Genomic DNA, 57,671 nt, shown 5'->3' on the forward strand with positions numbered 1-57,671 from the left:
GTAATTCAGCTTCCGAAGAATTATTCAGCAAAATAACATCTGTTAGTTTTGGTTTCCCCTCAGTAAGCGTACCGGTTTTATCAAAAGCCAAAGTTTTCAAGGTCCCAAGATCTTCCAAAGGTTTACCACCTTTGAATAAGACACCACCTTTCGCGGCACGAGCAATTCCACTTAATACTGCGGAAGGTGTGGATATCGCGAGGGCACAGGGACTTGCAGCCACCAAAGCAGCCATAGACCTGTAAAAACTAGCGGACCATGGTTCATCAATGACCAGAAACGCCAGGTTCAGAATTAGAATAAGAATAAGTACCGCCGGTACGTAAAACTTTTCAAATTTATCTGTTAGCAATTGGGTTGGAGACTTTTTATCCTGCGCCTGCTGCACCATTTCAATAAGCCTGCTCAGCGTGGAATCTTCCGCCTTCCTTATCACCTTCACCTCTATCGTGGCATCTCCATTGATCGTTCCAGCAAAAGCACGGTGTTTATCGGGAATGGAAGTGGTATTATTATAATCTATACCTTCCTCCTGTATAGGTTCTTTGTCTACAGGAATACTTTCTCCTGTAATTGGAGCTTGATTAATGTTCGTTCTTCCATGGATTAAAATGCTATCTGCCGGCACGGTTGAATTAGGTCTTATCCGTAGAATATCGCCCACCTCTAGATTTTCCAGGCTCACTTCCCTGAACTCACCATCAATTTTCTTCAAGGCTACCTTGGGAGCTAGTTTTGTAAGAGCTTCAATAGATTTCTGAGCTTTATCCATAGCGAGATGCTCAAGTGCATGACCTAGACTGAACAGGAATAAAAGCAATCCACCTTCAGCCCACTTGTCTAGAAATGCTGCGCCAATAGCGGCTACCAACATTAAAAAATCAATTTCAAATCTAGCTTTCGATATTTCTTCGAAAGCCTCTTTAGCGGTAAATAATCCACCAAAAAAATATGAAAGCAAGAATGGAACTAATGCATAAACAAAATCAAAATCTGAAAACTGTAGAAGTAAATATCCAACTATGAGAAATACGCCGCTTAAAATAGCAAATATTAATTCCGTTCTTTCTCCAAAAATACCGTCGTTATGTGGCTTGCAACAACCATGATTATGTCCTGACATTTATTTTAGCAAATTTTAATCTAAAGGTACAATTAAATGTGCTGAAGTATAAATTAGAGAAAAGCCCGGAAGTACAAATAGATAGAAGATTTAAAAAATATCTTAGAAATGCACTCCTGATACAGATGTGTATTTCTTTCTGAAAGGAATTAAGGTTTGAATTGTTCCGAAGAGGATCTAAATCAGGAAGATTGTAACTCTGAAACCTTCACTACGATCTCATCTAGTATCCATCTATGAAAATGTCTGTAACATAGATTAAATTGAAATGCAAAAATTAGATTATATACAGCATTTACAGGTATCAAGGTTCAAAACCTGAAATTTCAACAAAGCTGCTTCAGAAGCAAGCCTGCTATTATCATATATTCCCAGATACACTCGTTCAAAAACTGAAGGCAATTGCGAACAACTATCTGCATGGATCGACATAACGCCATTGCTATTAGTTTGTTTACTGAGATAGTAAAATTTCATCCGGCAATTTATCTTACTAGGTGAAAATCACTTGATATAATTCGGTAAAATATTACTGTTTTTAAACTACGGATTAAATTTATAAACTTTGAAGTTCCAGCACCCAAAACGCGATGATGAGGAGGAGACTAATAATCATTCCTGAGAAAATCATAAGAAGACCTCTATTCTCAACCTGAATGGTTTCCAGCTCCTGCTCAAACAATTCCTGCTGCTCCTTTTCCAGTTTGAAATACCGCTGAAATCCCAACCTGTTGGCAAGTTTACCCTTATTGGTAAGATAAACCTGTCCGCGGTCGTTAATATATATAAGTCGCTTTTCTCTCAACGTATTAATAAAATCTATGGATGTGCTTTGTCTCAGGTCTGTCGCCATGATACCATCCTGTAGATTATTTAGGGTATATGTGTTTTGCTTCATGTTAACAAGTCTTTAACTTTCGAGTAATACTAATTAAAAGAAGTTAAACATCATTTCCTAAAGAAATCTTAATTTTAACTTCTGTGAAACGCTAATTAAAAAGGATAAAGGGTTGTGTATGCAATTAATTGCCATTGGATAATAACCACGAAAACCTGATCAGACTCTGATAAAGATGCTGAAATAGTATTGATTTAGAGTTGCACAGATCTTGAATTAAAAGAACTGGAATCAAGTTATTTTAGATATATATATATTTACAATTTATAGGTATTAAAATCACAAATGTAAAAGCAGTAAAATAAAGGATTAGATTCCAAGTTTTACTGCAAGCCTTCTCTTTACAAGCACACATTATCTGAACATCCAACTAAAAACAAATAAACCTGCCAGATTAGGCAGGTTTTTCTATTCAGAAATAAAAGCTGAGATTATTTTACGTCTTCCATTTTAATTTCTTCACCTTCTTTATTCAAAAGTTTTACTTCATCAAAGCCCATATCTTTGAATTGTTCAAACTGAGTCTTTGCATCTCCAACAACCAGATAGGCCATTTTTGACTCATCCAGATACTTTTTCGCCAATTCCTGATGTTGCTCCAATGTCATGTTATTAACAATATTTTCTTCTTTCTCAATATAATTTGAATCAAGATCATAGGCACTCATTTCTTGTAACATTCCTAAAAGCGATCCTTGAGTTTCAAATCGGCGAGCATTTGACTTAATCAGTGCATTTTTCGTGAATTGCAGGTCTTCCTGAGAAATCCCATCTTTATACTTAGAAATTTCATCTCTGAAGATCTTTACCGATTCTCCTGTAGTATTTGTTCTAACCGAAGACGATGCCGTAAAGGTTCCTGGAATTTTTGATCCACTAAATCCTGATCGTGCTCCATAAGTGTAGCCTTTTTCTTCTCTAAGAATAAGGTTTACATTTCCGGAAAAGGATCCTCCTAATTTGTAGTTCATTACTTCTAAAGGATAGTAATCCTCGTTAGTTCTTGGAATCGCAATGTAACCAATATTAATAATGGATTGCTTCGCGTCTCGAACATCTACAAAATAGAGAGATGCCTTTTCACGATTATTCTGAATTTGAAAATCAGGAATATTGACTTCTTTCGCTTCCCAGTTATTCTTAAGACCTTCAGCAGCCGCCAAAGCTTCAGCTTTATTTACATCACCAACTACATGTAATCTTGCCACAGAAGGTGAGAAGTTTTTAGCATAGAATTCTTTCAGATCTTCCATACTAACCGCTTCCACATCTACTTTTGTACCTGAAGTAGTATAAGCGAATGGATGATCTTCACCATAAAGAATTTTATTGTAAACCCTGTTTGCAATGGCATTAGGGTTTGCATCATTTCTTTCTATCCCATTGATAGTACTGGTTTTAATCCTTGCTAATTCTTCTTCATCCCATCTTGGTTCCAATAGAATTTCTTCCACCAGATCCATGGTTTTTGAAAAATTTCTTTTCAGAGAGTTTCCGCGAATTACGATAGATTCATTGGTAGTATACATATAAATGCTCGCACCAAGTAGCGCGATGGCGTCCTCAATTTCCTGCGGAGTTTTGTTAGCTGTTCCTTCCATCATGATATCGCTCATTAAATTAGCAACACCATTGTTTTCAAGATCATCCAGTAAATGTCCGCCTTCTATAACCAAACTAAAAGTTACCAGTGGTAATTCATTCTGTTCGATTCCGTAAACTTCTAAACCATTTGCCAGCTCCGTATTCCACGCTTCAGGTACACTGAGACTAGGAGATTCACCCATTTCCGGTTGCACAGATCTGTCAAAATTTGAAGGAGTTTTTTCGACTTCTTCAGTAGAAGTTTCTGCTACTTCAGTTTCTTTATTCTCAGTAATCTTCTCTTCTACAACCTGGGCTTTTTCAGAATTTTCAGCAATTAATTCGGTTTTACCCTTCGGCACAAAACTGGTCATTACATAAGGCTTGTCCTTGATATATTCAGTATAGACTCGCATTACGTCCTCTTTGGTCACATTTTTAATGTTTTCCAGATCCTGCTTATAGAAATTAGGATCACCAGCAAGAACATCATAGCGAGCTAACTGGAAAGATTTTCCAAGAACACTGCTAATACCGTTATAGAAATCTGTTTCTAATCCTGCTTTGATCTTTTCAATATCAAAATCTGTAACTCCCTCTTGTTCGAAAAGTTCAAGAGCCTCTTCAATACCCATTTCAATATTATCAAGATCTACTCCTGAATTTGCCGTCACGTTAATAGTAAACTGACCCGCTAATTGACTCGGACTATTATACGCATTGGCGCGAGAAGTAAGTTCTCTCTCCTTTACAAGCACTTCGTATAATGGTGCATCTTTCCCATTATATAGAATTTGCCCAAGATAATTTAGCGCATAAGAATCTTCATTGTACTGTTCAACAACAGGCCATACCATATTTAATTGCGGTGCGGTAGCAAAATTATCTTCGTGATATAAACGCTTGGTTTCATCAAGCGTCACCAATTGAGTTTCTAATGGTTCGACTTCCTGACCTTTTTTGATCTCCCCAAAATATTTTTCAATAAGTTCTCTGGCCTCATCCTCTTCAAAATCTCCGGCTAATACTAGCGTAGCATTATTAGGACCATAAAATTTGTCATAAAACTCCTTGACATCCTCAACTGTAGCATTCTGAAGATCTTCAAGTTCTCCAATCACCTGCCAGCTATAAGGGTGACCATCAGGGTACATATTTTTATCTATTACCCATCCGGTATGCCCATAAGGATTATTATCTACACGTTGTCTTTTTTCATTCTGAACCACTTCCTGCTGATTGGCAAAAGCTGCTTCGGTTACTGTATTGATTAAAAAGCCCATTCTATCAGACTCCAACCAAAGCACTGTTTCCAGAGCATTTTTAGGAACTACTTCATAATAAATCGTCCCATCCTGCCAGGTTCCCCCGTTTAAAGTACCGCCAACATCCTGTATTGTTTTGAAAAACTGATCCTGCGGAACATTTTCAGATTCCTGAAACAGCATATGCTCAAACAAATGGGCAAACCCTGTTCTACCCTTCTTCTCACGGTTAGAGCCAACACCATATTGAATCGCTACGGAAACAATAGGATCTGATTTATCCTCGTGTAGAATAACATTCAAGCCGTTTTCCAGCTCATACTTTTTGAATTCAAGACTCAGGTCTGCACTTGCCTCGGCTTTCACCGTGTCCTGTTCCACCTTGGTCTGATCTGGTCCTGCGGAAGTATTCTGCGGAGTATCCTTAACCTTACAGGATACTGCAGCCAAAAATGTAAATGAAAGCGCTAAAGCCTTCATATTAAATCTGACGTTTGTCATATAATTAATGTTTTTGTTAAGATTTCTGAATTTAATAAAAATCACGCTTGTACTTTGCTAGTTTTCAGATAAATTGAAATAATCCTTGAAAATTATATAATAAGCCAATAAAAATTCGAGATTTCAACTCAGGAATCTAATATATAATATGATCTCAATTACTATAACCGATTCTGAAAACTACCTCTGCTAGAGGTCTTCTAATAATACTAAGTCGACTCATAAGACATTCTGTAGCTTAAATAGAAAATAGTCTAAGTCCCGACAAGAGTTGCAAATTTCAGAATGTAATAATTTCATTTCAGCAGAAAGTAATGCTACTCAAATTACTAACATTCAATCTTGTTCTTTTAAGCTATTGTGAATTTTAACGAAAAATTCCGAGAATCTAGAGGCTTATGCGATATCTTAAATATGAAATTTATAATAATTTAAATGACACGCTTTAATATTTCATCACATATAGGGGGCGTACTCCTAATGCTTCCAGGTTTTATGATAGCCAGTAATATTCCGCAGGATTCCACCGATAAGAAAATAGAGCAACTTCAGGTAGGCGTTTTTGAACAAACACCTTATATGTTCAAGGATAATAATGGAAATTGGGATGGCATTAGCATCCGACTTTGGAGAAATGTTGCCAATGATTTAAATTATAGTTTCGATTTCCAGGAAATAGATCCGGAATTAGCAAATAGTAGTCTAAAAGATAAACAGGTCGATATTTTACTTTTAAGTGAACTAACTACAAAGGAGGACAGCCTGGTAGACTTTAGTCATATCTATTATACTGCGAATATGGGAGCAGCGACCTCCCCGGCAATGGATCTTGGAGCCATTATTAAAAGTTTTTTCAGTAAAAGATTCTGGATCATAGTTTTAATACTTTCTGTATTGTTGCTAATCGTAGGAACCATCATGTATTTTGTAGAGCGCAGAAGCAACGATGAAAATTTTGGAGGCGAACGTTCAATCATAAAAGGTATAGGTTCAGGTTTTTGGTGGGCAGGTGTAACTATGACTACAATTGGATATGGTGATAAGGCTCCGGTAACTTTTTGGGGCAGAGTCATCGCACTTTTCTGGATGCTTATCGCCATGGCTGTCACGGCGGTTCTAACTGCATCTTTAGTAAGCGCGGTGATGGGCAGTTCTTCCAGTAAAAAACTGGCAATCCCTACCGACCTTAAAGACATGAAAGTACTTGCGTTGCAGGAATCAAAAGCATCCACATATTTAGAAGAAGAAAGAGTAAGTTTTCAAAAGGTTTCTGATCTTAAAGATGGTCTACAGCTTGTAAACTCCAGAAAGGCCGATGTCATCCTGCATAATATTCCGCAGCTTAATTATTATATAAACAGCGATGCAGCTCTCAGTCTTCGTGTTCAACCTATCTTACTAAATCCTCGTTTATATGCCATGGGTATTCGTAATAAAATTAATTTACGCGAAGATCTAAATTGTTCTATTTTGAAAGTAATACAGACTTCTCAATGGCAACGTGAGCTGGACAGATTTATTCCGGATAAGAGATAGCAATTACGTGAAAGACATTGATTTTAAATTGAATTATTTATAATATTGAAACTCGAGCTCCTTTTTTAAATCAAGGTTGAAATCACTTCTAGTTTATTATTAGTATAATTCACTTTTTTGATAAATAACTGAAATTTCAATTAATTCGGTTTCAGATTCAACAAACCATGGAATTCTGTATGGAAAAAATGGATTAAAAAACCCTCAAAATCAACAGACTAAGAGGGCTTTAGTACTCGGGACGGGACTTGAACCCGTACGACCTAATGGTCATTGGATTTTAAGTCCAACGTGTCTACCAATTCCACCACCCGAGCTTAAAATTATAATTGAGCGAAAAACGGGATTCGAACCCGCGACCTCCACCTTGGCAAGGTGGCGCTCTACCAACTGAGCTATTTTCGCGATTTTAAAGAACACAACGCCTTTTATCATAGCGTTAATTGCGGAGGCAAATTTAAAACAAATCTTATAACAGCAAAGAATTATTTAAGAAAAAAGATTCCTCAAAAACCAATTCTTTCCAGCATGGATGCTTATCTCTTCATTATCAGTAATTAGGAGTTGAGCAACTTTCATTTAATATGTACTTCAGCAATAATTAACTGCAATACTTAAAGTGCAACCCATAATATACTTACTGCTTACTGAGCATTCTCTTGATCTCATTCAGTTTCATTAGTGCTTCTACCGGCGTTAGTGTATCAATATCAATTCCCAGTAGCTCTTGCTTCAAATCTTCCAGTAAAGGATCATCCAGATTGAAAAAACTAAGTTGCATTTCCTCTTCCGCAGAACTTTTCATAACCACCCCAGAATCTTCCATCGAGTGGGAAGCCTCCAGTTTTGCAAGAATTTTGTTCGCTCGATGTAATACCATTTGTGGCATCCCCGCCATCTTTGCGACATGTATCCCGAAACTATGTTCACTACCTCCAGGCACCAGCTTTCGAAGAAACAATACATTATCCTTTAATTCCTTGACCGAAACATTATAATTCTTAATCCTGCTAAAGGTTTCACACATCTCATTCAACTCATGATAATGTGTAGCGAAGAGTGTTTTTGGCCGGGCCGGATGTTCGTGCAAATACTCACTAATCGCCCAGGCGATACTAATCCCATCATAGGTACTGGTTCCCCTACCAATTTCATCAAGCAGCACGAGACTTCTTTCAGAAATATTATTCAGAATACTCGCAGTTTCATTCATTTCTACCATAAAAGTAGATTCTCCCATCGAAATATTATCGCTTGCTCCTACTCGTGTAAAGATTTTATCCACCAGGCCAATTTCCGCAGCTTTCGCTGGCACAAAACTTCCCATTTGAGCCATAAGTACGATTAACGCAGTTTGTCGCAATATGGCCGATTTACCACTCATATTTGGCCCCGTAATCATAATGATCTGCTGGTCCTCTCGATCAAGATTAACATTGTTGGTCACGTAAACTTCTCCAGATGGTAATTGTTTCTCGATCACCGGGTGCCTTCCTTCTTCGATCGCTAGTGCATAACTATCGGTGATAGACGGACGCGAATAATTCTCCAGTTTCGCCAATTGAGCAAACGAAGCAAGACAATCCAGTCTTGCGATCAACTTTGCATTTCGCTGTACAGGATCAATATATTCAGCCATCCAGGAGATCAGTTTTGAGAATAATTCCTGTTCAAGTTGCTGGATCTTCTCCTCTGCTCCCAGAATCTTAGACTCGTATTCCTTGAGCTCTTCTGTAATATAACGTTCAGCGTTTACAAGAGTTTGCTTTCTGTTCCAGGTTTCCGGCACCTTGTCTTTATGTGTATTTCTAACTTCGATATAATAACCGTACACATTGTTCTTCCCGATCTTTAAGGATGTGATGCCTGTTTCCTGGGTCTCACGTTTGATCATATTATCCAGATAATCCTTTCCAGAAAAAGCTATGGCCCGCAGGTCATCTAATTCTGAAGAAAAACCTTTCGCGATCACATTTCCTTTCTGAACATTGACTGGAGCTTCTTCAGTAATACTTTCAGAAATCTTACTACGCAACAAATCGCAGCTGTTCAAAGTATCTCCAATAACCCTGATCGCTTCATTATCGCATTCCAGAGCGAGTTCTTTAATTGGCATAATGGCATTCAGCGAATGTCTTAGCTGGTTTACTTCACGCGGACTTATCTTCTGAGTAGCAACCTTGGAGATTAGACGTTCCAGATCGCTCATTTCTCTTAATTGCTCCTGAATTCTTTCCAATCTATCCGGATTCTTCAGTAGAAAATCTACTACTTCCAGACGTTGTTCTATAAGATTCGCATCTTTGAGCGGTAGTGCCAGCCAGCGTTTTAAAAGTCGGCCACCCATTGGTGAGATCGTTTTATCGATCACATCCAGCAAGGTCACAGCGTTTGCCGCATTAGAATGATACAACTCTAGGTTCCTGATGGTAAACCTGTCCATCCATACGTATTGCTCTTCTGCGATTCGGTTTAAAGAAACTATATGCTGAAGGCGATGATGCCTGGTTTCTCCAAGGTAATAGAGCACCGCCCCAGAAGCTACAATACCCTCTTCAAGATGGTCTACACCAAAACCTTTTAGCGATTTTGTTCCGAAGTGATCGTTGAGAGTTTCATGAGCATAGTCACTTTTAAAGATCCAGTCATCCAGAAAGAAACAATGATGATCCTTGCCAAATTCTGATGTAAAATCCTTCTTATACTTCTTTTGAACCAGAATTTCACTAGGTGAAAAGTTCTGAAGTAGTTTATCAATATATTCCTGATTTCCCTGTGCGCATAAAAATTCACCCGTAGAGATATCCAGAAAGGAAATTCCCAGGTTTTTCTTTCCGAAGTGAACGGCACAAAGAAAATTATTTGATTTACTACTTAATATATCGTCGTTGAAAGCAACTCCTGGAGTAACCAGTTCGGTCACGCCTCTTTTAACGATCGTTTTAGTCATTTTCGGGTCCTCTAACTGATCGCAAATAGCAACACGCTGACCTGCTCTTACTAATTTTGGCAGATAGGTATTAAGTGAATGATGAGGAAATCCAGCCAGCTCCGTGCGCTCACCGCCGTTATTACGATTGGTAAGTACAATATTGAGAATTCGTGCAGCCTTCACCGCATCTTCTCCAAAAGTTTCATAAAAATCTCCGACCCTGAAAAGAAGCATGGCGTCAGGGTATTTCAGCTTAATGCTATTGTACTGTTTCATTAAAGGGGTCACCTTCTGCGGTTTTTTCTCTGCCAATTTTCCGGGATTTTATGGAATGCTAATGTAAAGATTCAGGACTTTGCCCGAAAATTTAATCTAAAATTTCGACAAGAAGCGTCATGATAAATAGTGCAGACCATAAAATAGTTCTGGACCAGTTTTTGGAGACCAGGTTCCCGGTGATCTGCTCGCAACTTTCAGATGGTTTGATCGCATTGTGTAAAGGCACAAAAATAAGAAAGGTAAGCAGCCATAAAGCTACTATAAGAAGTAGACTGGTGATTTCATAAACACCCCGGTGCAGGAATAATTGCCAACTCGCAAAGATCAATTGCAAGATCATTAAAGGCCCCACGATCACCCCTATTCTTACGGTATATTTTTTATGCCAGTCACCAAGTTCATTCTGCCCATAATGACAAAGCCCGGGATAAATGACCAGTTGCACGACCCAGATTAGAACCATAAGTCCGAAATCAAGCAAAAGTCTGATCGTATGTAGTTCCATCGAATCCAAATTTATAGATTATTGATATCCCGCAGCCTGCAAATTAAACAACTCGGCATATAATTTATCATTCGCCATCAACTCCAGGTGAGTTCCAATTTCTTCCACCTGACCGTTTTTTAAAACCATAATTCTGTCTGCAATACGCACGGTACTAAATCTATGCGAAATGATCACCGCCGTTTTACCTTGAGTTAATTGAATAAAGCGCTGGAATGCTTCGGTTTCTGCGCGGGCATCAAGAGCCGAAGTTGGTTCGTCAAGAATCAGCACCTCTGCATCTTTCATATAAGCCCGGGCGATCGCAATTTTTTGCCATTGACCTCCGGAAAGATCCTTCCCGTTCTTAAACCTTTTCCCTAACTGCTGTGCATAGCCAAGCGGTAATTCTGAAACTACTTCCTGCGCCAGACTTTTCTGTGCAGCACTGTCTATTCGGGATTGATTGCCTATTTCTCCAATTTCACCCATGGCAATATTTTCACGCAGGGTCAATTCAAATTTCACAAAATCCTGAAAGATCACACCAAAATATTGCTGATACGCCGCCTGGTTATACTTTTGAATTGGAACATGATCAAGTAAGATCTCCCCTTCCGTTGGTTCATAAAACTGTAAAAGCAATTTGATCAATGTTGTTTTTCCAGCTCCGTTCTCACCAACAAAAGCCAGTTTTTCTCCAGCTCTAAGGTGAAAATTGATATTTCTAACCACCCATTTTTTAGATTTTGGATATTTAAAACCAACATTTTTAAACTCGAAACCATGTTTGATCTCTTTTGGTAACTCAAGCTTTTCTTCTGAATTTTCATTGCTGAAGGACAGATCCAGGAATTCGAAATAATCCTGAAGATAGAGAGCACTCTCGGTAATCTGAGTAAAACGGGTGAAAAAACCTTGTAATTTTGATCGTAATCTATTGAAGGATCCAGATAAGAAAGTCAGGTCACCAATACTGAAGATCCCGGCAACAGTTCTAAAGATGATAAATACGTAAGCACCATAATAGGCTCCTGTTCCAATAATATTAAAAACTGAACCCCAACCAGCTCTTTGTTTCGCCAGGCTCTTACTTTGCTTATAATATTTTGCTGATAGATTCTGAAATCTTCCCGCAAGATAATTTGAGAGTCCGAACAACTTCACCTCTTTTGCAGTGACATCACTGGCACCCGCGTAACGTAAATAATCAAGTTCCCGTCTTTCCTGGGTCCAGCTTCGGGCCAGAGAATAGCTTGTTCCACTAAACTTGATCTCGTTAATAATGGTTGGAATAATTGAAACGATTAAAAGAATGATTAACCATGGCTCGAAAGCAACGACCCCGGCAAGTAAAGAGATTATCACAATGACATCCTCTCCCTGGGTCAAAATATTAGACATTAACCCTACTCTTCCCGTAGTTTGCTGCCGCGCTCTTTCCAATTTATCGTAAAATTCAGAATCTTCAAGTTGATCGAGATTAAGTTCGGATGTCTTTTTTATTATTCTGACAGATGTATCTATGGAGTATTGGTCACCCAAAAGCGCATCACTTAAACTAATCCCACGACTTAGCAGATCTGATAGTATAGCCAGTCCAAATTCTGCCGCCACCAGTATCCACAATCTATCCAGGTCTTTTACTTCATTCCCAATCTGCAGAATTACTTCATCAATGATCAATTTTCCCAGCAAAAGCATGATCACTGGTAACACCGCATTTAAAACACGACCAGAAATATTGGCATAAAAAAGTGACGGATTCACTTTCCTTATTTCTTTAAAAAATCTCGGAACGAATTTTAGGGAAGCAAAACTTTCTCTAAAATTGATTTTATTAGCTTCTAATGTCTTTTTTCTTCTTGGCAAATTCTAATTTTTGGATGCCTTGCAATTTAAGCGAAAGCGATAAAAAATGAGCTGCTTAGGTCGTAATTACAACTTAATCCTAACATTTGTACAAGCTGCGAAACTGGATACCCCTATTTGCTTCTGAAGATTTGCTATTTTTGCCGGCATGGCAAACAGGAAACTTAAAAATGCGGAACTGGACCGGAAAACGGTTTCAGAATTTAAAGAAGCAACCAAGACTCCAATTATAATCATTCTGGACAATATTAGAAGTCTGAATAATATTGGATCGGTTTTTAGAACTGCCGATGCGTTTTTGATCGAAAAGATCTATTTATGCGGAATTACCGCCAGACCACCCCACAAGGATATTCAAAAAACCGCTCTGGGCGCCACGGAGACTGTCGCATGGGAATATGTGGAAGATACTCTTGAGCTTGTCACAAAACTTCAGCAGGAAGGAAAAAAAGTCTACGCCATAGAACAAGCCGAAAATGCTGTGATGCTGGATAAATTTGAACTTTTAAAGGATCAGACTTCCGCAGTAATATTCGGGAATGAAGTAAAAGGTGTGCAACAGGAAGTAGTAACTGCCAGTGATGCGGTTATCGAAATACCTCAGCTGGGAAGCAAACATTCTCTGAACATTTCAGTAAGCACAGGGGTTGTAGTATGGGATCTTTTTTCGAAATTACAGCGATAAACTAGTTTACAGCTTTATCGATTTCGGCCAGAAGCTTTAAATAATCCTGCCGGTTCGCCACGAAATCCAAGTCTGAAATATCGATGATCTGCACCTTCATATTACTTTGAGACTTGATAAAATTCAGGTAACTCTTATTGATCTCGATCAAATACTCCGGTTGAATATTCTGCTCATAATCCCTGCCTCTTTTCTTGATATTTTGAAGCAACCTGTCGGTATTTTGATACAAATAGATATAAAGTTCCGGTTTTACCAGCTCCTTATACATTAGATGGAATAACTTGTGATACAGTGAATATTCATCTTCATGCAGCGTAATTCTTGCAAAAATAAGTGACTTGAAAACGTCATAATCTGAAATGATAAAGTCCTTAAATAGATCGTACTGCGCGAGGTCATCTGAGAGTTGCTGATACCTGTCTGCCAGGAAAGACATTTCCAATGAAAATGCATAGCGATCCTTATCCTCGTAAAACTTTGGTAGAAATGGGTTATCCTTAAAGCGTTCGAGAATCAATTTTGCATTAAAATCTTCGGAAACCATCGTGGAAAAACTGGTTTTACCGGCACCAATATTTCCTTCTACAGCGATATAATTACAAGCAGGAAAATTATACTTAATACCCGGAATATTTAATTTCTCTGACACCTTATTAATTTCTGAAATATCACTGGTCTCTGCAAGTAGATCGCGATACGACCTTTTAAGAACCGGGTGTATTTCCTTTGCTGCAATATCCTGAAGCGGCAATAAAACGAATTTTCTATCTGGAATTCCGGGATGTGGGATCTGCAAGTTCTCTACCTGAATGATCTCATCTTCAAAAATTAGAAGATCCAGATCGATCACCCTGTTTTGATAAGCACCGGAATTATTTCTCTCTCGTCCCTGTTTATTTTCTATTGCCTGTAAACTTTTTAGAATTCGCTGTGGATCCAGTCTTGTTTCGATCTTCGTACAGGCATTGTAAAATGAATTTCCTTCAAATCCCCAGGCCGGAGTTTCGTAAATACCAGAAACCTCCCGAACCCATCCAATATTTTCATGAATTTGATCAAGCGCAGTTTGCATATAACCTAGACGGTCGCCAAGGTTACTACCTAAGGCCAATAGTACTGTTTTAGGGGAATTCAAAACGGATTAAGAAAATTTTAATAGGTAGCTTCAAATAATTTCACAGCAAATTAAGCAAAACAAAAGCACATACTCTTAATTTTGTAGCAAGACTTAATAAAAAAATTTGAGTAAACTTTCCCGGAAAAATAAGCACAGGGCTTTACAAATTTATATGATCCTGAGCGCGTTATTCATTGCCTCTCTGGTGGTCTCCAACCTGATCTTTCAAAAGTTTTTTTACTGGGATTTCTTCGGAATTTACACTTTTGAGATTTCCGTAGGAATTTTACCATATCCAATCACATTTTTGATCACCGATATTATTAGCGAGATCTATGGAAAAAAGAAGGCTAATCAGGTAGTAACCACGGGAATATTTGCCTCGGTTTTTTCCTTATTAATTATTTATATCGCAGATTATGTTCCTGCAACCAGCTGGTCACCCATCAATAACGAAATCTTTGGAAGGGTCTTTGGTGCTACTACTATTGCGGTTTTTGCCAGCATGGTCGCCTATTTGCTGGCTCAGTATGTGGACATTCAGCTATTTCATTTCTGGAAGAAACTTACCCGCGGGAAACATCTCTGGCTAAGAAACAATTTCTCTACTTTCCTGTCCCAGTTCGTAGATACATTCTCGGTCCTATTCTTGCTCTGTACATTTAATAAAATTTCATGGGAACTCTTTGGCGGACTCTTACTTAGCGGATTTCTTTTTAAAGTTTTGGTTGCTGCGATAGACACGCCATTTTTGTATGCTGCGGTTTTCGCCTTCAGAAAATATTTTAAGCTGAAGCCTGCGGAAGAATTACAATTTGATTAACCTACTCTCGAATAGCATAGCTGTTCTAAAATATAGAATTATGAAAAAAGCATTTAAAATAATTGGATTTACACTACTAACCATCATCATCCTATTAGTGATCGCACCTTTTGTATTTGAATCTCAGCTGAAGGATCTCGTGAGAAAAACATTGAACGAGAACATGGATGCTCAGGTAGATTTTGAAGATATTAACCTTAGTATGTTTCGAAATTTTCCTGATGCTACTTTGGTGATCGAGGATCTTAGCATTATAAATAACGAACCTTTTAAAGGAGATACTCTTGCACTTAGTGAAGAGATCATCCTGGAAATGACTGTCAAGGAACTTTTTAAGAGTAGCTCTGAACCTAAAAGAGTAGATCAGGTAAAGATCAATAACGCCTATCTAAATATCAAGGTGGACTCATTGGGACAAGCCAATTATGATATTGCTATTGAAGATACCACGGCAACCGCCGCAGATTCGACCGCTACAGGATTCAGCCTGGACCTAAAGCACTATGAGATCAACAATACCAGGATTAAATATGTGGATGAGTCGGCGAAGATCTCACTGGATGTTGAAAACCTGAATCATGAAGGAAATGGTGATTTCTCTCTTGCTACTTCTGAATTGGAAACCTATTCCGAAGCACTGGTAAGTCTAGATTACGATGGAGTAAATTATCTGAATCAGAATTCCGTTAGCCTTGATGCTGTACTGGAAATGGACCTGGAAAATATGCGCTATACTTTTCTTGAAAACGAAGCCATGGTGAACCAGTTACCCTTAACCTTCGACGGTTATGTGCAGGTAAATGAAAGTGATACTGAAATGGATCTAAGCTTTAAAACCCCTTCTTCAGATTTCAAAAACTTCCTTGCAGTGATTCCTCAAACTTACGCGCAGAATATTGAAAATGTAGAGACCAACGGAGACTTTATCGTTGACGGTAGAATCTTCGGAAAAGCTGACGATACCTATATTCCGAAGATGAACGTGAAAATATCTTCCAGCAACGCATCCTTCAAATATCCGGAGCTGCCTAAAAGTGTACAGGATATTAACCTGGATATGGTGATCCTCAACGATTCCGGAATTGCAGAAGACACTTATATCGATATCAATACAGCTACTTTCAGAATAGATGAAGATCAATTTTCTGCCAATGGAAAAGTGAGTAATCTTACTGAAAATATGCTGGTAAGTCTAGCCTTAAAGGGAAGTATAAATCTGGCTAACCTCAACAAAGCCTATCCACTGGAGCTCGAACAGGATTTAAACGGAAGGCTTACTGCAGATGTGCAGACCAGTTTCGATATGAATTCTATTGAAAAAGAACAATATCAAAATGTAAAAAGTAAGGGAACGGCTTCTATTTCAAACTTTAGCTATGCTTCTCCTGAAATTCCAAACAAGATCAGTATTTCCAATGCCAATATGAGTTTTAATCAGGGGAATGTTAGTGTTCCTGAATTGAAGCTAAGCACCGGAAAAACAGATCTTACTGCAAATGGAACAATTCAAAACCTGATTGGATTTTTATTTACAGATCAGCAGCTAAAAGGTGATTTTAAAGCTAGATCGAATGTGTTTTCTGTGAATGATTTTATGTTGGCTGAAACTGAAGAGGTCACAACGACGACTGAAGATGGCGAACAAAAAACAGAAAGTAAGACCACCGGAAAGGAAGCCGTAAAAATTCCTTCTTTTCTGGATATTCAGTTACAATTTGATGCTAATACAGTTTATTATGATAATCTGGAATTAAAGAATGTAACTGGATTATTGATTATTAAAGATGAATCTGCCAGATTGCAGAACGTATCTACCAATATTTTCAATGGTAGTATTGGTGCCAATGGCTTTGTTTCCACAAAAAATCCTACTCCTACTTTCGAGATGAATCTGGATCTAAATTCATTGGATATCGCATCATCTTTTAACGGACTTGAACTTATGCAGAATCTTGCTCCACTGGCAAAAGCCATGAAAGGAAAAGTACAGTCCAAAGTAAATTTAAAGGGTAACCTGAACGAGGATCTTACCCCGCAACTTACCAGCCTTGTGGGTGATGCTCTTGCAGAGTTACTTACTGCAGAACTCGACCCGCAACAAGCAGCATTATTGTCAAAACTTGATAGTCAGCTTGGTTTCATCAATTTCGATAAGATCGATCTTTCTAATCTTAAAACGAAACTTTCATTTAATGATGGACAGGTAGCTATTGCACCATTTGATTTTGACATTAAAGGTGTTAAGTTCCAGGTTAGCGGTACTCATGGATTTGATATGAATATGAACTATGACCTTAAACTGGACATTCCGGCAAAATATCTCGGAAATGAAGTAGGCGGAACACTTGGAAAACTAAGTGGTGAAGACTTCTCCAATATGATGGTAGCACTACCCGTTGGGATCACCGGAAGTTTTCAAAATCCAAAAATCAGTTTGAACATGCAGCAGGCAGTGAACAGTCTTACGCAAAAGGTGGTTGAAAAGCAAAAAGGCAAGCTGGAAGATAAAGCTGTAGATGCGATCAATGATATCCTTCAGGGGAAACGTGATCCCAAAAAACCTTTCAGTAAAAACGATACAACTGCTGTAAAGCAGGACAGCATCGCTCAAAGCAAAACAACTAAATCTGATACTATTCAGAAGTCACAGAAGGAGCAGGTTCAGAATGCTGCAAAGAATATTCTTGGTGGCATCTTGAAGAATAATAAAAAGAAAACTGATACCACTACCAATAATAATTAGGAGCGAAAAAGCAGAACCTTCCGGTTCTGCTTTTTTTTTGTATCTAAAATTACAGCACTACTTTGATCTCGACTACGTGACCCTCATGACCTCTTACATTGAATGCAGTGCCATCATCAAAAATGAGATACTGACCTTTGATGCCGCGTAATAAGCCTTCATAATACGGACTCTTACTTAAATTCAAAGTCTTTACTTTTTCAGGGTATTTCTCTACCGGAAATTTGATTTCGGTCTCCTTGTTACTGGCCAGGTAATATTCACGTGCTTCATCTGGAATGAATGGCTTCAGTTTATCTCTTTCAGCGTGAAGATCCAGATCAAGCACATCGTTAGTAAGCATTTTCCTCCAGTTCGTCTTATCGGCTACATGATTCTTTAGGGCAACTTCAGTAATTCCGGCAAGATAACGATTGGGAACCTCCACAATTTCGATCGCTTCATGTGCACCCTGATCAATCCATCTTGTAGGCACCTGAGTTTTACGCGTAACCCCAACTTTCACATCACTTGAATTTGCCAGGTAGACAATATGCGGTTGCAGCTGTGATCTCTTTTCATACTCCAGATCACGATCTACCTCATCTAAATGCGCTTTACTCTTCTCCGGACTAATCACCCATTCCCCAGCCTGGGGTATAGAGCTGAAACAATCATAACATAAACCCTGTCTGAAAATCTTCTTCTGAAGCCCACAATTCAAACACTCATATTTGAGAAAGTTGATGCTTATTTTCTTGCCTATCAATTGATTCATATGAATGAAATCATCCTTCCAGACTAAATAATACTGGACTGTATCGCTAAGTTCGGTTCTCATTTTGGTAAGGACACCGCTATAGATCATTGAATTTTCTTTTTAAGACTAAACTATTTTTTTGCAGGCTTCAAAGAATCCGTTATTTTTAACCAGATAACGTCACGCCTGCAAAACAAGGCTTAAAGATAGAAATAAATAATGCCAATTCCATTAGTCAACTCCATTGCTTCTTGGTTCTTAAAGAAGAGAATTCATCAAATGGAATTGTTCATTAAGTATCCTCATGAGGTACAGCAAGAGCTGCTTCGAAACCTAATTACCAAAGCAAAGAATACTGAAGTTGGGAAGCGCTACCATTTTTCTGAGATCAATAATTACCAGAAATTCAGGGAACGTGTTCCTATTCAGAAATATGAAGATATCGAAAGTGATATTGAGCGTAGCCGTAAAGGTGAACATAATATTTTCTGGCCGGGAGCTATTCGTTGGTTTGCAAAATCCAGCGGTACCACCAATGCAAAAAGCAAATTTATTCCCGTTAGTCAGGATTCACTGGAAGCCTGCCATTACGCTGCCGGGAAAGACCTCATCTGCATATACCTGAATAACAATCCTGGATCGCAGATGTTTACCGGTAAAAGTCTGCGTCTGGGAGGAAGCAAGGAACTTTACCAGGAAAACGGAACAAGCTACGGAGATCTTTCAGCTATTCTTATAGATAATATGCCTTTCTGGGCAGAGTTTAGTAGCACTCCGAGTAACGAAGTTTCATTGATGCATGACTGGGAAACCAAGATGCAGGCAATTGTAAACGAAACCATTAAGGAACGGGTGACCAGTCTTGCCGGTGTTCCTAGCTGGATGCTGGTTTTACTGAATAATGTGCTGCAAAGTACTGGAAAAGAAAACGTATTTGAGGTCTGGCCTCACCTGGAAGCATATTTTCATGGCGGAGTAAGTTTCGAGCCTTATGCTTCCCAATACCAGAAAATTTTACCCAAGGAAGATTTTAGGTTCTATGAGATCTACAATGCTTCTGAAGGCTTTTTCGCCTGTCAGGATCTTAACGATTCCAAAGAAATGCTACTCATGCTGGATTACGGAATTTTTTATGAGTTTATTCCCATGGACAGCTATGGCTCTGCACTGGAACACGCTATCCCACTTGATGAAGTGCAAATTGGCGTGAACTACGCTGTAGTGATCACAACAAATGCCGGCTTATGGAGATATAAGATTGGTGATACCATTAAGTTTACTAATACTAATCCTTACCGCATTAAAGTTACCGGGAGAACCAAGCATCATATCAATGTTTTTGGTGAAGAACTTATCATTGAAAATGCTGAATCTGCTCTCAAAAAAGTATGTCTTTTAACTAATTGTGAGATTAAGGATTATACGGTTGCCCCAATATTTATGGAAGGTCGTGAGAAAGGTGCCCATGAATGGATGATCGAATTCAAGAACGAACCGAGAGATTTCGATAATTTCAAAGTTCAGCTTGATCTTGCCTTGCAAGAGGTAAATAGTGATTATGAGGCAAAAAGGTACAATAACATGACCCTAAATGCGCCGCTTGTACACCAGGCGCGTCCTGATCTTTTTTATGATTGGTTGAAAATGCATAACAAAGTTGGCGGTCAGCACAAAGTACCAAGACTTTCGAATTCCAGAACTTATCTCGAGGAATTGTTGAAATTAAGCAATTAGCCCATGGCGAGCGAGAAAGAAAAGATGCTCAGTGAGCAGGCCTATAAAGCTTCAGACAAGGAATTATTCAAAGAGCGACTGCATGCTCAAAAAACTTGTTTTGGTTTTAATAATATATCGCCTGAACTAATTAATGAAAGACACGATCTCATTCGCAGAATACTTGGTTCAGTTTCTTCGGAATTTTATATACAGCCGCCATTTCAATGTGATTATGGCTACAATATTCACCTTGGAAATCACTTTTACTCGAATTATAATCTAACCATACTGGACTGCGCTGAAGTTAGGATAGGTGACCATGTAATGATCGCTCCAAACGTGAGTATTTTTACGGCCGGACATCCTATAGATGCAAATAAGCGAAACGAAGAATGGGAATATGCAATTCCTGTGACAATTGGTAATAATGTTTGGATAGGCGGAAATTCAGTAATAAATCCTGGAGTGAGTATTGGCGATAATTCTGTAATTGGATCTGGAAGTGTTGTAACCCGTGATATCCCTTCCAATGTGATCGCTGCAGGAAATCCATGCAAAGTCATTAGGGAGATCACCAAAGCTGATGAAAACTTCTATTTTAAGGATAGAAGATTTTAAAAAAGATCCGACAGTAATTACCGCCGGATCTAATATTTCTAAAGTGTTTTGGCTACTTTATCTACTACCTCGATCGTACGATCAAGATCTTCGTAGCTAAGTGCATCACTTATAAACCATGTTTCATAGGCACTTGGTGCGATATAAATTCCATTTTCCAACATCCCATGGAAGAATTTATTAAAAGTCCCTAAGTTCGCCGACTTTGCTGCGGAAGCAAAATCTGTTACAGCATCCAATCCAAAATGTACCGAGATCATAGAACCGTATCTATTGATCGTGAAATCGATCTCATTTTGTTTTAATACTTTTTCCATACCCTCGTGCAGGTAGGCTGTTTTCTTATCAATGCTTTCAAAGATCTGTGGATTTGAGCCCAATTCTGTTAGCATAGCTAAACCGGCAGCCATAGCTAAAGGATTTCCACTTAATGTTCCGGCCTGGTAAACTGGTCCTATAGGAGCAAGATGATCCATGATCTCATTTCTTGCCGCGAAGGCCCCAACAGGCAATCCACCTCCAATTACTTTTCCGAAGCAAACGATATCAGCAACCACATTTTCTCTCTGCTGCACACCTCCGGCTGCAAGTCTGAAACCAGTCATTACCTCATCAAAAACAAGTAAAATTCCGGTTGCATCACATATTTCTCGCAAACCTTGTAAAAAACCTTCAGCCGGCGGAATACATCCCATATTTCCAGCCACCGGCTCCAGAATGATACAGGCGATCTCCCCCTTATTAGCTTCTACGAGCTCTTTTACATTTGCTAGGTCATTGAAATTAGCAAGAAAGGTGTCTTTAGCCGTTCCCTGGGTTACTCCCGGGCTGTTTGGTGACCCAAATGTTACTGCCCCACTCCCTGCCTGTATCAGGAAGGAATCACTATGACCATGGTAACAACCAGCAAATTTGATAATTTTATCTTTTCCGGTAAAACCTCGGGCCAGGCGCACAGCACTCATACAGGCTTCAGTCCCGGAATTTACCATTCTTATCTTATCAATATTGGGTACCATTTTAACCGCCAGTTCTGCGATCTTGGTTTCAATTTCTGTAGGCGTTCCAAAAGATGTTCCCATCCTTGCTTTTTCAACTACAGCATCTACTACCGGTTTGTGGGCGTGGCCCAGAATTAGCGGACCCCACGAATTTATATAATCTATTAGTTGATTATCATCCTCGTCATATAAATAGGCTCCTGCAGCTCGCTTAACGAAAACAGGATCTCCTCCAACAGCTTTAAAAGCTCTAACCGGTGAATTCACTCCGCCCGGAATTACTTTTTTAGCATCTGCGAACAAGGCACTACTTCTCTTATAAATCATAACTCTATTCCTCTATTTTACATTCAGGATCTGGCCAATGGAGATGTTATTTCCGTTCAGGCCGTTCCTTCTTTTAATATCTTCTACAGTAGTATCGTATTTTTTGGAGATCGAATACAAGGTATCTCCTTTTTGTACCACATGACTTTCGTTCGTGGTTTTAGGTTGTGCAGCATAGCTACGAGTAGATTTTCCGTTGACGTTTTCATCAAATTTATACAACTCGTAACGTTCAATAAGATCGATCAATTTGTCTGGATAACGCCTGTCTGTTGCATAACCGGCCTTTCTTAAACCTTTGGCCCAGCCTTCATAATCATTAGCATCCAGTTCAAAAAGTTCTGAATATCTACCTCGCCCTGAAAGGAACAGGCTATGATCTCTGTAAGAATATTTCGCGTGCTTATACTTTCTAAAACATTCTCCCTTTCTATCATCATCATGGTATACTTTTTCACCATTCCAATCGTGACATTTAATACCAAAATGATTATTGGCCTGTCTGGTCAATTGCCCATTACCGGCACCAGATTCTAAAATTCCCTGGGCAAGCGTTATACTTGCAGGGATCTTATATAATTTCATTTCTTCCTGGGCAATATCAGAGTAATCCCGAATGTAATCCTCTATCCGATAATGGTACGAATTGCGCGGCATTTCTTCCCGTACATCATCAACGATCTCTGCTGGGGAATTTTTATTCTCTTCCCGTCGATCACTTTTTACAACATCATCTTTCCTGGTATCCACCTTTTTACGACTTCCGCAGGAAGCAGCAAAAACGGCAACAATAAACAGCAGTAAAACTCTATTCAATTTCATAGTTCGGTTATAATTTGTGGCTGCGCTTTTTTTCTCAATCTCTCGTTCATTCCGGCTATTCCCTGCAGGCCTCCGGTATGAATTGCCAAGATCTTTGAACCCTTCGGAAAGTAATTTTTCTGCGCGAGTTCAAAAATACCAAAAAGTAATTTCCCTGTATAAACCGGATCGAGTTTGATTTGGCTTTTTCTGAAAAAATCATTCATAAACTGAATTAATTCTGCAGAAGTCTTTGCATATCCACCAAAATGATAATTAGTATTGATGGACCAGTTCGTATTGGTAGTCATTCTCTCAATTTCTTCGGAAAGATGTTCAGATTTGAGAGCTGAAAAACCCAGTATATTTTGGTGAGTGAAAGAAGCATTAATAATCCCTGCCATAGTTCCTCCAGTTCCTACTGAAGTACATATATAATCATATTCACTATCGGCTTCAGAAAGAATTTCTTCACAACCTTTGATCGCCAGTTCACTTGTTCCACCTTCAGGAATGATCATCGCATCGGGAAATTGAGATTGCAATTGCTTCAGAAATGCTTCAGATTCTTTGTCCCGATATTCTTCCCTGCTTATAAATTTCAGCTTCATTCCGCAGGAATCTGCATACTTCAATGTTGGACTCCATTTTTCTTTCTGAAATTCCAGTTCATCTCCTCTTATAAAACCAATAGTTGAGATACCTTCCAGTTTTCCGGCTGCTGCCGTGGCTGCGATATGATTACTATGAGCACCGCCAAAAGTTAGCAAGCAATTCTTTTTCAATTCTGAAGCTTTCAATACGGAATACTTCAGTTTTCTAAATTTGTTCCCGGAAACTTCAGGATGCAAAAGATCTTCACGCTTAATATGTAGGGTCACTGAATTTGAAAATTCAGCAATAAATTGATTTTCAGAAACAAAAACTTCCGAAGTCTGAAAAATGGAACTCATAATTGCAAAAATAATGCATCTACTTTAGAAGAAAGAATAAGCAATGAAATTCTATAAGCTTACTACATATAGTTCATAAACGCCCAGAACGAACGTTTTTTAAGGTAATTGAGATCGGTTTCACGCCTGTAGGCCTCTTTTTCGAAACTAATATTTCTATAAGCCTGCATCCCATCCTTAAGTGAAGCATATCGTATAAAAAATTCCAGCGCATACCATACATAGAAGAAGATGACGAGCAATTCAATTTGCTGCCGGAGGTGAATACGCTCATGATTGATAAAATATTTATCTTTTTTGAGATGAATATTCTCGAGTATTACAAAAGGCCAGAGGCTAATACCTTTGAATCTCCCTGATAACAGCCTTCTGTTCACGATCAAAATCATGGAATGAATATAAGAAATTGTATTTTAGCGCTATGAATTTTCAGAGAAAAAGAATCCCACTCGAGGACGGAGACTATTACCTGACCCCGGAAGGATACCGCTGTTTTACTGAAAAATATCACTTAAAACGTGGTTATTGTTGCGAAAGTGGTTGTCGTCATTGTCCCTATGGATATAATAGCAAAACAAATAAGCAGGAGTAATTTATCTGGTATTCTCAATTGGCTCTTAAGCTTCAATCGCCTTCTAATCAATCCTTCGGCACGATATTTGAGACTTTTAGAAGACTGAAGAATCTGAAATTATCTGGTATTCTTACTGGAAATCTCATGTACTTCTTCAGTTAACAACGAACAACTTAAATTCTAACCTATGAGATTTTTAAAAATTACTCCTCTAGTGCTGCTACTGGCACTAATCTTTAGCTCGTGTAGTAGTGTGCGTGTGGCATCAGATTACGATCGGGAAGCCGATTTTAATCAGTACAAATCCTTCGCATTTTTCAAACCAGGAATAGATAAAGCCGATATATCTGATCTTGACAAGAAAAGAATTCTAAGAGCCATCGAGAATGAGATGCAAAAGAATGGTTTCACAAAATCTGAAAACCCGGATCTTCTAGTGAGCATCTTTACAAAAACTAACGAGAACATCAATATTTACCAGAATAACTTTGCTGGTTGGGGCTATGGATGGGGATGGAACCCGTGGTACTGGGGAAGCGGATTCAATACCGTTAACAGAACCAGTGAAGGAACGCTTTATATAGACCTTATCGATTCTGAAAATAAAGAATTAGTGTGGCAGGGAATGGGAACTGCAGCATTGGCCCGGGAAGTAAATAAAAAGCAGGAACGTATCAATGAGATCGTTGCCAAGATCATGGAAAAATATCCTCCCGGAATGGAGAAATAGAAAATAGTAAAGCCCCGATTCGGGGCTTTTTTTACGGCTAATGCCTACGTGGATTACACAAATTTTATATCAAATTTCGTACTTTTAACGCAAACGTTTTAGTAAAGGAAGATCATGCTCGATAATATTCAATCTAACGAAATTCTGGACAGGTTACCTGCCCATCTTCAGCAATATATAAAGCCACAAAATTATGAGGATTATACCCCTATTAATCAGGCGGTTTGGCGATATGTGATGCGTAAGAATGTGGATTACCTGAGTAAGGTTGCCCATAGATCCTATCTTGACGGACTCAAGAAAACAGGGATTTCCATAGACAGTATTCCGAATATGTATGGAATGAACAGAATCCTTGAGGAAATAGGCTGGGCGGCAGTTGCTGTAGATGGTTTTATTCCTCCAGCAGCTTTTATGGAATTTCAGGCCTACAATGTTCTAGTGATTGCCAGTGATATTCGCCAGCTCGAACATCTTGAGTATACCCCAGCGCCAGATATTATTCATGAAGGTGCAGGACATGCGCCCATCATTGCCAATCCCGAATATGCTGAATACCTGAGAAGGTTTGGTGAAATTGGATGTAAAGCAATCTCCAGCTCTCATGATTTTGAAGTTTACGAAGCTATTCGTGAATTATCGATCTTAAAGGAAGCTGAAAACACTTCCGAAGAAGAGATCATCGCTGTTGAAAAACGAGTGGAGGATCTTCAGAATAAAAAGGTGAATCCCAGCGAAATGTCGCAGATTAGAAATTTACACTGGTGGACGGTGGAATACGGTTTGATTGGCACTCCTGAAGATCCTAAGATCTATGGGGCAGGCTTGCTTTCCTCTATTGGAGAAAGTAAATCCTGTATGACCAGTAAAGTAAAGAAGATTCCTTACACTATCGATGCTGCAAAACAGGAGTTTGATATCACTAAACCTCAACCACAACTCTATGTGACTCCGGACTTTGCGCATCTTAGCCTGGTATTAGAAGAGTTTGCGAATAAGATGGCGCTTAGACGTGGTGGACTTGAAGGAATAAAAAAATTAATTGATTCTAAAAATCTTGGAACTATAGAGTTTACGACCGGCATCCAGGTATCTGGGAATTTTAGCAGAGTTCTGGAACATGAAGATCGACCAATCTATATTCAAACCACCGGGAAAACAGCACTTTCTTACCGCGAAAAAGAGCTTGTTGGACATGGTACATCTTCTCACCCAGAAGGATTTGGATCTCCTATTGGAAAACTTAAAGGTATCAATCTCGCTATTGAGGATATGAGTCCGCGTGATCTTAGGGCTTATGCGATCTACGAAGGCGAAAGAGTAAGTCTTGAATTTGAAGGCGGCATCAAGGTGGAAGGTTCGATCATTACAGGAACCAGGAATCTACAGGGCAAAATCATCATTATTAGTTTCGAGGATTGTACAGTTACTCATGGAGATGAAATTTTATTTCAACCAGATTGGGGACGATATGATATGGCGGTTGGAAAAGAGGTTATTTCTGCCTTCGCAGGACCTGCAGATCATTATTCTTTTGATCTTATAACACATAAACCAACCAGCACAACGATTAAAAGTCAACGAACACCTGAGCGTGAAGAACTGGAGTCCTTATATAAGTCGGTTTCGAACATTCGCCACGGGGAGAATACAAAGTTCTCATTAAACGCTGCTTTTGATATTCTGAAAAAGCATCATAAAAATGATTGGTTACTGCCAATAGAGATATATGAACTTGCTGTTGATGTTGATCAAAGTCTGGCAGATGATGTCAAAGCTTATCTTCTGGAACTTAAGAAGCGAAGACCTGAGATTTCTCATTTGATCGAGGATGGCATGGCAATGACCGAAACAAAACTGGTTAGTCCTTAAAGTTTTATTCTTTCGAGCTTCTTATTATCTTCAATAACCTGGTCCTGGTATTCCAGTGACCATCCCATTGAGTTCGTTAGAATATAGATCTTTTGGAGCTCACTTATGAGTCGGTTTTTTGCATTGGTTTTAAGTCGGGATTTTTCGATCTTCTCTCGCAAACCCTTCTCTACCCTGGTTTTTATCTTATTGTAATCTTCAGCTTCGAATTGATTAAGATAATCCTGAGTGACATCATAGTATTTGATATTAGGGTTTATCTTGATTTCCTCCTGGGGGATACTATGTATGATGACTCGTTTATTCTCTTCATCGATCTCGACATCAAGTTTACTTAAATCATAAGCTACGCTAACATCAGCATTTACGATAATCAAGGCTTTTTTCCTTGCTGAAAGTACATCGAAATAGAAGCTTTTCGAGTTCTTATAGGTGAACACTTGCGAGAAGGTTCCTTCAGTGACCACGAGCTTACCAACATTCCTGATCTGTTCCTGGATAAGCGCAGTATGTTGCTGAAGACTTTCTTTCTCATCATTGCGTTCTTCCCAGTATAGATAACCAAATATACACAGGACAGCAAAAAGGATTACTATTAGAAAGTTCTTCATAAGCTAAGATCTATAAAAGAGCAAAGTATAAAAAATAGACTGGTGAAATTACGTGAAGAATACTAAAGAAAGTTAAAGTTGAGAAGTAAAAAAACAAAAGGACGGCCCCACCCGTCCTTTTGTAAACTCTAAAATCTACCCCAACAAATTTTAGAAAACAAGTTCTTATAATTATCTGATTACTTGAGCAATGCTTAAATAATTTCCAGACGTGAACTATAACGAACCTGCCTTGTAAATTTACAAATAAATTAGAATTAAACGTTAAAATTGGATTATCATAACTTGAAAAAGCGATAAACTCAATGACAGCGCAGCCTAAGAAAACGTTATTTGAGGGTGTTTTTGTTGAATTTCCCCGATTTTAGCTTGTAGTTTCGTAAGAAATTTCTTATGATGAAGTGAGTTTTCTGCTAGAGGTCGATGAGCAAGCGATTTCTGCACTTTGTCGATTTCAGTGTTTAATTGCTTCGTACTTTCATTAAAATAGGCTTCAGAAAACCTGTTCCAGATATAGCTAATTGCGACCTCACTGGGATGCAACATGTCATTAGCGTAGAATCGATAATCTCGTAGTTCGTCCAGTAAAATTTCATAGGATGGGAAATAATAAGATTCCGAATCGACGTCAACCACTTCCTGTATAGAAGTATGCAAATGAGCTTTACTCTGCTGATTTTGCACTACTCCATCCTTCCAGTGTCTTACCGGTGAAAGCGTGTAAAGAATCTTTATATCATTATTGATCTCCCGCAGAGATTTACCAATTGTTTTTAAGGAATCTGTGATCTCATCGATGGAGGACAACTTTTTCTCAAATTCTTTCTGCGGAATCTTATGACAATTTGCAGCAACGTTGTCCAGGCTTTCGTGTTCATAACCCCAGGCTGTTCCCAGGCTCAACACTAAAACATCTGCCTCACGTATAAAATCATAGGATGCTTCCAGCGACTCGTTCAGATTTAGAACACATTCTTCGGCATTACTCCTATTCATCATAGAATGCGTTTCCAGACTTAAGTACTGGTCATTCTTCAGTAGTAGATCACTTTCTGCAAATAAGTTTCTGGAAGCTATACGCTTAAAGAGTCTTTCCATCGCAATAGGATGAAAGATAATTCCGAAGGGATTCTGTAAGACCGGGAACTTTGAATATTCAAGCTTACTACCAATATTCTCCACGAAACAGGAACCCATTAACATGATCCTGGTTTTATGATCGATTTTCCAGGGAGACGGATCAACGGGCACAATAGTTCTAAACTGCATCTTATAAAAATAAAAAATCCCGACGAGAGGTCGGGATTCTTACTATGTATTTAAGTAGTCTTTAGCATGCTGAAGGGCTTCGTCTATTCCTTCAGGTTTTTTACCTCCAGCAGTAGCAAAGAAAGCCTGGCCTCCTCCGCCTCCTTGAATATACTTGCCTAATTCGCGAACGATCTGCCCGGCATTTAGATCAGATTTTTCTACAAGCCCTTTAGAAATATAACAGGACAGAAGCGCTTTACCATTTTGCTCTGTTGCAAATAGTATATAAAGGTCATCGAACTCCTCGTCTAGCTGGTATGCCAGATCTTTAATTCCATTTGCGTCCAGGTCTACCTTTTTTGCTAAAAAGTTGACCCCTTTAATATTTTCAACCTCAGATCTTAATTCAGTTTTAAGAGCTTTCGCTTTATCCCTTAAAAGACTCTCCACCTGTTTCTTAAGATCATTATTTTCCTCTTGAAGATTCTGGATCGCTTTCACAGGATCATTGGAATTTTTCAAACCATTTTTGATCTCGCTCAGCGTTGATGCCTGTTCCTGAAAATACTGCATGGCAGCCTCCCCGGTAATTGCCTCGATTCTACGAATTCCTGAAGCTACAGCGGCTTCCCCGGTAATTTTGAAATACCATATATCTGAAGTATGCGAAACATGCGTTCCTCCACAAAGTTCCATAGAATCACCAAATTTGATGGCTCTTACGGAATCACCGTATTTTTCTCCAAATAATGCAATAGCTCCCTGTTCAAGGGCAGACTCATAACTGGTATTACGCTGCTCTTCCAATTTTAAGTTCTCACGAATACGTGCATTTACAAAATTTTCAACCTTTTCGATCTCCTCTGGAGTAAGCTTACTAAAATGTGAAAAATCGAATCTTAAGTATCCTCCATTCACCATAGAACCTTTCTGTTCTACATGAGTACCCAGTATACTTCTAAGAGCCTGATGCAACAAGTGAGTTGCCGTATGGTTCCCTGCAGTATTTGCACGCTCTCTATTATTTACAATTGCTTTGATCTCTGCCTCAGGATTGGCAGGTAATTTCTTAGTAAAGTGGATGATCAAATTATTTTCCTTTTTAGTGTCCACGACCTTGATCGCTTCACCATCTGCAGTCATCAACACTCCCTTGTCTCCAACCTGTCCTCCACCTTCCGGATAGAAAGGAGTTTGATCCAGTACAAGCTGGTACATTTCTCCCTTTTTCTTAGAGTCTACTTTTCGATATCTCGAAATATATGCACTTGACTCAAGCTGATCATAACCTATGAAGGCTTGCTCATTTATCGCTTTGATCTCGGTCCAGTCTCCTGCACTAACCTGTGTAGCCGCTCTTGATCTATCTTTCTGTTTTTTTAGTTCTGCTTCAAAACCCTTTTCATCCAGCTCATACCCATTCTCACGTAAAATGAGTCCGGTGAGATCGATTGGGAATCCAAAGGTATCATATAACTCAAATGCCTTCTCTCCGGAAATTGTTTTGGACTCCGAATTCTGCATTAGATTCTCCAGAAGTACTAATCCCTGATCTAGAGTTCTTAGAAACGACTGCTCTTCTTCCCTAATCACATTTTCGATAAGTGTTTGTTGAGACGTCATTTCAGGAAAAGTAGCGCCCATCTGCTTGCTCAATACCGGCACCAGTTTATAGATAAAAGCCTCTTTGGTATCAAGAAAAGTAAAGCCGTAACGAATTGCTCTTCTCAAGATTCTTCTTATCACGTAACCAGCTCCAGTGTTGCTAGGTAATTGCCCGTCTGCAATTGAAAATGATACCGCTCTAACGTGATCTGCAATCACACGCATAGCAATATTTTTGTGTTCTGAAGGGCCGTAAGTAGATTTAGTAATCTTCTCAATCTCATTAATTAGCGGAGTGAAAACATCTGTATCATAGTTGGATTTCTTATCCTGTAATACCATACACAAACGTTCGAAGCCCATCCCGGTATCGATATGCCTGGCAGGAAGATCTTCCAAAGAGCCATTGGCTTTCCGATTATATTGCATAAAAACCAGGTTCCAGATCTCTACTACCTGAGGATGATCCATGTTTACAAGATCTCTTCCAGCAGTTTTAGCTTTCTCTTCTTCAGATCTTATATCGATATGAATTTCAGAACAAGGACCACACGGCCCCTGGTCTCCCATTTCCCAGAAATTATCTTTTTTATTTCCGAAGATGATACGCTCCTCTGGAACTATCTTTTTCCAAAGTTCCAGTGCTTCAGTATCCAGACCCAGTTGATCTGCATCTTCACTACCTTCAAAAACTGAAACATATAGCATTTCAGGATCTATCTTATAAACCTCTGTAAGCAGTTCCCATGCCCAGTTGATCGCCTCCTTTTTAAAGTAGTCACCAAAACTCCAGTTACCCAGCATCTCGAACATAGTGTGATGATAAGTATCATGCCCTACTTCCTCCAGATCATTGTGCTTTCCACTTACCCGAAGACATTTTTGAGTATCGGTAAGCCTGCTGTTCTTAGGTTCTGAATTACCCAGGAAAAATTCTTTGAACTGGTTCATTCCCGCATTGGTGAACATAAGTGTTGGATCGTCCTTGATCACCATTGGCGCGGAGGGAACTATACTATGAGCTTTTGATTTGAAAAATTCCAGAAATTGCTGGCGTATCTCCTGTGACTTCATTTGGCTAATTTGTTGCAAATTTCATTAAATTATGAAGACGGCAAAACAATTCATATATTTGTTCGTTTACCGTACGATATAACACGGTATTCGAGCCGTTTTCGAATGGCAAAAATAGCATAATTTTAACTCATGTCGAAGGTTAAATATTATTACGATAGCGAGACCCTTTCTTATCAGAAAATTGAAAAGAAAAAAGGGAAAAGACTAGGTATCGCACTTCTAAGTATTACCGGATCTTTTCTGGCCGGCTTTATTTTACTCGTCATTTATCTCAATATTCCTCAAATTGAAACTCCGAAGGAAAAAGCATTAAAGCGTGAATTACACAACATGCAGTTGCAATATGGTCTACTGAATAAAAAGATGGACCAGATCCAGGACGTCATGGCTAATATTGAAGATCGCGACAACAATATCTACAGACTCTACTTTGAAGCCAATCCAATTCCCGAAGAACAGCGTAAAGCAGGTTTTGGTGGGATTAACAGATATAAAGATCTGGAAGGATTTGACAACAGTAAGCTTATTACCGAAACCACAAAAAGGATGGATATCCTTACCAAAAGACTTGTGGTTCAATCAAAATCTCTGGATGAGATCGCTGAACTTGCCAGAGAAAAAGGTGAATTACTGGAAGCTATCCCGGCTATTCAACCGGTCAAGAACCAGGATCTAAGCAGGATCGCTTCAGGTTACGGCTGGAGAAATGACCCCTTCACCAAGGTTAGAAAATTTCATTATGGCATGGACTTTACCGCTCCAAGAGGAACTCCCGTATATGCTACTGGCGACGGCAAGGTTGTAAGGGCAGATAGCAGGTCTACAGGGTATGGAAACCATATAAGAATAGATCACGGCTATGGCTATACCAGTCTTTACGCGCATTTATATAAATACAACGTTCGCCGGGGACAAACTGTAAAAAGAGGTGATGTGATTGGTTTTGTAGGCAGCACCGGAAGATCTGAAGCGCCACATTTACATTACGAGATCTTCAAAGATGAAGACAGGATCAATCCTATTAATTTTTACTACGGAAATTTATCTCCTGAAGAATTTGGCGAAGTACTGGAAAGAGCTCAACGTGAAAATCAATCCCTGGATTAATGCATATCGAACTTCCTGAAAAACGTTATTATGGTATTGGTGAAGTTGCCAAGGCATTCAACGTCAACACGTCCCTGATTAGATTCTGGGAAAAAGAATTTGATGCCATTAAACCGAAGAAAAATGCCAAGGGAAATCGTAAATTTACCCCTGAAGACATTAAAAATCTTGAACTTATTTATCACCTGGTAAAAGAACGAGGTTTCACGCTGGAAGGTGCTAAAATCCACCTTAAGGAAGAAAAAAATAAAACACTAAGCAACTTCGATATTATTCGAAAATTAGAAACAATAAAAGCTGAACTAGTTAACCTAAAAAACCAATTATAACATGAAAAAGTGGCTTCCAATAGCAATCATAGTAGTCCTTGTAATAGTAGTATGGCAAGTAACTGCCGGATTCAATAACACGGCTGTTACCAAAGAAGAAAATGCTAAACTAGCCTGGTCTAATGTAGAAAGCAGTTACCAGAGAAGAAATGATCTTATTGGTAATCTGGTTAAAACTGTAGAAGGTGCTGCAGACTTTGAAAGAGGTACTTTGAAGGAAGTTATCGAAGCTAGATCCAAAGCTACTTCAGTAAATGTTGATGCTGAGAATCTTAGTGCTGCACAAATTGAACAATTCCAGCAGGCTCAACAAGGAGTTACTTCAGCATTATCAAGATTACTGGTAACCGTTGAAAGGTATCCTGAACTAAAGGCAAACCAAAACTTCTTACAATTACAATCGCAACTGGAAGGAACAGAGAACCGGATCAATGTTGCGAGAGACCGTTACAATGCTGCGGTAACCGACTTTAATACCTACATAAGAACTTTCCCGAATACGCTGTTTGCAGGGATGTTCGGTTTTGAAAAAATGGAGCGCTTCCAAGCAGATGCCGGAGCTGAAAATGCACCAGACGTAGAATTCGATTTTTAGACTTATGAATAAGGATGTAGAAGCTTTCCTAAGCAAAAAAGAGGAAGAGAAGATCGTTGATGCCATTAGAACGGCAGAAAGAAAAACCAGCGGAGAGATTCGTGTTCATATCGAACCAAGTGCTGGTGAACTGGATATTTTCGATCGGGCCATGGAAGTCTTTCATGCCCTGAAAATGGATAACACCAAGCAGGCTAATGGCGTCCTCATCTATGTTGCTGTGGAAGATCGAAATTTTGTGATCTATGGTGACAAAGGGATTAATGATGTGGTTCCAGATAACTTCTGGGAAAGCACCAAGGATATGATCGTTTCTCAGTTTAAAAAAGGAGATTTTGCTAAAGGTCTTATCGATGGTGTGCAAAAGGCTGGTGAGGAACTTCAAAAGCATTTCCCCTGGGATGAGATGGATACTAACGAACTTTCAGATCAAATTTCAAAAGGCTAGACTTATCAAACAACTACTACTTTTACTCGTCTTAATTTGCACCTTCAATCTCCAGGCACAACGGGAAATACCCCCAAAGCCAGCAGTTGAAACCAGTGTCTTTGATGAAGCAGATATGCTAAATGCTTCTGAAGAAAAAGCCCTGGAGCAAAAGCTTATCAATTATGCCGATACTACAAGCACCCAAATAGTAGTCGCTACGATTGAAAGCCTGCAGGGAGAATATATAGGTACGTATGCGGCAGATTGGGCACATGAGTGGGGAATTGGGACAAAGGATGAAGACAATGGACTTCTTGTTCTGGTGGCTGAGAAAGACCGAAAGATCTGGATCACCACGGGCTATGGCGTTGAAGGGTATATGACCGATGCAAAGTCTAAAGAGATAGTAGAACAAATTATCCTGCCAGAATTTCGAAATAATAATATATATGCTGGTCTTGATAAAGGAACCAATGCCATGTTTCAGGTTCTCGCTGGCAGCTACGAAGGTGTTCCACAAAATAACAATACCGGCGGTGGCATCCCAGTTAGAGCGATCGTCTTCCTTGTGTTGTTCGTGATCGTAATTATTTCCATGTTCAATAAACGTGGCGGTGGTCGTAATGGCGGACGTAGAAACGGCGGAAGCATCCTGTGGGACGCTATCATTTTAAGTAGTCTTGGAAGAGGCAGCTTTGGTGGTGGTGGTGGTTTTGGAGGTGGCTCCGGTGGAGGTTTTGGCGGCGGTGGCGGCTTCGGTGGCGGCTTCGGCGGTGGTGGATTTGGTGGCGGTGGAGCTGGTGGAAGCTGGTAAAACCATATTATGGAAAACCGAGTATTTTTCGACAAAACTTTCGAACACACCACATTTCAGAAAATTGACCTGCTGGATTCCGAATTTGAGCAATGCCAGTTTATAAACTGTAGCTTTCCCGATAGAGATCTGTCCAATGTTCGCTTTATTGAATGCAGCTTTGATCAAATCGATCTAAGTAACTCCAGGCTTTTTAAAACATCCATTCAGGACTGTTTATTTGATACCTGCAAACTGATGGGAGTATCTTTTGATCAATGCGAAATGTTTGGTTTTAATTTCAAAGCACAGAACGGCATTTTCGATCATTCCAGTTTTTATAAAGTCAGATTACCAGGTTTTCAGGCACAGAACTGTAGCTTTAAAAATGTAGATTTCACTGAGGCGATACTGAAAGAAGCCTATTTCAAAGGATCAGATTTTACAAATGCTATTTTCGAACGCACAGAGTTGGAGAAGGCAGATCTTTTGAATACAAGTAATCTTAGGCTCGACCCTGAAGTCAACCTTATAAAGCAGGCTAAATTAGATTTAGAAGCGCTACCAGGCCTACTTACAAAGTTCAGCTTGAATATCAAACAATAAAAAAACCGCCCGAATGGGCGGTTTTTTCTTTATATTTATCATACTATGAAACTGCTTTAAGCTTGCTCATAGTAGATTTATTCAGTTTGTCTTCAGCATATTCTCTGGTTACCGTAAAATGATCCTGATCACTTTCTGGCATCTCGAACATAGCATCGGTCAAAATAGCTTCGCATAAGGATCTTAATCCTCGTGCTCCCAACTTATATTCTATTGCTTTATTTACAATATAATCCAGAGCATCTGAAGTGATATCAAATTCGATATCATCCATCTCGAAGAGTTTCTTATACTGCTTGATGATGGCGTTCTTAGGTTCTGTAAGAATCGCTCTAAGTGTCTCGCGATCCAGCGGATTCATATAAGTAAGCGCTGGCAATCTACCAATGATCTCAGGTATTAATCCAAATTCCTTTAGATCCTTAGGGATGATATACTTCAATAGATTGGTTCGCTCGATCTTATCTTCACTTTTTGATGCACTAAAACCAACAGCCTGCATGTTCAAACGCTTGCTAATGATCTTGTCGATCCCATCAAAAGCACCTCCGGCAATAAATAGAATATTCTCAGTATCTACTTCGATAAATTTCTGATCGGGATGCTTACGACCACCTTTAGGCGGGACATTAACAGTAGTTCCTTCCAGCAATTTCAATAACGCCTGCTGAACACCTTCCCCGGAAACATCTCTGGTAATAGAAGGATTATCACTCTTGCGGGCGATCTTATCGATCTCATCAATAAATACAATCCCACGCTGAGCCTTTTCAGTATTATAATCGGCTGCCTGTAAAAGTCTGGTAAGTATACCTTCTACATCCTCACCTACATATCCTGCTTCAGTAAGTACTGTAGCATCTACGATAGCTAGTGGCACATTCAGCATTTTTGCAATCGTTCTGGCCATAAGGGTTTTACCGGTACCGGTTTCCCCAACCATCACTATATTACTTTTCTGAATTTCTACATCATCATTTTTCTCAGGCTGTAATAGTCTTTTGTAGTGGTTATAAACCGCAACAGACATCACCTTCTTCGTTTCTTCCTGCCCTATGATATACTCATCCAGAAAGGATTTAATCTTCTTAGGCTTACTAAGCATAAGATCTGAAGAAAGTTCTTTCGCTTCTCCCTGTTTCGACTCTTCGATCACAATGCCATGAGCCTGCTCGATACATCTATCACAGATGTGAGCATCAAGGCCTGCTATCAATAAATTGGTCTCAGGTTTTTTTCTACCACAAAAGGAACATTCTAAATCTTCTTTCGCCATTATTTAATTTTTCAGATTTTGACTTCCTGTGAAGTCCCGCACAATTATGCTTCTCTTTTAAGTACTTCGTCAATCATTCCGTATTCCTTGGCTCTTTCAGCCTTCATCCAGTAATCACGATCACTATCCTCATGGATCTTCTCGTATGTTTGTCCTGAATGTTTCGCAATGATCTTATATAATTCTTCTTTCAAGGTTACGATCTCTCTGGCAGTGATCTCGATGTCACTCGCCTGTCCCTGAGCACCACCCATTGGCTGGTGAATCATTACACGACTATGTGGCAAACCACTTCTCTTTCCAGCCTCGCCTGCACATAATAGCACAGCTCCCATACTGGCAGCCATTCCCGTACAGATAGTCGCTACATCAGGCTTTATGAATTGCATAGTATCATAAATACCTAATCCAGCATAAACACTACCTCCTGGTGAGTTGATATATATCTGGATATCTTTAGCGGCATCTGTACTCTCTAAGAATAAAAGCTGAGCCTGTACGATATTCGCTACCTGTTCATTAATTCCGGTTCCCAAAAAGATAATTCTATCCATCATCAATCTGGAAAAAACATCCATTGCTACGGCATTCATTTGTCGCTCTTCAATGATGTTAGGAGTCATCCCTGTAGGAAGCATGCTGCTCACTATTTTATCGTAATAATTGCTGTTGATGTTATGATCTGAAACAGCATATTTTTGAAATTCCTTTCCGTAGTCCATCAATTTTTTTGAATTTTTCTAATCTTAAACAATTTCCCGTATAAAACCAAAAAAGGCGTTACTCGGGTTGAGTTAACGCCTTAAAGATAATTAATATATCCTAAAAAGGCTTACTTATAGATTGCTTTCACAAATTCTTCGTAAGTCACTTCTTTTTCATCAAATTTCATATTTTCCTTATAAAATTTGAGAAGTTTCTCGTTCATTAACTGCTCTGAAAGTCTCTTAACCTCATCCTGGTTAGAAAGGATTCTTGCAGCGATATCATCAAGTTCTTTTTCTGAAGGATCCATTTGACCAAATTGAGCCATTTGTTCCTTGATCTTTTCTGAAGCAAATGCCTTAAGATCGTTGAAATCTACACTAAGATTATTATCGTTTACCACTTTACCTTCGATCAACTGGTAACGAAGACCTTTCTCGCTTTTCTCATATTCTTCAGCCGCTTCCTCATCTGTTAATGGTTTTTCACCAACTGTTTGGATCCACTTCTGAAGGAATTCTTTGGGCAGCTCGAAATTAGTATTTTCGATAAGCTTTTCAGTAATATCATTCATCAATTGCTGATCGCTCTGTTGCTCGAATTGCTTTGCTGCATCCTCCTTGATCTTATCCTTCAATTCAGTCACAGAAGTTACCTTATCCTTACCGAAAAGTTTGTCGAATAATTCCTGGTCAAGATCTGCTAGTTCTCTTTCGTTGATTTCAGAAATAGTGAATTCTACTTCAACATCAAGATCGTTAGCTTTTTCCTGATCGATGCTTAGGTGATTTACCAGAGCCTGCTCATCTTCGAAAAGATTTTTTGTCTTCAATGTAAGGGTATCGCCAACTTTCGCACCTACAAATTTCCCAAGATTTCTCTTTCCTTTGATAGCAGCCAGCTCGATAGTGGTATCGTTCTCAATACCTTCTTCTTCATTCTTGAAGGTTCCTGCAACGGTATCTCCTTCTTCTACTTCATCTTTAGTCTTCAGCTTACCATATTGCTTCTGGATGCTTTCAACCTGGTCGTTCACCATTTTCTCATCGGCAACGATATTATATTTTCTTACTGGATCCTTAAGATCAAGATCTACATCAAATTCTGGAGCAAGTCCAAGTTCGAATTCAAAAGAATAGTTCTCACGATCCCAGTCAAAATTTTCCTGTTCCTTCGGAAGTGGATTTCCAAGGACATCCAATTTCTCTTCCGTTAGGTATTTATTAAGGCTATCCTGAAGAAGCTTGTTCACTTCATCAACCAAAACAGCCTGTCCATATTGTTTTTTAACCATTCCCATTGGTACATGACCTTTTCTAAAACCGGGAATATTGGCATTCTTTCGGTAATCTTTTAAAATCTTATCTACTTTACCGGCGTAATCTTCTTTAGCGATATCAACTTTTACTACCGCGTTTAATTCATCAATATTCTCTCTGGTAATATTCATTTTGATCTTATATAAAAATTGGAGTGCAAAATTACGCTTTTTCTTAAAGTCTGCAAACTTTCAATTTGTTGAAATTCAGTTAAATCTAATCTGATTTCAGAATAGAAAAGAGTACCGACTGAAACAGGGAAAGCAATAAACTGAAAATTATAGCCATAAACCATCCGTTTACATCAAATCCATCAATAAAACCATCTGCCATAAATATGATAATGGCATTGATGATAAGGAGAAATAACCCGAGGGTTAATATGGTAACAGGCAAAGTTAAAAGTACCAGTATGGGTTTTACAATAAAGTTAAGTAGTGAAAGGACTACTGCAACGATGATGGCTGTCCAGTAACTATCTACAGAAACACCTGGTAAGATTTTGGCTAATATGACCACAGCCACAGCTGTAAGTAAAAGTCTTAGTAATAATTTCATATTATTATTGATTGATTTGCTGGTAAAATTGCAAAAAAAAGACCGGGCAAAACCCGGTCTCTTCAATATTTATGTCAATTTTAGTATTACTGAACGTCCTGACTTAGGGATACCGTGTCATAAGCACCAACATTTGCCTTAGGTACATTCGAACCATAGGTAGCATTGATCTCATCGATAACCGCGTTCGCAACAATCGCATAGCCTCTTGGAGTCAGATGTACTCCATCCAGTGAAAAAGCTCCGCCTGTTACAAAATCAGAATTAACACTTCCACCATCGAAGGTAATTCCACCATTATCCAATTGAGTTAGTAAAGCGTTTGCATCCACATATCCAAGACCAAATTGATCTGCATACGTTTGAATTGAATTGTTGAATTTTGTAGTTGCATCTTTAATGTTTGCAAGCTCATCACTATCCAATACATCTTTATCATCTATACCGCTTACAGCACCGAATAAGGTGTTCACCTGAGCTTCAGTTGGCATACCACCAGCTTGAAGAATAGCGATTACTTCACCTACTGACTGAGTAAACTGTACAGATCCATAACCACTTGCCAAAGCACCCTGATCGATCGTTAAGACCAATAATTCTTCTTCAGTCATTTGACGGAATCCCAGAGGATTCGTTTGGGTTACCGGAGTATCAATCAAAAATCTATTAGGGCCTTCGTTAAAAGTGATCGCGTACTGACCTGCCAAAGCCTGAGCCTGAGCAGCAGGAACACCCTGACCAATCAGCACCTGAGTTAAAACTCCAGATACTGCCTGGAAATATTGAGTCAACTGTGTCGCTGTTGCAGCGTCTAATGCCAGCGCATTGTTAGGCACTGTTGTAAAATATGGAACTGAAGTTACATCTGGGATGTTGATCAATATACCATCAGCCGTTTCAGCTAAAGAACTTGCTAATTGACCATATACTGCGTTAAAGATCACGGGATTTGTGATATCACCTTCACCATAAAGAGCGGGATTGGTTTCGGTTTCCTGGTATTCACCAACACCACCTGATGTTGCATATCCAAGTACATCGTTATTTCCGATCCATAACGTGAAAAATGTAGGATCCTGAGCTAAGGCATCCTGAAGAACCGTAGCACTTTCAGAACTTGAAAATCTGGCGAAGTATGGATTTGCAGTACCTGCAGCAACTCCAGCTACGCTACCGTAGTTTGGAGATCCAAGGTGATAGGATTTAGCTCCGGGAACTCCCATATTATTGACAGGTCCAGCAAATTTATTACTAACCTCTGTAGTAGGTTGAGCTCCGGTATATCTTGCAGGTGATGGGCCATTGGCTCCTACAGCAAGTACAAATCTATTTTCCGTGATCTGGTTTCCTCCTAATAACAATCCACCAGCATTATCGTTTACAAGTGGTTGAATAAATTCTCCAGTCTCCTGTACAGCACTAAACTTTTCAGCAAGAATACTTGGAAAAGAATTTTGCTGACCGCTTAAATAAAGCGCACCATCAGCATAACCTGCAGTTAATGAATTTCCCAGAGCTACATAGTTTGAGAAATCTGCCTCACCGCTCGTATAAAAATCTCCGTCTTCAATTGAATTTTCTAGTTCTGGTTCACAGGAAACGATTCCCAGTGCCAGAATTGCCATATATTTAAAATAGTTCTTCATCTTTCTAATTAAATTTTAATAGTTACACCAAGACCTGGTACAAATGCACTTGACTTATAAGTTCCTTCGAAAGGAACACTTTGTCCATTTTCAGTATATGAATCATAAGAAGCGTCGATCTCCTTAAATCTACTGTAAAGGAATGCAGCATCAATCGCTACATTATCTGTAATGTTCACAGACAATCCTCCGGTAAAGTTGTTGGAATCATTTCTTGGAGTTTCAGGCGCAAAGAATCCTTCCTGAACCGGAGAGCCATCGAAATAGTAACCCGCTCTCAAAGTAAATGTCTCATTCGCAGTGTACTGCAAACCAAATCTGTAATTAGAAGAATCTTCATACTCTCTTGGATTTACAGAATCCGGAATATTTGGATTTGCGAAATCAAGATCCAGAGATTCGTAAACTCCCCAGAAAGTACGGTTGTAATCAAAAGCAAATAACCACTGTTCGTTCAACTGGTAAGAAACTCCAACGCTCAATTCTGCCGGAAGTGGCAATGTTGCATCAAATTGAGTATCGCTGAATGGTGCTAGAGGAGAATTAGGAACATTCTCGAAATCTGCATCACCATCTTCAGCTTCCACAAGAATTTCTGAACGATAGTTTACTCCAACTCTTAGACTATCCACCGGACTCCACATAACACCCGCAGACCACCCAAATGCACTAACATTAGAAGCGTCTATGGTAACATTTGAACGATTTCCTTCCAGATCACTAAGTGTTCTATTAAGGTTTCTATTAAAATTAACCGAACCACTAACATAGATTGGACCACCACCAACTGCAAGGTTATCGGTGATCTTATATGAAGCTAACGCCTGCACATAAATAGCAGCCAGTTCGATATCATTTACCAGGTGAGATCCCGGCCAGTCTTTTTCCCACTCTACAGTACTACCATAAGGAGTATACGCTGCAAGCCCAAGACTTAATTTCTCATTCAGTTTATAAGAGAAGTAAGCGTAGAATGGAGTTCCCACAGGGCTATCTGTTCTGGCCATCTGCCCAAATTCATCATTTTGCCATACTACATCAGAGAATACGGCACTTACACCAACAGATGCATTGATCTTGTTTTCCAGGAATACCAGTCCGGCCGGGTTGAAGAACGCAAGTTCTGCATTATTAACAACTGCAACTCCGGTGTGTCCCATCGCGAGACCACGCTGACCCTGTAGACTTACCCTGTAACCTCCGGCATAGGTTGTAGCCGCCGCCAACATAAACAGGCTAAGTAAAAATAGTCTTTTCATAATTTAAGTAGGATTATATTTAATATATCTTAAAATGCTCTTGCCAAAAATAGCATAAATTAGATATTATGCAACAATACATTTAAATTTATTATGCATACATAATAAAATCCCGTAGAATTAAAGAAATTCGGATACTCTCATATAAAAATCCTTCATATTCTCAGCATGTACCCAATGATCTGCTTTTGATATTGTAGCAACTTCAGCCTCTGGAAAATGCTCTTTAATGAGCTTATGATCTGCCTCTGTGATATAATCAGACTTCTCTCCATCTATAAATAATACCGGCCCATTGTAAGTAGCCCCGGAATACAAAGCTTCTCCCAGGTTATTAATTTTCTCTTTTAAAACATCAAGATTCATTCGTAACGAAAGCTTCTCTTTAGTTTTCCAGTAAAGATTCTTCAGAAGAAATAATTTCACACCAGGCTCTTTAATATAATCCCCTAAGAAATCTTCAGCATCACTACGAGAGCTTAGCTGCGCATTATCCAGAGCCGTTAAGCCTTTAAGAATTTGTTGATGATGTGGCGCATAATATTTAGGCGCAATATCTACAATGATTAATTTCTTTACGAGTTTCTCATTTTCACATGCCGTAAGCATTGCCGTCTTGCCACCCATAGAATGACCCATTAGAAATATATCTTTAAGATCATGCTGCTTACAGTATTCCACTATATCCTGCGCCATAGAACTGTACGAAAACTCATCGCTATGCGGAGACTTTCCATGATTTCTCTGGTCGATTAAATGAACCTGAAAACCATCTTCGGCAAATTTCTTACCCAGGGTTTTCCAGTTATCAGACATTCCCAAGAAACCATGTAATATAAGTAATGGCTTTCCCTTACCTAGTATGATCGAATGTAACTCCATATTATTTCAATAATTTCAAATATTTCTGAATAGTTTTCTCAAGTCCCATATATAAAGCTTCGGAAATCAATGCATGACCAATAGATACCTCATCAAGATGCGGTACGTTATTACTGAAGTATTCAATATTATCGAGAGAAAGATCATGCCCGGCATTCACCCCCAGTTTCAGCTCATGAGCCAGCTTTGAACAGGCAGCGTAGGACTTTGCAGCATTCTCTACTCCTTTAGAATAATCTACCGCAAACTGCTCCGTATATAGTTCGATACGATCAGTACCGGTTTCAGCAGCACCTTCAATGATCTTTAGATCTGGATCCACAAAGATCGAGGTACGTATCCCATGACTTTTAAATTCTGAAATTACTTCACGTAAATAATCTCGATGCTTAATAGTATCCCAGCCTGCATTGGAAGTTATCGCGTCTTCAGCATCTGGCACAAGAGTAACCTGAGCGGGTTTCACCTCCAGTACAAGATCTACGAATTGCTGAATAGGCTTCCCTTCAATATTAAATTCAGTAGTAAGCACCGGTTTCAATTCCCTTGCATCTGCATAACGAATGTGGCGCTCATCCGGCCTTGGATGAACCGTGATCCCTTCTGCACCGAACTTTTCAATATTTTGTGCTGCCTCCAGCACATTAGGAACATCTCCACCACGTGCATTTCTTAAGGTAGCGATCTTGTTGATATTTACACTTAATTTCTTCATTTTCCCTAGGTTTTATTAACAAAAATACAAAGTGCAGCCTGCTTCATTGAATATTATTTTGATTAATTTGCAGAAAAGGAATTGAGTATATGAGTTTGCAGGAATACATTCTAAATGATGTGGAGATCTTGAGCCTTTCAGAAAAGATTGGAGAAGTACACAGATTATTTAATCAACTTACTTACACCCATCTTCCGGTTTCGGAGAAGGGAATTTATATTGGTTGCATTTCAGAAAATGATGTCCGTTGTTTTGATAACGACAAGACCCTTGGCGATTATCGTTATGCGCTCGAAGGATTTTTTGCCCGGGAAAGCAACTACTGGCTGGACAGCCTGGAAGCCTTTGCCCAGAATAATTCCAACATATTACCTGTTCTTAATGATGAAAATCTCTATATAGGATATGTAGAATTGAACGAAATGATCTCCTTATTTAAGGAAACACCTTTTTTACATGAGCCGGGAAATATCCTTGTGGTGGAAAAAGCATTCAAAGATTACACGCTTGGAGAGGTTAGCCAGATTGTAGAATCTAATAATGCGCATTTACTGGGCACTTTTGTTTCGAAGATAGAGAATGACATGGCTCAGATAACCCTTAAAATATCGCCATCTGGAATGACTGAGATCATTCAATCGTTCAGAAGATATGGGTACATCATTATTTCTGAACATCAGGAAGACACTTTCAACAAAAATTTAAAGGATAGATCAAAATATCTTGATAAATACCTGAATATATAAGTTTATGAAAATAGGTATTTACGGCCAGTTCTACCATGAAAATGCAGGTCATTATATTGCACAATTACTGAATCTACTTGACGAGAAGAATGTGGAAGTTTTGATCGAAGAAGATTTCCTTCAAATGATTCATGATCATAATTCCATTCAGAAGGAATACCGTCAATTTAGCGCATTTGAAGAACTGGATAATTCCTTTGACCTGTTCTTCTCCATAGGTGGTGATGGAACCATTCTAAAATCAATCAACTACATAAGAAACCTGAATATCCCCATTGTAGGAATTAACACGGGAAGACTTGGATTTCTGGCTACCATTCAGAAAGAACAAATTGAAAGTACGTTAAATGAAATCCTTGAAAAGAAATTTACACTTTCTCCACGATCAGTGCTTACGATAGAAACCAATACTAAAGATCAGGATCCGGTTTTCTCACAGATCGCTTTAAACGAAATCGCAGTAAGCAGAAGAAACACCACTTCCATGATCACAGTGGACACCTGGTTAAATGACCAGTTTCTTACTTCCTACTGGGCTGATGGTCTTATAATCGCCACACCTACTGGCTCCACCGGATATTCTTTGAGCTGTGGTGGCCCTGTAATCACTCCAGACGCAGACTCGCTGGTGATCACACCAATCGCACCACATAATTTAAATGCCAGACCACTGGTAATTAGAGATGGAACCGTGATCAAATTAAAGGTATCTGGCCGGGAAAAAACACATCTTGTGTCCATGGATTCCCGTATTGCCACACTGGAAAATGATACCGAAATTATTATTTCAAAAGCACCCTACTGCATCAATTTCGTGGAATTAACTGAAGACAGTTTCCTTAACACCCTTCGAAAAAAGTTATTATGGGGTGAAGACAAACGGAATTAAGCAATAAAAAAAATCATTTGTTGTTTATACGTATGTACAAATCTGCTCAAATTATTGCAGGGCAAGTAGAATTGTTATATTTGCAAACTTTTGAAAACCTATGAGGTACCTGATCGCATTTATCATAATGGCTTTTTTTACCGGAAATTCCTACTCTCAAAAATATGAAGTTGGGGTTTTTGCAGGTGGTGCCAATTTTATAGGAGACGTTGGAAAAACTACCTTTATCCTCCCTAACACTCCCGTTGGAGGGTTTATGGCGAAGTGGAATGGTAGCCCGCGACACGCCTGGAGACTGTCTTTATTGTATGCGAAGATTTCGGCAGATGATACAGAGTCTAATGACACCAGAAGACAACAGCGTGGTTATTCTTTTGATAATACCATTGCTGAAGCATCCCTGGGACTGGAATTCAATTTCTGGGATTTTGACCTGTCTGAGCCATTGCCACAAAAAACACCTTATATATATACAGGAATTACCTATTTCAAGGCAGATCATGTCTATTTGAAAGATGGCAGAGCCGGGAATCTATCCAATGAAGGCACCAACTGGGAATTCGCCATTCCGATGGTCTTTGGTTATAAAGAGGCTATCACCGAGCACATTATTGGTGCGCTAGAAATTGGAGCCCGCTATACTTTGACAGATAACCTGGACGGAAGCTGGCCTGAAGAATATTTAGACCGAAGAGAGCCACAACTGGAATTCGGGAATAGAAATACGAACGACTGGTATGTTTTTACCGGATTGTCATTCACATTTACATTTGGGCGTAAGCCATGTTACTGCTTTTAGATGAACTATAAAGACAATTTAAACCTTGAAAAATTACCTGCACACGTTGCCATTATTATGGATGGCAATGGACGTTGGGCGAAACAAAAGGGTTTTCTTAGAGCTTCAGGTCACAAAGAAGGTACGAAAGCTGTTAGAGATACTGTAGAAGGCTGCGCCGAAATAGGCGTGAAAAACCTTACACTCTACGCATTTTCTACGGAAAACTGGAACAGGCCAAAACTAGAGGTCGATACTCTTATGAAACTCCTGGTTTCATCGCTTAAGAAAGAAATCAAGACACTTCAGGATAACAATATTCGCCTTCATTGTATTGGAAATATTTCCAATCTTCCGAAGAAAGCGAAGAAAGAATTACTGGATGTTATAGAAAAAACTTCATCTAACACAAGAATGACCCTTACTTTGGCGTTAAGCTACGGGAGCAGGGAAGAAATTACCAGCTGTTTCAAACAAATTGCAGAGAAGATAAGTAACCGGGAATTATCTATTGATGCTATTGATGAATCAGTTATAAATGAGCATCTTTACACCCAAAATTTGCCAGACGTTGACCTATTGATCAGAACCAGCGGCGAGCAACGCATTAGTAATTTCCTTTTATGGCAGATTGCTTATGCTGAATTGTATTTTACGAAAATCTTATGGCCAGATTACAGAAGGGAAGACCTTTTTGAAGCCATATACAACTATCAAAACAGAGAACGACGATTTGGAAAAACAAGTGAGCAACTCAGTTAGTGCATCCATGACAAAGAAGATTTTTACACTTTTCGCATTTTTTTTCATTATCAGTATAGCTGCCAAAGCACAGGACCTTCCACTGGGAGATTCTAAGAAATACACCATTGGAGAAATAAAAGTTACCGGAACCACCACCTACAACGAAAAAACAGTCCTTACCTACACTGGTCTTAAATCCGGACAGGAAATTTATATTCCTGGTGAGAAGCTTAGAAATGTCATCAATAAACTGTGGTCTTTAGATTTATTTAGTGATATTAATTTCTATATCACCAATGTTGATGGAAACGTAGCAGATCTTGAATTGGAAATCAAGGAGGTGCCTGTTTTAAATCAAACTACATTTACTGGTTTAAAGAAAAAGAGTGACCGAGATGAACTTATAGATGAGAATAGTCTTAAGCCCGGGACCAAGGTTACTGAAAACCTAATCACCACGACCAGAAATTATATTCAGAATAAATATAAGAAGGAAGGCTACTTCAATACAGATGTTTACATACAGACCAAGCCTGTTGATGATACTACCGGAGCGAACAAGGTGAATATGCTGGTAAACGTGAACAAAGGAGATCGCGTTAAGATCAAAAGTATAGACTTTAATGGCAACGAAAAGCTGTCAGACGCGAAGTTGAAAAGGAACATGAAGAATACCAAGCAAAAGAACATCATCAGGTTCTGGAAGCGATCTAAGTTTGTTCGTGCAGATTACCAGGAAGACAAAACTGCACTCATAAACAAATACAAGGAAGAAGGTTATCGTGACGCTCGTATAGTTTCAGATACACTTATCAAAAACGATAAGGAAACCATCAGCTTGAAACTGGATATTGAAGAAGGTAATCGTTATTTCGTTGGAAAAATTGATTTTCTTGGAAATGCAGCTTATACAGATGAGCAATTAGGGAAGGCACTCGGAGTTGAAAAAGGAGATGTATACAATGGTGTACTTATCGATGAAAGAATCCAGAGTAGAGAACCTAACAAAACATCAATCGCTAATATTTACCAGAACAACGGATATCTTTTCTCCAATATCGATCTTGTAGAAACGAATGTTTACAATGATACGATCGATTTTGAAGTAAGAATCCTTGAAGGAAAAGAGGCATTTTTCGATGAGATTAGAGTAACTGGAAATAACAAGACCAAGGATCACGTGATCTATCGTGAGATGAGAACCAAGCCGGGACAGAAATATAGCCAGCAGGCCGTGGTCTCCACCATTCGTGAATTAGGTGCACTTGGATTTTTTGATGCAGAACAACTAAATCCTGAATTTGTGGATCCAGATCCGCGAGAAGGAACTTTGAGCTTGGAATACCAGGTGGTGGAGTCAGGAGCCAGCCAGATCGAACTACAAGGTGGTTACGGTGGTGGTGGATTTATTGGAACCCTGGGACTTTCCTTCAATAACTTTAGTATACAAGGCTTATTTGACAAGGATGCTTATGATCCAATTCCAATGGGAGATGGTCAAACCTTGTCTCTTAGAGCACAGGCCAGTACTTTCTACCAGACCTACAGCTTATCCTTCAGAGAGCCGTGGTTAGGCGGTGAAGAACCGGTTAGTTTATCTACATCTTTTAGCTATACCAGACAGTTCCTGTTCGATTATGTGGAAAGAGAAGCAGATAAAACAAGAAGTTTTGATATTCTTGGAGTAAGCATAGGTCTTGGAAAAAGACTTAGAGAACCAGACCAGTACGCTACGATTTCAAACGTGGTTGGTTTCCAGAGATATGATCTTAATAACTATAATACAGGACTTTTTACTTTTGGTGATGGACACTCGAATAACCTTTATTACCAATTAGGAATTGTAAGAGACAACACCGCTTTCAACCCGATTTTCCCAACGCAGGGTTCTAAATTTGATTTCAGCGCGAAGTTCACTCCTCCATACTCTCTATGGAATGGTGTAGACTACGGAAACCTGGAGAATGATCCGGAATACCAGTTAAGAGATGATAATGGTAACCTGATCGATAACAACGGAAACAGAGTAACTTCAGAAAATTCTGTTGCAGACCAGGAGAAAGTTGATCAGAAAAAATATAACTGGCTGGAATTTTACAAAATTAAACTGGCAGGAAGCTGGTATGAAACTTTAGCCAACTTTGGACCAAGTAGTGATCTAGTTCTACGTACACATGCTGAATTTGGATTCCTTGGAGCTTACAATAGCGAGAGGGGTATTCCTCCTTTTGAGCGCTACTATTTAGGTGGTGATGGTCTTGGAGCATTCAGCCTTGATGGTAGGGAAACCATACAGTTAAGAGGTTATCCAAACCAATCTGTAGTTCCTATTGACAGAGGTATCAATGATCGTGATGACGGTGCAGTGATCTACAACAAATTTTCACTTGAACTTAGATTCCCTATTACATTAAAACCAGCTGCTTCTATCTACGCATTATCGTTCCTTGAAGCAGGTGCTACTTACGATAACTTTAGAGATTACAACCCATTCCAGTTGAACAGATCTGCTGGTGTTGGACTAAGAGTATTCATGCCAACATTTGGATTACTTGGAATTGACTTTGGATATGGTTTCGATGAGATCGTAGGTGGTCAGCCAGGACCTAATGGATGGGAAACACACTTTATCATAGGACAACAATTTTAAATTGGCACGATATTTTCTATATTCGATCTGAATGAAAAAAAGAATAAAATTCATATTAGTATTTCTAGTGATCGGTCTTAATACAGCGACGGCTCAAAAGACGATTAGATTAGGGTACATTGATATGGAATATATTCTTGAAAATGTTCCGGAATACCAAGAAGCTTCAAAGCAGCTGGAAAGCCGTGTTCAGGAATGGAAAGCGGAAGCTGAAACTAAAATGCGCGCTGTTGAAGCCATGCGGTCCAAACTGGATAACGAAAAAGCTCTTCTAACAAGAGAACTTATCGAAGAGCGTGAATCTGAAATTTCCTATATGGAACAACAGGTTCTGGAATATCAGCAAAAGCGATTCGGTCCCAATGGTGATTACATGATTCAGAAGAAACATTTGGTAAGACCAATTCAGGATCAGGTTTTCACCGCAGTTCAGCAAATTGCTGAGAACAGAAATTTTGATTTTATTTTCGACCGTACTTCAGATGTTGGAATGATCTATGCAGACAAGCAGTATGATGTAAGCGAAACGGTATTAAGGACAATAAAACGTACCGCAAATCGTGAGCAATTAGAGAGCCGTGATGAAGTAGAAGAATTTGAACGTGAAGAAAACAGAACAGTAGAACAGGATGCTGAAGTTACCGAACGGGAAGAACTGGTCAAAGAACGGCAAACTGAACGTGAAGCATTGATCGAAGCCAGAAAAAAGGAACGGGATTCCTTAAAGGCTGCGAGACAACAAGAATTTGAAGAAAGACGTGCAAGGATTTTAGCTGAGAGAGAACGTAAAAGGGACTCTTTGTTAAAAGCACGCGAAACTAAGAATGATACTATAAACTAAATTTAAACTTTAATTTTAACGACGATTACAATGAAACAATTCAGAACACTTTTTATAGCTTTAGCTTTAACGATTGGCGCTACTGCTTTTACAAACGCACAGTCTAAAGTTGCTCATATCGCTACTCAGGAGTTGGTACAGTCACTTCCGGAATACAAGAGTGCAATGGATCAACTTCAGAAACTTGAGAAAACTTACGATGCTGAGATCAAGGATATGTTATCCGAAGCTCAAAGCACAATGCAACGTTACGAAGCTGAAGCTAACACAAAATCTGATGAAGAAAATCAGAAAAGAGGAGCTGAAATTCAGGCTGCTCAAAGAAGAATCCAGGAACACAGCGCAAAAGCGAGACAGGATCTTCAGAAAAAAGAAACTGATCTTCTAAGACCAGTTCTTGAGAAAGTTCGTACGAGCATTCAAAAAGTAGCCAGAGCAAAAGGATATGATTATGTTTTAGACTCTACTACTGGAACAGGGGTTCTTTTAGCTGATGGTTATGATCTAACTCCAGATGTGAAAAAAGATTTAGGACTGTAATCCAATTACATTTCAATAAAATGTTTAAACTGCGTACACTTAGTGCGCAGTTTTTTATTTTTAAGACCTTATGAACAAGTCTCAGCCAATTGGCATTTTTGATTCCGGCGTAGGAGGAACCTCTATATGGAAAGAAATACATGAACTTCTTCCCAACGAGCATACCATCTATTTATCTGATAGTAAGAATGCACCTTATGGCTTGAAAACTCAGGAGGAAATCATAGCACTTTCTATCAAAAACACGGAAAAGCTTCTAGAGCTTAATTGCAAGCTCATCGTCATTGCCTGTAATACTGCCACTACAAATGCTATTAAAGTCCTTAGAAGTTCCTACAGAGTTCCTTTTATAGGTATTGAACCTGCTATAAAACCAGCTGCTTTAAAAAGCACCAATAAGGCTATAGGCATTCTGGCTACTCGGGGAACCTTATCAAGTGAACTATTTGCCCAAACCAGCGAATTATACACTAAGGATATACAGGTGGTAGAAGTGGAAGGCAACGGACTCGTGGAACTCATCGAAGCGGGAAAAACGAATACTCCCGAGATGATTGGTTTACTGCAACATTTACTCAAACCAATGCTCGATGCCAGAATAGATTACCTGGTGCTTGGCTGCAGTCATTACCCATATCTAATTCCTGTTCTTCAAGAGATATTGCCAGATACTGTAAAGATCATTGATTCTGGGGAAGCAGTGGCAAAACAAACGAAGATCATCCTTGCTGAAAGGAATTTGCTAAATGACAATCCTGATGCCAGTAGCAACTTATTTTTCTCGAATGCAAACCCCAATGTCCTGTCCTCTATTATTTCTTCGGAAGAGCAAAATTACAAGGTTGCAACTTTAGATTTTTAATTGTTGATCGCAGGACAATTACAATCATAACGCTGGCGGCTTTTTCCGAAATTATAGCCTAATGTGATCTGATGGAATCCAGTATTACTTAGCACAAGTGAATTTAGTTGGTAGCTGAAGGTGTAGCCAAAAACGAACTTATTGTAATCTATTCCAACAAAAGGAGTAATGTAGCGCAATTGCTGATTTGCGATCGCTTCACCATCCCCGGTAACCTCAACACTTTCGAAACTATTTCGATAAGAAACTCCGCCCCACAACCTGATATTATCTAGTTGATAATAAGCCTTAACATTGGCATCTATCGCCATTTCTTCGGTAGCTTCTCTGGCCTGGAATAATATGGAGGGCTCGTAACTCCAGTCGCTATTACGGTCAAAGCTAAAAACATAACCTGCAGAGAAAAGATACTTTCTCATATTACTTGGCACAGCATCTGAATAGAACAGATCTCTTTTTACTGATAATACGTTCTTTGCTGCAAGATGAAAATATAGATCATTCACATAATAAGAGGCTCCAATATCTATATTACCAAAAATATCTGATTGATTATTTCCCACCAAAGGATCAAACCTTGTGAAACCGCTTGTATCAAGTCTATGCTGAATTAATCCAGCGCTAATACCGAATGATAACTGGTTAAGATCGACCGTACTTCGGGAAAACATAAGATGATAAGCAAAAGTAGCGTAAGCACCCAGTTTTGAATAATTGCCGTTTTCATCTCTGAACATGATACCTCCAAGTCCTATTTTATCTGTAGCTCGAATATTTAGAGCTGCGGTCTGTAAGTTAGGAGCATCCTGCACGTCGAACCATTGCGTTCTGCCGGTTATACGAAGTTGATCGTAGTTAGAAGCACCAGCCATACTGGGATGGATAAGATAAAGATTATCGGTAAGATAATCTGAATAGGTAGGGATCACTTCCTGCGCGTTCAATGCTGGAGAATTCCACAGCGCAAACGAAGCAAAAGTGCATAAAATCAATTGATAAGAGAGCCGTGAAAGGCCTCTTCTAAGATATCCCCAATTCACCATAAAGGCTGTAAATATATGTATAACGTAATTTTTCTTTAGTATTTTTGCCAAAAATTTTGAGATGAAAGATTTTAATATCAACATAGTCCCTACAACCACGGCTTCAATTATAAAATTTGAAGCTGACAGGTTTCTGACACGTCATGAAAATTTCGAATTCAAGAATATAGACGAAGCCAAGCGTTCACCGCTTGCCCAGCAATTATTCTATCTGCCATTTGTTAAAACGGTTTATATCGCACAAAATTTCATCGCTATCGAGAAATATGATATTGTGGAATGGAGCGATGTGCAACAGGAAGTAGCAGATCAAATCGAAGAATACCTGAACAAAGGTGGCGAAGTGATAAAGGAAGAGAAGACCACCACCGGTAAAGTGCCAGTGACAGTCTATGCTGAAAGCACTCCAAACCCGGCGGTAATGAAATTTGTAGCGAACAAAAAACTCGTTTTGAAGTCGGTTGAATTTAAGAACATCGATGATGCGAAGAATGCACCATTGGTTCAGAGATTGTTCCATTTCCCTTTTGTCAAAGAGGTCTTCATTGATGAGAACTATGTTTCAGTTCATAAATATGAGGTTGCCGAATGGGAAGAGATTACCATGGAACTTCGTGAATTCATTAGAAATTATATCGAGGAAGGAAATGAAGTGCTCACCGCCGAGACTATTCAAACTCAGGAAACTGAAAAGGTTCAGGAGGAAAATGATGATGCAGCCTATAAGGAACTTGACGACACGAGCCAGCAGATTATTGCGATCCTTGATGAGTATATCAAACCTGCAGTGGCCAGTGATGGGGGAAATATTCTTTTTGACAGTTACAATGAAGAAACCAAGACCGTAAAAGTGATCTTACAGGGTGCGTGTAGTGGATGTCCTTCTTCTACGATGACATTGAAAAGCGGAATCGAAACGATGCTTAGAGATATGCTTCGTGATAAAGTACAATATGTAGAGGCTATCAATGGCTAATCACTTTGATAGTGTATTGTAATACATAAAAATCCCTTCAGCTTGAAGGGATTTTTTTATTTAATAATTGGTCTTTCTTGCTTCCTGGTAAAACTCCTGAAAGAGTTGTAGCAGATTCATAGTAGAACCAATTAGATCCTTGGTTTCCAGTAATATTCCGAAGTAAAGCTTTGTATTCCTGGGACTCGATTCAGAAGTTCTAATTCTTTCGATTTGTTTCTGAATAAGATCACTAACATAGTCCAGCAATTCCTGTTTCTCATTCAGCAGGCTATCGATCTTGTCGAACTCGTTGTGATTAAAGGTCAGCATTAGCTCATCAAAAAGAACCTGCAAACGATCATCTACCTTTTTGAGATCCCGAATCTGGTTAAACTTCAGGTTCTTATGATTGTTATGCACGTGGTTGTAGCTATTTCTGGCGATAAAACTTATCGACTGCACCATATCCTGAAGGTAATCCAGGGTAAGAATATAAAACTTACTGGCCTCAACAGAGTTATCATCAAGGGATTTAATAAAATAAAAAATATTGTCTTTAAGTTCATCAACCTCAACCTCCAGCTTTTCAATACGCTTGTAGTTTTTCTTCAGTTTACTTAGATCATAATACCCTAGATGATCGACACTTTTCGAATACACCTTGTCTATACCTGCAATTACTTTGGAAATATTTTCTGAAGTTTCCGCAGTGATCTCATTGATCGTAATGATATCGCTCTTATTGAATTTCTTTTGATCCTTCTCTTTCTTCATTTCTTTTGAATGAAGAATACTACTTCTTACGACCACTACCAGTGCTGCGATAATAAGTACAACCAGGGCTATGGTTCCACCGTAAAAGATAATAGATGCGAAAATTGCAGCGGCCGTGAATGCTACGATCGCAGTTACGAACCAACCTCCAATTACATTCAGCACGCCTGCAACTCGATATACAGCACTTTCGCGATCCCAGGCTCTATCTGCGAGCGATGTTCCCATTGCGACCATAAAAGTCACATAGGTAGTTGAAAGCGGCAACTTCATATTAGTTCCAATAGAAATAAGCACACTGGCTACAACCAGGTTTACTGAAGCTCGAACCATATCAAATGCCGGGGCGTCAACCCTCTTACTTTGCTTATGAGAGGCAGGTTTATTGAATTTATTTTCGATACTATTCTTTAATCCACCCGGTAAAACTGAACTCACCGCACCGCCAATGATCACAGAGTATCGTACGATCCCTCTTGAAAGCCAGTTTGGTTCAAATCTTTCTACGGAATCGCCCTGTCTGGAAAGATTGATCCCGGTATCGACCACAGTTTTTGCTTTACTGGAAAACCAGAGTGTGATTACCATAACTGCTCCGGCACAAACTAACAGGAGTTCGGGAGTATTGACCTTTCCTGAAAGACCGGTCATTAAAAATTCTGATGGCATTGCCCCGGTTGCGTTGTAAGCGGACTGCCATAGATCAAAAGACTGCCAGGCGGCAATAGGGACCCCAATAAAATTGACAAGATCATTTCCTGCAAATGCAAGTGCCAGTGCAAAAGTTCCAATAATAATAATGATCCTTAGAATATTCAGTTTGAGCACACTCATCAAAAACTGTGAGATAAGCGTAAATGCTACAAAACCTATTAATACAATAAACCAAGTGTTCTCATTAATATATGTAAGTGTTTCCGCTGAGATAAAAGAAACACTTTTCAAACCTTTAATTACGATAAAGTAAAGTATAGAAGTAAGGGAGAAACCACCAAAGGCGGCACCCGCATATTTTATCTTTTTCTCGAATTGGAATGAAAATATAAGTCGGGATATATATTGCACAAATGCTCCAACTATGAATGCGATGACCACGGCGAGTAAGATCCCAATAATGATCTCGGTTGCTTTTGATGAATTAATATAATTCTGCAGTAAACCAAGATCTCCATTATCCTGCGTATAGATCTTAATGACAGCCATACATACGGCAGCCCCAAGAAGTTCGAAAACAATGGAAACAGTGGTTGAAGTAGGTAATCCAAGTGAATTAAAAAAGTCCAGCAATAACACATCGGTGATCATTACGGCCATGAAGATGATCATGATCTCTTCGAAGTAGAATTCACCCGGCATGAAAATCCCTTTTCGGGCAACCTCCATGAGTCCGCTGGAAAATATAGCTCCCACGGCTACTCCAATGCTGGCGATGATCATGATCGTTCGCATAGAGACCGCTTTGGATCCTATAGCTGAATTCAAGAAGTTCACGGCGTCGTTACTTACTCCAACTACAAGATCTGTAATAGCAAGGGCGAATAGCGCCACAAGCATCACAATGTAAATGTCCTCCATATGATAGATCTGTTTTCAATCTGCAAAACTGTAATAATTTAACTGAATCACAGGGGTGTTAAAGTTATTAAAAGATTAATAATATCTGGCAACTGCCGTCACAATCGCCTTAATTTTAGCTTTCTGTATTTCAAAACCATCAAACTAGTGCTATGAAGAAACCTGATAATACGAACCAGCTTATCAATGAAAGCAGTCCTTATCTCCTACAGCATGCACATAATCCGGTAGACTGGCGTCCCTGGAATGATAAATCCCTGGATGAAGCAAAGAAGAAGAATAAACTACTGCTGATTAGTGTAGGATATTCCGCGTGTCACTGGTGCCATGTAATGGAGCATGAGAGTTTTGAAGATGCTGAAGTAGCTGCAATTATGAATGCAAACTACATATCTGTAAAGGTAGATCGCGAGGAAAGACCAGATGTTGACCAGGTTTACATGAATGCAGTACAGGCAATGACCGGGATGGGAGGCTGGCCAATGAATGTCGTAGCCCTGCCTGATGGAAGACCTGTTTGGGGAGGAACCTATTTTCAAAAGGATCAATGGAAATCTGCTCTTACTCAAATTGCGCATTTATATGAGGAACAACCAGAAAAACTTCTGGAATATGCTCAAAAGCTGGAAGAAGGACTTTCTCAAATGCAGATCATTGAGATTCCTGAGAATGAAAAGAAGTTAGATAAGTCTCTATTTGATGGAATCATATCAAAATGGAAATCAGTTTTAGATCATAAAAATGGTGGCTATAACAGAAGTCCGAAGTTTATGATGCCTTCCAATCATGATTTTCTTTTAAGGTTCGCTCACCAGGAAAAAGACACAGAACTTTTGAAATATGTTAAGCATACATTTAATAAAATATCCTGGGGAGGAGTTTACGATCCTATAGATGGAGGCTTTTCAAGATATTCGGTGGATGAAAAATGGCACGTCCCGCACTTTGAAAAAATGCTTTATGATAATGCGCAATTAGTAAGTTCATATGCGAATTTATTTAAACTTACCAAAAATAAATGGTACGCCGATGTAGTTGAGAATACGCTGAAATTCGTGGAAAACGAACTTCAGGACGAATCAGGAGCATTTTACTCTGCACTAGATGCCGATAGCGACAATGGCCAGGGACATTCAGAAGAAGGTGCATTCTACGTCTGGACAAAGGATGAGTTGATGAAAATTCTGGGAGACGATTACGAATTGTTTTCAGAAGTCTATCATATCGATGCCTTCGGAAGATGGGAAAAAGATCATTACGTACTCATTCGAACTAAGAGCCTTGAGGAGCTTTCAGTTAAACTCAACTTAAAGCGAGAAGAATTAAGCGCT

General features: G+C 39.1%; 50 protein-coding genes and 2 tRNA genes (2 of these 52 only partly in view). 25 read left to right on the forward strand and 27 right to left on the reverse strand.

Annotation, left to right across the window (positions count from 1 at the left end; all coding sequences use genetic code 11):
* The 3 genes from T8I65_RS13300 to T8I65_RS13310 all read right to left on the reverse strand — a co-directional run.
* Nucleotides 1–1,123 carry the 5' portion of a heavy metal translocating P-type ATPase gene (locus T8I65_RS13300; RefSeq protein WP_322301057.1) on the reverse strand. The gene continues 854 nt to the left of window position 1, outside the view, so the window shows 1,123 of its 1,977 coding nt (coding positions 1–1,123); the start codon lies at nt 1,121–1,123; the stop codon falls past the left edge of the window.
* Between the two features lie 556 nt (nt 1,124–1,679).
* Nucleotides 1,680–2,021 carry a hypothetical protein gene (locus tag T8I65_RS13305; RefSeq protein WP_322301058.1) on the reverse strand — a complete coding sequence of 114 codons (342 nt, stop codon included), beginning with the start codon at nt 2,019–2,021 and terminating at the stop codon, nt 1,680–1,682.
* 431 nt (nt 2,022–2,452) lie between these two features.
* The gene (locus tag T8I65_RS13310; protein ID WP_322301059.1) at nt 2,453–5,371 is read right to left on the reverse strand and encodes a pitrilysin family protein; all 2,919 of its coding nucleotides are present in this window, start codon (nt 5,369–5,371) and stop codon (nt 2,453–2,455) included.
* 435 nt (nt 5,372–5,806) lie between these two features.
* Here T8I65_RS13310 and T8I65_RS13315 point away from each other — a divergent pair, with 435 nt between their 5' ends.
* Nucleotides 5,807–6,907, forward strand: a complete 1,101-nt coding sequence (locus T8I65_RS13315) for an ion channel (protein ID WP_322301060.1) — start codon at nt 5,807–5,809, stop codon at nt 6,905–6,907.
* Between the two features lie 233 nt (nt 6,908–7,140).
* Here the strand turns inward: T8I65_RS13315 and T8I65_RS13320 are convergent.
* The 5 genes from T8I65_RS13320 to T8I65_RS13340 all read right to left on the reverse strand — a co-directional run bounded on the left by T8I65_RS13320 (nt 7,141) and on the right by T8I65_RS13340 (nt 12,474).
* A tRNA-Leu gene (locus tag T8I65_RS13320) sits at nt 7,141–7,224 on the reverse strand.
* A gap of 15 nt (nt 7,225–7,239) precedes the next feature.
* Nucleotides 7,240–7,312, reverse strand: a tRNA-Gly gene (locus T8I65_RS13325).
* Nucleotides 7,313–7,544: 232 nt separating this feature from the next.
* On the reverse strand, nt 7,545–10,115 hold the full coding sequence (gene mutS, locus T8I65_RS13330; RefSeq protein ID WP_416173219.1) for a DNA mismatch repair protein MutS: 2,571 nt from the start codon (nt 10,113–10,115) through the stop codon (nt 7,545–7,547).
* A 91-nt stretch (nt 10,116–10,206) separates the two neighbouring features.
* Nucleotides 10,207–10,623, reverse strand: a complete 417-nt coding sequence (locus tag T8I65_RS13335) for a hypothetical protein (RefSeq protein ID WP_322301062.1) — start codon at nt 10,621–10,623, stop codon at nt 10,207–10,209.
* A gap of 18 nt (nt 10,624–10,641) precedes the next feature.
* Complete coding sequence (locus T8I65_RS13340) at nt 10,642–12,474, reverse strand: ABC transporter ATP-binding protein (protein WP_322301063.1); 1,833 nt, start codon at nt 12,472–12,474, stop codon at nt 10,642–10,644.
* Nucleotides 12,475–12,622: 148 nt separating this feature from the next.
* On the opposite strand from T8I65_RS13340, the gene T8I65_RS13345 reads away from it, so the two are divergent.
* A complete protein-coding gene (locus tag T8I65_RS13345; protein ID WP_322301064.1) occupies nt 12,623–13,159 on the forward strand; it encodes an RNA methyltransferase in 537 nt (178 codons plus the stop codon).
* A gap of 1 nt (nt 13,160) precedes the next feature.
* Here the strand turns inward: T8I65_RS13345 and folK are convergent, their stop codons facing one another.
* Nucleotides 13,161–14,297, reverse strand: a complete 1,137-nt coding sequence (folK, locus tag T8I65_RS13350) for a 2-amino-4-hydroxy-6-hydroxymethyldihydropteridine diphosphokinase (RefSeq protein WP_322301065.1) — start codon at nt 14,295–14,297, stop codon at nt 13,161–13,163.
* Nucleotides 14,298–14,451: 154 nt separating this feature from the next.
* Here folK and T8I65_RS13355 point away from each other — a divergent pair, with 154 nt between their 5' ends.
* Together T8I65_RS13355 and T8I65_RS13360 are read left to right on the forward strand one after the other, a co-directional pair.
* Nucleotides 14,452–15,102, forward strand: coding sequence for a queuosine precursor transporter (locus T8I65_RS13355; RefSeq protein WP_322302802.1), 651 nt, complete (start codon nt 14,452–14,454; stop codon nt 15,100–15,102).
* Nucleotides 15,103–15,142: 40 nt separating this feature from the next.
* A complete protein-coding gene (locus T8I65_RS13360) occupies nt 15,143–17,845 on the forward strand; it encodes an AsmA-like C-terminal region-containing protein (RefSeq protein WP_322301066.1) in 2,703 nt (900 codons plus the stop codon).
* A gap of 49 nt (nt 17,846–17,894) precedes the next feature.
* On the opposite strand, the gene T8I65_RS13365 is transcribed toward T8I65_RS13360, so the two are convergent.
* The gene (locus tag T8I65_RS13365) at nt 17,895–18,692 is read right to left on the reverse strand and encodes a DUF2797 domain-containing protein (RefSeq protein WP_322301067.1); all 798 of its coding nucleotides are present in this window, start codon (nt 18,690–18,692) and stop codon (nt 17,895–17,897) included.
* A 111-nt stretch (nt 18,693–18,803) separates the two neighbouring features.
* Here T8I65_RS13365 and T8I65_RS13370 point away from each other — a divergent pair, with 111 nt between their 5' ends.
* Nucleotides 18,804–20,318: a GH3 auxin-responsive promoter family protein gene (locus T8I65_RS13370; RefSeq protein WP_322301068.1), complete on the forward strand. Its 1,515-nt coding sequence runs from the start codon at nt 18,804–18,806 to the stop codon at nt 20,316–20,318.
* A gap of 3 nt (nt 20,319–20,321) precedes the next feature.
* Nucleotides 20,322–20,918 (forward strand): sugar O-acetyltransferase, encoded by a 597-nt coding sequence (locus tag T8I65_RS13375; protein ID WP_322301069.1) that lies wholly within the window; start codon nt 20,322–20,324, stop codon nt 20,916–20,918.
* Between the two features lie 38 nt (nt 20,919–20,956).
* Here T8I65_RS13375 and hemL read toward each other — a convergent pair whose 3' ends face one another.
* The 4 genes from hemL to T8I65_RS13395 all read right to left on the reverse strand — a co-directional run bounded on the left by hemL (nt 20,957) and on the right by T8I65_RS13395 (nt 24,389).
* Nucleotides 20,957–22,246 (reverse strand): glutamate-1-semialdehyde 2,1-aminomutase, encoded by a 1,290-nt coding sequence (gene hemL, locus T8I65_RS13380; protein WP_322301070.1) that lies wholly within the window; start codon nt 22,244–22,246, stop codon nt 20,957–20,959.
* Between the two features lie 12 nt (nt 22,247–22,258).
* Complete coding sequence (locus T8I65_RS13385) at nt 22,259–23,068, reverse strand: glucosaminidase domain-containing protein (protein ID WP_322301071.1); 810 nt, start codon at nt 23,066–23,068, stop codon at nt 22,259–22,261.
* Entirely contained in the window at nt 23,065–24,000 is a 936-nt protein-coding gene (locus T8I65_RS13390) for a 1-aminocyclopropane-1-carboxylate deaminase/D-cysteine desulfhydrase (protein WP_322301072.1), read from the reverse strand. The genes T8I65_RS13385 and T8I65_RS13390 overlap by 4 nt, the downstream gene beginning before the upstream one ends.
* 62 nt (nt 24,001–24,062) lie before the next feature.
* On the reverse strand, nt 24,063–24,389 hold the full coding sequence (locus tag T8I65_RS13395) for a hypothetical protein (RefSeq protein ID WP_322301073.1): 327 nt from the start codon (nt 24,387–24,389) through the stop codon (nt 24,063–24,065).
* Between the two features lie 32 nt (nt 24,390–24,421).
* On the opposite strand from T8I65_RS13395, the gene T8I65_RS13400 reads away from it, so the two are divergent.
* From T8I65_RS13400 to T8I65_RS13410, 3 genes are all read left to right on the forward strand, one after another.
* Entirely contained in the window at nt 24,422–24,592 is a 171-nt protein-coding gene (locus T8I65_RS13400) for a DUF5522 domain-containing protein (RefSeq protein ID WP_295177961.1), read from the forward strand.
* A gap of 169 nt (nt 24,593–24,761) precedes the next feature.
* Nucleotides 24,762–25,304 carry a DUF4136 domain-containing protein gene (locus T8I65_RS13405; RefSeq protein ID WP_322301074.1) on the forward strand — a complete coding sequence of 181 codons (543 nt, stop codon included), beginning with the start codon at nt 24,762–24,764 and terminating at the stop codon, nt 25,302–25,304.
* 114 nt (nt 25,305–25,418) lie between these two features.
* The gene (locus T8I65_RS13410) at nt 25,419–27,176 is read left to right on the forward strand and encodes an aromatic amino acid hydroxylase (RefSeq protein ID WP_322301075.1); all 1,758 of its coding nucleotides are present in this window, start codon (nt 25,419–25,421) and stop codon (nt 27,174–27,176) included.
* Here T8I65_RS13410 and T8I65_RS13415 read toward each other — a convergent pair.
* The 3 genes from T8I65_RS13415 to alaS form a co-directional block, all read right to left on the reverse strand.
* Nucleotides 27,173–27,787, reverse strand: a complete 615-nt coding sequence (locus T8I65_RS13415) for a DUF4230 domain-containing protein (protein ID WP_322301076.1) — start codon at nt 27,785–27,787, stop codon at nt 27,173–27,175. The genes T8I65_RS13410 and T8I65_RS13415 overlap by 4 nt on opposite strands.
* A gap of 318 nt (nt 27,788–28,105) precedes the next feature.
* Nucleotides 28,106–29,056, reverse strand: a complete 951-nt coding sequence (locus tag T8I65_RS13420) for a GSCFA domain-containing protein (RefSeq protein WP_322301077.1) — start codon at nt 29,054–29,056, stop codon at nt 28,106–28,108.
* A 42-nt stretch (nt 29,057–29,098) separates the two neighbouring features.
* Complete coding sequence (gene alaS / locus T8I65_RS13425) at nt 29,099–31,717, reverse strand: alanine--tRNA ligase (RefSeq protein ID WP_322301078.1); 2,619 nt, start codon at nt 31,715–31,717, stop codon at nt 29,099–29,101.
* Nucleotides 31,718–31,849: 132 nt separating this feature from the next.
* On the opposite strand from alaS, the gene T8I65_RS13430 reads away from it, so the two are divergent.
* The 6 genes from T8I65_RS13430 to T8I65_RS13455 are packed head-to-tail and all read left to right on the forward strand — an operon-like array spanning nt 31,850 to nt 35,580.
* Nucleotides 31,850–32,827, forward strand: coding sequence for a M23 family metallopeptidase (locus tag T8I65_RS13430; RefSeq protein ID WP_298246178.1), 978 nt, complete (start codon nt 31,850–31,852; stop codon nt 32,825–32,827).
* Entirely contained in the window at nt 32,827–33,156 is a 330-nt protein-coding gene (locus tag T8I65_RS13435) for a MerR family transcriptional regulator (RefSeq protein ID WP_026914189.1), read from the forward strand. The genes T8I65_RS13430 and T8I65_RS13435 overlap by 1 nt, the downstream gene beginning before the upstream one ends.
* 1 nt (nt 33,157) lies before the next feature.
* Nucleotides 33,158–33,751: a LemA family protein gene (locus tag T8I65_RS13440; RefSeq protein WP_322301079.1), complete on the forward strand. Its 594-nt coding sequence runs from the start codon at nt 33,158–33,160 to the stop codon at nt 33,749–33,751.
* Nucleotides 33,752–33,755: 4 nt separating this feature from the next.
* Nucleotides 33,756–34,199: a TPM domain-containing protein gene (locus T8I65_RS13445; protein ID WP_322301080.1), complete on the forward strand. Its 444-nt coding sequence runs from the start codon at nt 33,756–33,758 to the stop codon at nt 34,197–34,199.
* Nucleotides 34,153–34,995: a TPM domain-containing protein gene (locus T8I65_RS13450; RefSeq protein WP_322301081.1), complete on the forward strand. Its 843-nt coding sequence runs from the start codon at nt 34,153–34,155 to the stop codon at nt 34,993–34,995. Before T8I65_RS13445 ends, T8I65_RS13450 begins: the two co-directional genes overlap by 47 nt.
* A gap of 9 nt (nt 34,996–35,004) precedes the next feature.
* A complete protein-coding gene (locus T8I65_RS13455; protein ID WP_322301082.1) occupies nt 35,005–35,580 on the forward strand; it encodes a pentapeptide repeat-containing protein in 576 nt (191 codons plus the stop codon).
* A 43-nt stretch (nt 35,581–35,623) separates the two neighbouring features.
* Here the strand turns inward: T8I65_RS13455 and clpX are convergent, their stop codons facing one another.
* The 8 genes from clpX to T8I65_RS13495 form a co-directional block, all read right to left on the reverse strand.
* Nucleotides 35,624–36,856 (reverse strand): ATP-dependent Clp protease ATP-binding subunit ClpX, encoded by a 1,233-nt coding sequence (clpX, locus tag T8I65_RS13460; RefSeq protein WP_141878722.1) that lies wholly within the window; start codon nt 36,854–36,856, stop codon nt 35,624–35,626.
* Between the two features lie 44 nt (nt 36,857–36,900).
* A complete protein-coding gene (gene clpP, locus T8I65_RS13465) occupies nt 36,901–37,578 on the reverse strand; it encodes an ATP-dependent Clp endopeptidase proteolytic subunit ClpP (RefSeq protein WP_322301083.1) in 678 nt (225 codons plus the stop codon).
* A gap of 110 nt (nt 37,579–37,688) precedes the next feature.
* Nucleotides 37,689–39,011 (reverse strand): trigger factor, encoded by a 1,323-nt coding sequence (tig, locus tag T8I65_RS13470; protein ID WP_322301084.1) that lies wholly within the window; start codon nt 39,009–39,011, stop codon nt 37,689–37,691.
* Between the two features lie 85 nt (nt 39,012–39,096).
* A complete protein-coding gene (locus T8I65_RS13475; protein ID WP_322301085.1) occupies nt 39,097–39,438 on the reverse strand; it encodes a phage holin family protein in 342 nt (113 codons plus the stop codon).
* An 86-nt stretch (nt 39,439–39,524) separates the two neighbouring features.
* The gene (locus T8I65_RS13480; RefSeq protein ID WP_322301086.1) at nt 39,525–41,084 is read right to left on the reverse strand and encodes a G-D-S-L family lipolytic protein; all 1,560 of its coding nucleotides are present in this window, start codon (nt 41,082–41,084) and stop codon (nt 39,525–39,527) included.
* 8 nt (nt 41,085–41,092) lie between these two features.
* Complete coding sequence (locus tag T8I65_RS13485; protein WP_322301087.1) at nt 41,093–42,343, reverse strand: OmpP1/FadL family transporter; 1,251 nt, start codon at nt 42,341–42,343, stop codon at nt 41,093–41,095.
* Between the two features lie 120 nt (nt 42,344–42,463).
* On the reverse strand, nt 42,464–43,225 hold the full coding sequence (locus T8I65_RS13490) for an alpha/beta fold hydrolase (RefSeq protein ID WP_322301088.1): 762 nt from the start codon (nt 43,223–43,225) through the stop codon (nt 42,464–42,466).
* 1 nt (nt 43,226) lies between these two features.
* Nucleotides 43,227–43,940: a pyridoxine 5'-phosphate synthase gene (locus T8I65_RS13495; protein ID WP_322301089.1), complete on the reverse strand. Its 714-nt coding sequence runs from the start codon at nt 43,938–43,940 to the stop codon at nt 43,227–43,229.
* Nucleotides 43,941–44,029: 89 nt separating this feature from the next.
* Here T8I65_RS13495 and T8I65_RS13500 point away from each other — a divergent pair, with 89 nt between their 5' ends.
* The 8 genes from T8I65_RS13500 (at nt 44,030) to murI (ending at nt 51,990) form a co-directional block, all read left to right on the forward strand.
* The gene (locus tag T8I65_RS13500) at nt 44,030–44,686 is read left to right on the forward strand and encodes a CBS domain-containing protein (protein WP_322301090.1); all 657 of its coding nucleotides are present in this window, start codon (nt 44,030–44,032) and stop codon (nt 44,684–44,686) included.
* Between the two features lie 4 nt (nt 44,687–44,690).
* Nucleotides 44,691–45,575: an NAD kinase gene (locus tag T8I65_RS13505; protein WP_322301091.1), complete on the forward strand. Its 885-nt coding sequence runs from the start codon at nt 44,691–44,693 to the stop codon at nt 45,573–45,575.
* Between the two features lie 100 nt (nt 45,576–45,675).
* Complete coding sequence (locus T8I65_RS13510) at nt 45,676–46,374, forward strand: DUF6089 family protein (protein WP_298246168.1); 699 nt, start codon at nt 45,676–45,678, stop codon at nt 46,372–46,374.
* Nucleotides 46,375–47,115, forward strand: coding sequence for an isoprenyl transferase (locus tag T8I65_RS13515; protein WP_322301092.1), 741 nt, complete (start codon nt 46,375–46,377; stop codon nt 47,113–47,115).
* 7 nt (nt 47,116–47,122) lie between these two features.
* The gene (locus T8I65_RS13520) at nt 47,123–49,747 is read left to right on the forward strand and encodes a BamA/OMP85 family outer membrane protein (RefSeq protein ID WP_322301093.1); all 2,625 of its coding nucleotides are present in this window, start codon (nt 47,123–47,125) and stop codon (nt 49,745–49,747) included.
* A gap of 31 nt (nt 49,748–49,778) precedes the next feature.
* Nucleotides 49,779–50,588 (forward strand): OmpH family outer membrane protein, encoded by an 810-nt coding sequence (locus tag T8I65_RS13525; RefSeq protein ID WP_322301094.1) that lies wholly within the window; start codon nt 49,779–49,781, stop codon nt 50,586–50,588.
* A 30-nt stretch (nt 50,589–50,618) separates the two neighbouring features.
* Complete coding sequence (locus T8I65_RS13530; RefSeq protein ID WP_322301095.1) at nt 50,619–51,128, forward strand: OmpH family outer membrane protein; 510 nt, start codon at nt 50,619–50,621, stop codon at nt 51,126–51,128.
* A gap of 70 nt (nt 51,129–51,198) precedes the next feature.
* Nucleotides 51,199–51,990, forward strand: a complete 792-nt coding sequence (gene murI / locus T8I65_RS13535; RefSeq protein ID WP_322301096.1) for a glutamate racemase — start codon at nt 51,199–51,201, stop codon at nt 51,988–51,990.
* Here the strand turns inward: murI and T8I65_RS13540 are convergent.
* Complete coding sequence (locus tag T8I65_RS13540) at nt 51,987–53,084, reverse strand: type IX secretion system membrane protein PorP/SprF (RefSeq protein WP_322301097.1); 1,098 nt, start codon at nt 53,082–53,084, stop codon at nt 51,987–51,989. The genes murI and T8I65_RS13540 overlap by 4 nt on opposite strands.
* 10 nt (nt 53,085–53,094) lie before the next feature.
* On the opposite strand from T8I65_RS13540, the gene T8I65_RS13545 reads away from it, so the two are divergent.
* Complete coding sequence (locus T8I65_RS13545) at nt 53,095–54,009, forward strand: NifU family protein (RefSeq protein WP_322301098.1); 915 nt, start codon at nt 53,095–53,097, stop codon at nt 54,007–54,009.
* Between the two features lie 60 nt (nt 54,010–54,069).
* On the opposite strand, the gene T8I65_RS13550 is transcribed toward T8I65_RS13545, so the two are convergent.
* Nucleotides 54,070–56,340, reverse strand: a complete 2,271-nt coding sequence (locus tag T8I65_RS13550; RefSeq protein WP_322301099.1) for an inorganic phosphate transporter — start codon at nt 56,338–56,340, stop codon at nt 54,070–54,072.
* A 152-nt stretch (nt 56,341–56,492) separates the two neighbouring features.
* Between T8I65_RS13550 and T8I65_RS13555 the strand changes: the two genes are divergently transcribed.
* On the forward strand, nt 56,493–57,671 hold the 5' portion of the coding sequence (locus T8I65_RS13555) for a thioredoxin domain-containing protein (protein ID WP_322301100.1). The gene runs 858 nt beyond the window's last position; the window shows 1,179 of its 2,037 coding nt (coding positions 1–1,179); the start codon lies at nt 56,493–56,495; its stop codon lies beyond the right edge, outside the window.

The organism is Christiangramia sp. OXR-203 (assembly GCF_034372165.1).
Lineage (GTDB): Bacteria > Bacteroidota > Bacteroidia > Flavobacteriales > Flavobacteriaceae > Christiangramia.

Coding starts and splice junctions, on each gene's coding strand:
- T8I65_RS13525 (WP_322301094.1), top strand. CDS start 49,779: ATGAAAAAAAGAATAAAATTCATATTAGTATTTCTAGTGATCGGTCTT.
- T8I65_RS13355 (WP_322302802.1), top strand. CDS start 14,452: ATGATCCTGAGCGCGTTATTCATTGCCTCTCTGGTGGTCTCCAACCTG.
- T8I65_RS13335 (WP_322301062.1), bottom strand. CDS start 10,623: ATGGAACTACATACGATCAGACTTTTGCTTGATTTCGGACTTATGGTT.
- T8I65_RS13480 (WP_322301086.1), bottom strand. CDS start 41,084: ATGAAGAACTATTTTAAATATATGGCAATTCTGGCACTGGGAATCGTT.
- T8I65_RS13375 (WP_322301069.1), top strand. CDS start 20,322: ATGGCGAGCGAGAAAGAAAAGATGCTCAGTGAGCAGGCCTATAAAGCT.
- T8I65_RS13515 (WP_322301092.1), top strand. CDS start 46,375: ATGAACTATAAAGACAATTTAAACCTTGAAAAATTACCTGCACACGTT.
- T8I65_RS13500 (WP_322301090.1), top strand. CDS start 44,030: ATGAGTTTGCAGGAATACATTCTAAATGATGTGGAGATCTTGAGCCTT.
- T8I65_RS13490 (WP_322301088.1), bottom strand. CDS start 43,225: ATGGAGTTACATTCGATCATACTAGGTAAGGGAAAGCCATTACTTATA.
- T8I65_RS13305 (WP_322301058.1), bottom strand. CDS start 2,021: ATGAAGCAAAACACATATACCCTAAATAATCTACAGGATGGTATCATG.
- T8I65_RS13495 (WP_322301089.1), bottom strand. CDS start 43,940: ATGAAGAAATTAAGTGTAAATATCAACAAGATCGCTACCTTAAGAAAT.
- T8I65_RS13415 (WP_322301076.1), bottom strand. CDS start 27,787: ATGAAGAACTTTCTAATAGTAATCCTTTTTGCTGTCCTGTGTATATTT.
- T8I65_RS13550 (WP_322301099.1), bottom strand. CDS start 56,340: ATGGAGGACATTTACATTGTGATGCTTGTGGCGCTATTCGCCCTTGCT.
- T8I65_RS13530 (WP_322301095.1), top strand. CDS start 50,619: ATGAAACAATTCAGAACACTTTTTATAGCTTTAGCTTTAACGATTGGC.
- T8I65_RS13345 (WP_322301064.1), top strand. CDS start 12,623: ATGGCAAACAGGAAACTTAAAAATGCGGAACTGGACCGGAAAACGGTT.
- T8I65_RS13310 (WP_322301059.1), bottom strand. CDS start 5,371: ATGACAAACGTCAGATTTAATATGAAGGCTTTAGCGCTTTCATTTACA.
- T8I65_RS13475 (WP_322301085.1), bottom strand. CDS start 39,438: ATGAAATTATTACTAAGACTTTTACTTACAGCTGTGGCTGTGGTCATA.
- T8I65_RS13505 (WP_322301091.1), top strand. CDS start 44,691: ATGAAAATAGGTATTTACGGCCAGTTCTACCATGAAAATGCAGGTCAT.
- T8I65_RS13545 (WP_322301098.1), top strand. CDS start 53,095: ATGAAAGATTTTAATATCAACATAGTCCCTACAACCACGGCTTCAATT.
- alaS (WP_322301078.1), bottom strand. CDS start 31,717: ATGAAGTCACAGGAGATACGCCAGCAATTTCTGGAATTTTTCAAATCA.
- T8I65_RS13455 (WP_322301082.1), top strand. CDS start 35,005: ATGGAAAACCGAGTATTTTTCGACAAAACTTTCGAACACACCACATTT.
- T8I65_RS13390 (WP_322301072.1), bottom strand. CDS start 24,000: ATGAGTTCCATTTTTCAGACTTCGGAAGTTTTTGTTTCTGAAAATCAA.
- T8I65_RS13395 (WP_322301073.1), bottom strand. CDS start 24,389: ATGATTTTGATCGTGAACAGAAGGCTGTTATCAGGGAGATTCAAAGGT.
- clpX (WP_141878722.1), bottom strand. CDS start 36,856: ATGGCGAAAGAAGATTTAGAATGTTCCTTTTGTGGTAGAAAAAAACCT.
- T8I65_RS13370 (WP_322301068.1), top strand. CDS start 18,804: ATGCCAATTCCATTAGTCAACTCCATTGCTTCTTGGTTCTTAAAGAAG.
- T8I65_RS13405 (WP_322301074.1), top strand. CDS start 24,762: ATGAGATTTTTAAAAATTACTCCTCTAGTGCTGCTACTGGCACTAATC.
- T8I65_RS13365 (WP_322301067.1), bottom strand. CDS start 18,692: ATGATCTATAGCGGTGTCCTTACCAAAATGAGAACCGAACTTAGCGAT.
- T8I65_RS13510 (WP_298246168.1), top strand. CDS start 45,676: ATGAGGTACCTGATCGCATTTATCATAATGGCTTTTTTTACCGGAAAT.
- T8I65_RS13315 (WP_322301060.1), top strand. CDS start 5,807: ATGACACGCTTTAATATTTCATCACATATAGGGGGCGTACTCCTAATG.
- T8I65_RS13360 (WP_322301066.1), top strand. CDS start 15,143: ATGAAAAAAGCATTTAAAATAATTGGATTTACACTACTAACCATCATC.
- T8I65_RS13440 (WP_322301079.1), top strand. CDS start 33,158: ATGAAAAAGTGGCTTCCAATAGCAATCATAGTAGTCCTTGTAATAGTA.
- hemL (WP_322301070.1), bottom strand. CDS start 22,246: ATGATTTATAAGAGAAGTAGTGCCTTGTTCGCAGATGCTAAAAAAGTA.
- murI (WP_322301096.1), top strand. CDS start 51,199: ATGAACAAGTCTCAGCCAATTGGCATTTTTGATTCCGGCGTAGGAGGA.
- clpP (WP_322301083.1), bottom strand. CDS start 37,578: ATGGACTACGGAAAGGAATTTCAAAAATATGCTGTTTCAGATCATAAC.
- T8I65_RS13485 (WP_322301087.1), bottom strand. CDS start 42,343: ATGAAAAGACTATTTTTACTTAGCCTGTTTATGTTGGCGGCGGCTACA.
- T8I65_RS13385 (WP_322301071.1), bottom strand. CDS start 23,068: ATGAAATTGAATAGAGTTTTACTGCTGTTTATTGTTGCCGTTTTTGCT.
- T8I65_RS13435 (WP_026914189.1), top strand. CDS start 32,827: ATGCATATCGAACTTCCTGAAAAACGTTATTATGGTATTGGTGAAGTT.
- T8I65_RS13450 (WP_322301081.1), top strand. CDS start 34,153: ATGAGATGGATACTAACGAACTTTCAGATCAAATTTCAAAAGGCTAGA.
- mutS (WP_416173219.1), bottom strand. CDS start 10,115: ATGAAACAGTACAATAGCATTAAGCTGAAATACCCTGACGCCATGCTT.
- T8I65_RS13400 (WP_295177961.1), top strand. CDS start 24,422: ATGAATTTTCAGAGAAAAAGAATCCCACTCGAGGACGGAGACTATTAC.
- T8I65_RS13430 (WP_298246178.1), top strand. CDS start 31,850: ATGTCGAAGGTTAAATATTATTACGATAGCGAGACCCTTTCTTATCAG.
- T8I65_RS13410 (WP_322301075.1), top strand. CDS start 25,419: ATGCTCGATAATATTCAATCTAACGAAATTCTGGACAGGTTACCTGCC.
- T8I65_RS13420 (WP_322301077.1), bottom strand. CDS start 29,056: ATGCAGTTTAGAACTATTGTGCCCGTTGATCCGTCTCCCTGGAAAATC.
- T8I65_RS13445 (WP_322301080.1), top strand. CDS start 33,756: ATGAATAAGGATGTAGAAGCTTTCCTAAGCAAAAAAGAGGAAGAGAAG.
- tig (WP_322301084.1), bottom strand. CDS start 39,011: ATGAATATTACCAGAGAGAATATTGATGAATTAAACGCGGTAGTAAAA.
- T8I65_RS13520 (WP_322301093.1), top strand. CDS start 47,123: ATGACAAAGAAGATTTTTACACTTTTCGCATTTTTTTTCATTATCAGT.